The organism is Reyranella sp., assembly GCF_965279625.1.
Taxonomy (GTDB): domain Bacteria; phylum Pseudomonadota; class Alphaproteobacteria; order Reyranellales; family Reyranellaceae; genus Reyranella.
Genome location: NZ_OZ257251.1, coordinates 5,060,628 through 5,115,410 on the forward strand (window position 1 = coordinate 5,060,628; position 54,783 = coordinate 5,115,410).

General features: G+C 65.4%; 59 protein-coding genes (2 of these 59 running past the window's edge). 34 read left to right on the forward strand and 25 right to left on the reverse strand.

Translation table 11 applies throughout. The annotated features are described in order from the left end of the window. Window positions 1-796: the 5' portion of a TolC family protein gene (locus ACQY78_RS24585; protein WP_428679995.1), read on the reverse strand. 479 nt of this gene lie to the left of the window's left edge; 796 of the gene's 1,275 nt are visible here — the first part of the coding sequence; it begins with the start codon at window positions 794-796; its stop codon lies beyond the left edge, outside the window. Window positions 797-864: 68 nt separating this feature from the next. Next, window positions 865-1,161, reverse strand: a complete 297-nt coding sequence (locus ACQY78_RS24590; RefSeq protein WP_428679997.1) for a hypothetical protein — start codon at window positions 1,159-1,161, stop codon at window positions 865-867. Window positions 1,162-1,379: 218 nt separating this feature from the next. Between ACQY78_RS24590 and ACQY78_RS24595 the strand changes: the two genes are divergently transcribed. Next, the gene (locus ACQY78_RS24595; RefSeq protein ID WP_428680000.1) at window positions 1,380-2,147 is read left to right on the forward strand and encodes an HpcH/HpaI aldolase family protein; all 768 of its coding nucleotides are present in this window, start codon (window positions 1,380-1,382) and stop codon (window positions 2,145-2,147) included. 404 nt (window positions 2,148-2,551) lie between these two features. On the opposite strand, the gene ACQY78_RS24600 is transcribed toward ACQY78_RS24595, so the two are convergent. Further along, on the reverse strand, window positions 2,552-2,728 hold the full coding sequence (locus ACQY78_RS24600; RefSeq protein ID WP_428680003.1) for a hypothetical protein: 177 nt from the start codon (window positions 2,726-2,728) through the stop codon (window positions 2,552-2,554). 244 nt (window positions 2,729-2,972) lie between these two features. Here ACQY78_RS24600 and ACQY78_RS24605 point away from each other — a divergent pair, with 244 nt between their 5' ends. From ACQY78_RS24605 to ACQY78_RS24635, 7 genes are all read left to right on the forward strand, one after another. Next, window positions 2,973-3,323 carry a hypothetical protein gene (locus tag ACQY78_RS24605; protein ID WP_428680005.1) on the forward strand — a complete coding sequence of 117 codons (351 nt, stop codon included), beginning with the start codon at window positions 2,973-2,975 and terminating at the stop codon, window positions 3,321-3,323. 373 nt (window positions 3,324-3,696) lie between these two features. Further along, entirely contained in the window at window positions 3,697-4,152 is a 456-nt protein-coding gene (locus ACQY78_RS24610) for a hypothetical protein (protein ID WP_428680008.1), read from the forward strand. A gap of 35 nt (window positions 4,153-4,187) precedes the next feature. Beyond that, on the forward strand, window positions 4,188-4,748 hold the full coding sequence (locus tag ACQY78_RS24615; RefSeq protein ID WP_428686488.1) for a cysteine hydrolase family protein: 561 nt from the start codon (window positions 4,188-4,190) through the stop codon (window positions 4,746-4,748). Window positions 4,749-4,827: 79 nt separating this feature from the next. Further along, window positions 4,828-5,289: a hypothetical protein gene (locus tag ACQY78_RS24620; RefSeq protein WP_428680011.1), complete on the forward strand. Its 462-nt coding sequence runs from the start codon at window positions 4,828-4,830 to the stop codon at window positions 5,287-5,289. Between the two features lie 145 nt (window positions 5,290-5,434). After that, window positions 5,435-6,010 carry a hypothetical protein gene (locus ACQY78_RS24625; RefSeq protein ID WP_428680014.1) on the forward strand — a complete coding sequence of 192 codons (576 nt, stop codon included), beginning with the start codon at window positions 5,435-5,437 and terminating at the stop codon, window positions 6,008-6,010. Window positions 6,011-6,102: 92 nt separating this feature from the next. Then, window positions 6,103-8,256, forward strand: coding sequence for a catalase (locus ACQY78_RS24630; RefSeq protein WP_428680017.1), 2,154 nt, complete (start codon window positions 6,103-6,105; stop codon window positions 8,254-8,256). A gap of 41 nt (window positions 8,257-8,297) precedes the next feature. Next, on the forward strand, window positions 8,298-8,834 hold the full coding sequence (locus ACQY78_RS24635; RefSeq protein ID WP_428680020.1) for a hemerythrin domain-containing protein: 537 nt from the start codon (window positions 8,298-8,300) through the stop codon (window positions 8,832-8,834). Window positions 8,835-8,957: 123 nt separating this feature from the next. Here the strand turns inward: ACQY78_RS24635 and ACQY78_RS24640 are convergent, their stop codons facing one another. After that, entirely contained in the window at window positions 8,958-9,260 is a 303-nt protein-coding gene (locus ACQY78_RS24640; protein WP_428680023.1) for a hypothetical protein, read from the reverse strand. A 159-nt stretch (window positions 9,261-9,419) separates the two neighbouring features. Between ACQY78_RS24640 and ACQY78_RS24645 the strand changes: the two genes are divergently transcribed. The 5 genes from ACQY78_RS24645 to ACQY78_RS24665 all read left to right on the forward strand — a co-directional run bounded on the left by ACQY78_RS24645 (window position 9,420) and on the right by ACQY78_RS24665 (window position 13,283). After that, window positions 9,420-9,878: a hypothetical protein gene (locus ACQY78_RS24645; RefSeq protein WP_428680026.1), complete on the forward strand. Its 459-nt coding sequence runs from the start codon at window positions 9,420-9,422 to the stop codon at window positions 9,876-9,878. A 26-nt stretch (window positions 9,879-9,904) separates the two neighbouring features. Further along, window positions 9,905-10,492: a hypothetical protein gene (locus ACQY78_RS24650; protein ID WP_428680029.1), complete on the forward strand. Its 588-nt coding sequence runs from the start codon at window positions 9,905-9,907 to the stop codon at window positions 10,490-10,492. Window positions 10,493-10,641: 149 nt separating this feature from the next. Further along, a complete protein-coding gene (locus tag ACQY78_RS24655) occupies window positions 10,642-10,911 on the forward strand; it encodes a hypothetical protein (RefSeq protein ID WP_428680032.1) in 270 nt (89 codons plus the stop codon). Between the two features lie 158 nt (window positions 10,912-11,069). Further along, the gene (locus ACQY78_RS24660; protein ID WP_428680035.1) at window positions 11,070-12,605 is read left to right on the forward strand and encodes a terminase; all 1,536 of its coding nucleotides are present in this window, start codon (window positions 11,070-11,072) and stop codon (window positions 12,603-12,605) included. Window positions 12,606-13,064: 459 nt separating this feature from the next. Continuing rightward, window positions 13,065-13,283, forward strand: a complete 219-nt coding sequence (locus ACQY78_RS24665) for a hypothetical protein (protein ID WP_428680038.1) — start codon at window positions 13,065-13,067, stop codon at window positions 13,281-13,283. Here ACQY78_RS24665 and ACQY78_RS24670 read toward each other — a convergent pair. After that, window positions 13,247-13,579: a class I SAM-dependent methyltransferase gene (locus ACQY78_RS24670; protein WP_428686490.1), complete on the reverse strand. Its 333-nt coding sequence runs from the start codon at window positions 13,577-13,579 to the stop codon at window positions 13,247-13,249. The genes ACQY78_RS24665 and ACQY78_RS24670 overlap by 37 nt on opposite strands. 364 nt (window positions 13,580-13,943) lie before the next feature. Here ACQY78_RS24670 and ACQY78_RS24675 point away from each other — a divergent pair, with 364 nt between their 5' ends. Then, entirely contained in the window at window positions 13,944-15,038 is a 1,095-nt protein-coding gene (locus tag ACQY78_RS24675; protein ID WP_428680041.1) for an FkbM family methyltransferase, read from the forward strand. Between the two features lie 63 nt (window positions 15,039-15,101). Here ACQY78_RS24675 and ACQY78_RS24680 read toward each other — a convergent pair whose 3' ends face one another. Both ACQY78_RS24680 and ACQY78_RS24685 read right to left on the reverse strand, forming a co-directional pair. Next, window positions 15,102-16,088, reverse strand: coding sequence for a hypothetical protein (locus ACQY78_RS24680; RefSeq protein ID WP_428680043.1), 987 nt, complete (start codon window positions 16,086-16,088; stop codon window positions 15,102-15,104). A gap of 9 nt (window positions 16,089-16,097) precedes the next feature. After that, on the reverse strand, window positions 16,098-17,954 hold the full coding sequence (locus ACQY78_RS24685) for a hypothetical protein (protein WP_428680046.1): 1,857 nt from the start codon (window positions 17,952-17,954) through the stop codon (window positions 16,098-16,100). 213 nt (window positions 17,955-18,167) lie between these two features. On the opposite strand from ACQY78_RS24685, the gene ACQY78_RS24690 reads away from it, so the two are divergent. From ACQY78_RS24690 to ACQY78_RS24700, 3 genes are read left to right on the forward strand one after another with little or no spacing between them, the layout of a single operon-like run. Beyond that, window positions 18,168-18,728 (forward strand): YidB family protein, encoded by a 561-nt coding sequence (locus ACQY78_RS24690; protein WP_428680049.1) that lies wholly within the window; start codon window positions 18,168-18,170, stop codon window positions 18,726-18,728. A gap of 7 nt (window positions 18,729-18,735) precedes the next feature. Then, a complete protein-coding gene (locus ACQY78_RS24695) occupies window positions 18,736-18,984 on the forward strand; it encodes a GlsB/YeaQ/YmgE family stress response membrane protein (protein ID WP_428680052.1) in 249 nt (82 codons plus the stop codon). Between the two features lie 32 nt (window positions 18,985-19,016). Beyond that, complete coding sequence (locus ACQY78_RS24700) at window positions 19,017-19,505, forward strand: DUF421 domain-containing protein (RefSeq protein WP_428680055.1); 489 nt, start codon at window positions 19,017-19,019, stop codon at window positions 19,503-19,505. Window positions 19,506-19,968: 463 nt separating this feature from the next. On the opposite strand, the gene ACQY78_RS24705 is transcribed toward ACQY78_RS24700, so the two are convergent. Further along, window positions 19,969-21,978, reverse strand: a complete 2,010-nt coding sequence (locus ACQY78_RS24705) for an aminopeptidase P family protein (RefSeq protein WP_428680058.1) — start codon at window positions 21,976-21,978, stop codon at window positions 19,969-19,971. 211 nt (window positions 21,979-22,189) lie between these two features. Between ACQY78_RS24705 and ACQY78_RS24710 the strand changes: the two genes are divergently transcribed. Then, window positions 22,190-22,597 carry a DUF1127 domain-containing protein gene (locus ACQY78_RS24710; protein WP_428680061.1) on the forward strand — a complete coding sequence of 136 codons (408 nt, stop codon included), beginning with the start codon at window positions 22,190-22,192 and terminating at the stop codon, window positions 22,595-22,597. A 69-nt stretch (window positions 22,598-22,666) separates the two neighbouring features. On the opposite strand, the gene ACQY78_RS24715 is transcribed toward ACQY78_RS24710, so the two are convergent. From ACQY78_RS24715 to ACQY78_RS24735, 5 genes are all read right to left on the reverse strand, one after another. Further along, window positions 22,667-23,554, reverse strand: coding sequence for a 50S ribosomal protein L11 methyltransferase (locus tag ACQY78_RS24715; protein WP_428680064.1), 888 nt, complete (start codon window positions 23,552-23,554; stop codon window positions 22,667-22,669). A gap of 2 nt (window positions 23,555-23,556) precedes the next feature. After that, a complete protein-coding gene (locus ACQY78_RS24720) occupies window positions 23,557-24,564 on the reverse strand; it encodes an ABC transporter ATP-binding protein (protein WP_428680067.1) in 1,008 nt (335 codons plus the stop codon). An 11-nt stretch (window positions 24,565-24,575) separates the two neighbouring features. Then, a complete protein-coding gene (locus ACQY78_RS24725) occupies window positions 24,576-26,252 on the reverse strand; it encodes an ABC transporter permease (protein ID WP_428680069.1) in 1,677 nt (558 codons plus the stop codon). 148 nt (window positions 26,253-26,400) lie between these two features. Further along, window positions 26,401-27,726 carry an ABC transporter substrate-binding protein gene (locus ACQY78_RS24730; RefSeq protein WP_428680072.1) on the reverse strand — a complete coding sequence of 442 codons (1,326 nt, stop codon included), beginning with the start codon at window positions 27,724-27,726 and terminating at the stop codon, window positions 26,401-26,403. Window positions 27,727-27,751: 25 nt separating this feature from the next. Continuing rightward, window positions 27,752-30,043 carry an ATP-dependent helicase gene (locus tag ACQY78_RS24735; protein WP_428680075.1) on the reverse strand — a complete coding sequence of 764 codons (2,292 nt, stop codon included), beginning with the start codon at window positions 30,041-30,043 and terminating at the stop codon, window positions 27,752-27,754. Window positions 30,044-30,136: 93 nt separating this feature from the next. On the opposite strand from ACQY78_RS24735, the gene ACQY78_RS24740 reads away from it, so the two are divergent. The 6 genes from ACQY78_RS24740 (at window position 30,137) to ACQY78_RS24765 (ending at window position 35,283) form a co-directional block, all read left to right on the forward strand. Further along, window positions 30,137-31,144, forward strand: coding sequence for a S1C family serine protease (locus tag ACQY78_RS24740; protein ID WP_428680077.1), 1,008 nt, complete (start codon window positions 30,137-30,139; stop codon window positions 31,142-31,144). Between the two features lie 93 nt (window positions 31,145-31,237). Next, window positions 31,238-32,194, forward strand: a complete 957-nt coding sequence (locus tag ACQY78_RS24745; RefSeq protein ID WP_428680079.1) for an MBL fold metallo-hydrolase — start codon at window positions 31,238-31,240, stop codon at window positions 32,192-32,194. A 24-nt stretch (window positions 32,195-32,218) separates the two neighbouring features. Beyond that, entirely contained in the window at window positions 32,219-33,805 is a 1,587-nt protein-coding gene (locus tag ACQY78_RS24750) for an FAD-dependent oxidoreductase (RefSeq protein WP_428680082.1), read from the forward strand. Window positions 33,806-33,816: 11 nt separating this feature from the next. After that, window positions 33,817-34,035, forward strand: a complete 219-nt coding sequence (locus ACQY78_RS24755; protein WP_428680085.1) for a DUF2783 domain-containing protein — start codon at window positions 33,817-33,819, stop codon at window positions 34,033-34,035. Further along, on the forward strand, window positions 34,032-34,787 hold the full coding sequence (locus tag ACQY78_RS24760; RefSeq protein WP_428680088.1) for an SDR family NAD(P)-dependent oxidoreductase: 756 nt from the start codon (window positions 34,032-34,034) through the stop codon (window positions 34,785-34,787). The genes ACQY78_RS24755 and ACQY78_RS24760 overlap by 4 nt, the downstream gene beginning before the upstream one ends. Continuing rightward, on the forward strand, window positions 34,777-35,283 hold the full coding sequence (locus tag ACQY78_RS24765) for an N-acetyltransferase family protein (protein WP_428680090.1): 507 nt from the start codon (window positions 34,777-34,779) through the stop codon (window positions 35,281-35,283). The genes ACQY78_RS24760 and ACQY78_RS24765 overlap by 11 nt, the downstream gene beginning before the upstream one ends. A gap of 172 nt (window positions 35,284-35,455) precedes the next feature. On the opposite strand, the gene ACQY78_RS24770 is transcribed toward ACQY78_RS24765, so the two are convergent. From ACQY78_RS24770 to ACQY78_RS24780, 3 genes are all read right to left on the reverse strand, one after another. After that, the gene (locus ACQY78_RS24770) at window positions 35,456-36,355 is read right to left on the reverse strand and encodes a GGDEF domain-containing protein (protein WP_428680092.1); all 900 of its coding nucleotides are present in this window, start codon (window positions 36,353-36,355) and stop codon (window positions 35,456-35,458) included. A gap of 404 nt (window positions 36,356-36,759) precedes the next feature. Beyond that, the gene (locus ACQY78_RS24775; RefSeq protein ID WP_428680094.1) at window positions 36,760-37,275 is read right to left on the reverse strand and encodes a thioesterase family protein; all 516 of its coding nucleotides are present in this window, start codon (window positions 37,273-37,275) and stop codon (window positions 36,760-36,762) included. 8 nt (window positions 37,276-37,283) lie between these two features. Next, the gene (locus tag ACQY78_RS24780; protein ID WP_428680097.1) at window positions 37,284-37,796 is read right to left on the reverse strand and encodes a thioesterase family protein; all 513 of its coding nucleotides are present in this window, start codon (window positions 37,794-37,796) and stop codon (window positions 37,284-37,286) included. A gap of 68 nt (window positions 37,797-37,864) precedes the next feature. On the opposite strand from ACQY78_RS24780, the gene ACQY78_RS24785 reads away from it, so the two are divergent. Next, entirely contained in the window at window positions 37,865-38,608 is a 744-nt protein-coding gene (locus ACQY78_RS24785; protein WP_428680099.1) for an SDR family NAD(P)-dependent oxidoreductase, read from the forward strand. A 132-nt stretch (window positions 38,609-38,740) separates the two neighbouring features. Here ACQY78_RS24785 and ACQY78_RS24790 read toward each other — a convergent pair whose 3' ends face one another. From ACQY78_RS24790 to ACQY78_RS24800, 3 genes are all read right to left on the reverse strand, one after another. Further along, window positions 38,741-39,673 carry an IS110 family transposase gene (locus ACQY78_RS24790; RefSeq protein WP_428676352.1) on the reverse strand — a complete coding sequence of 311 codons (933 nt, stop codon included), beginning with the start codon at window positions 39,671-39,673 and terminating at the stop codon, window positions 38,741-38,743. Window positions 39,674-39,883: 210 nt separating this feature from the next. Further along, entirely contained in the window at window positions 39,884-40,606 is a 723-nt protein-coding gene (locus tag ACQY78_RS24795) for an alpha/beta fold hydrolase (RefSeq protein WP_428680102.1), read from the reverse strand. Then, window positions 40,607-41,122, reverse strand: a complete 516-nt coding sequence (locus ACQY78_RS24800; RefSeq protein WP_428680104.1) for an ankyrin repeat domain-containing protein — start codon at window positions 41,120-41,122, stop codon at window positions 40,607-40,609. A gap of 100 nt (window positions 41,123-41,222) precedes the next feature. On the opposite strand from ACQY78_RS24800, the gene ACQY78_RS24805 reads away from it, so the two are divergent. After that, complete coding sequence (locus tag ACQY78_RS24805) at window positions 41,223-42,245, forward strand: NADP-dependent oxidoreductase (protein WP_428680107.1); 1,023 nt, start codon at window positions 41,223-41,225, stop codon at window positions 42,243-42,245. Window positions 42,246-42,248: 3 nt separating this feature from the next. Here ACQY78_RS24805 and ACQY78_RS24810 read toward each other — a convergent pair whose 3' ends face one another. Next, window positions 42,249-42,833, reverse strand: a complete 585-nt coding sequence (locus tag ACQY78_RS24810) for an HdeD family acid-resistance protein (protein ID WP_428680110.1) — start codon at window positions 42,831-42,833, stop codon at window positions 42,249-42,251. A 106-nt stretch (window positions 42,834-42,939) separates the two neighbouring features. On the opposite strand from ACQY78_RS24810, the gene ACQY78_RS24815 reads away from it, so the two are divergent. The 7 genes from ACQY78_RS24815 (at window position 42,940) to ACQY78_RS24845 (ending at window position 49,758) form a co-directional block, all read left to right on the forward strand. Beyond that, window positions 42,940-43,779: an NUDIX hydrolase gene (locus ACQY78_RS24815; protein ID WP_428680112.1), complete on the forward strand. Its 840-nt coding sequence runs from the start codon at window positions 42,940-42,942 to the stop codon at window positions 43,777-43,779. A gap of 125 nt (window positions 43,780-43,904) precedes the next feature. Further along, window positions 43,905-45,347, forward strand: a complete 1,443-nt coding sequence (locus ACQY78_RS24820; protein ID WP_428680115.1) for a hydroxymethylglutaryl-CoA synthase family protein — start codon at window positions 43,905-43,907, stop codon at window positions 45,345-45,347. An 81-nt stretch (window positions 45,348-45,428) separates the two neighbouring features. Next, window positions 45,429-46,628, forward strand: coding sequence for an acetyl-CoA acetyltransferase (locus ACQY78_RS24825; protein ID WP_298306453.1), 1,200 nt, complete (start codon window positions 45,429-45,431; stop codon window positions 46,626-46,628). A gap of 82 nt (window positions 46,629-46,710) precedes the next feature. Beyond that, entirely contained in the window at window positions 46,711-47,172 is a 462-nt protein-coding gene (locus ACQY78_RS24830) for a MaoC family dehydratase N-terminal domain-containing protein (protein ID WP_422034781.1), read from the forward strand. An 11-nt stretch (window positions 47,173-47,183) separates the two neighbouring features. Continuing rightward, the gene (locus ACQY78_RS24835) at window positions 47,184-47,612 is read left to right on the forward strand and encodes a MaoC family dehydratase (RefSeq protein WP_428680120.1); all 429 of its coding nucleotides are present in this window, start codon (window positions 47,184-47,186) and stop codon (window positions 47,610-47,612) included. Window positions 47,613-47,634: 22 nt separating this feature from the next. After that, a complete protein-coding gene (locus ACQY78_RS24840) occupies window positions 47,635-48,459 on the forward strand; it encodes an SDR family NAD(P)-dependent oxidoreductase (RefSeq protein WP_428680123.1) in 825 nt (274 codons plus the stop codon). An 84-nt stretch (window positions 48,460-48,543) separates the two neighbouring features. Further along, complete coding sequence (locus tag ACQY78_RS24845) at window positions 48,544-49,758, forward strand: FAD-dependent oxidoreductase (protein WP_428680126.1); 1,215 nt, start codon at window positions 48,544-48,546, stop codon at window positions 49,756-49,758. Here the strand turns inward: ACQY78_RS24845 and ACQY78_RS24850 are convergent. Continuing rightward, a complete protein-coding gene (locus tag ACQY78_RS24850) occupies window positions 49,755-50,558 on the reverse strand; it encodes an AraC family transcriptional regulator (protein ID WP_428680129.1) in 804 nt (267 codons plus the stop codon). The two genes, ACQY78_RS24845 and ACQY78_RS24850, sit on opposite strands and share 4 nt — an antisense overlap. A 29-nt stretch (window positions 50,559-50,587) precedes the next feature. On the opposite strand from ACQY78_RS24850, the gene ACQY78_RS24855 reads away from it, so the two are divergent. Continuing rightward, window positions 50,588-51,016 (forward strand): DUF2000 family protein, encoded by a 429-nt coding sequence (locus ACQY78_RS24855; RefSeq protein ID WP_428680132.1) that lies wholly within the window; start codon window positions 50,588-50,590, stop codon window positions 51,014-51,016. Here the strand turns inward: ACQY78_RS24855 and ACQY78_RS24860 are convergent. The 4 genes in view from ACQY78_RS24860 to ACQY78_RS24875 are tightly spaced (at most 29 nt apart) and all read right to left on the reverse strand, a layout consistent with a single transcriptional unit that may run on beyond the window. Next, a complete protein-coding gene (locus ACQY78_RS24860; protein WP_428680135.1) occupies window positions 51,013-52,209 on the reverse strand; it encodes an MFS transporter in 1,197 nt (398 codons plus the stop codon). The two genes, ACQY78_RS24855 and ACQY78_RS24860, sit on opposite strands and share 4 nt — an antisense overlap. A gap of 13 nt (window positions 52,210-52,222) precedes the next feature. Continuing rightward, window positions 52,223-52,594, reverse strand: a complete 372-nt coding sequence (locus ACQY78_RS24865) for a nuclear transport factor 2 family protein (RefSeq protein ID WP_428680138.1) — start codon at window positions 52,592-52,594, stop codon at window positions 52,223-52,225. Between the two features lie 29 nt (window positions 52,595-52,623). Then, window positions 52,624-54,438, reverse strand: coding sequence for a patatin-like phospholipase family protein (locus ACQY78_RS24870; protein WP_428680141.1), 1,815 nt, complete (start codon window positions 54,436-54,438; stop codon window positions 52,624-52,626). Beyond that, window positions 54,435-54,783 carry the 3' end of a M14 family metallopeptidase gene (locus tag ACQY78_RS24875; protein ID WP_428680143.1) on the reverse strand. 743 nt of this gene lie beyond the right edge of the window, so only the last 349 of its 1,092 coding nucleotides appear in the window; its start codon lies beyond the right edge, outside the window; the stop codon is at window positions 54,435-54,437. Before ACQY78_RS24875 ends, ACQY78_RS24870 begins: the two co-directional genes overlap by 4 nt.

Below are 54,783 nucleotides of genomic sequence, written 5' to 3' on the forward strand. Positions count from 1 at the left end.
GCAGCGCGCCATCGCGCTGGGCCCGCACCGCCGTCCAGCGCATGAGCTGTGGATTGTCCTCGATGGCCTTGATGGCGGTGTCGAGCGGTGCCGGCCGCGAGATGCGGCCGAAATCGCCCGCGACGGCGACGAAGTTCGGCCGGTCGAGGCCCATCAGCGCGGCGAGCTCGCGCCGCGCGACGTTCAACGCCGTTCGCGCGCGCTCTCGGTCGAGCCGCACCATGCCGGCCGCGGCCTGGGTGCGTGACACTTCGGACGGCGAGGAGGCGCCGGCCTCGACCCGCTTCTGCATCTGCGGCACCAGCCTGTCCAGGGCAGCGGCATGGCGCTCGAGTAGGGCGATCTTGCGCTCCACAGACAGCGCCTCGACGAAGGCGATGGTCGTCTCCGACAAGAGCTCCAGCCGCGTCGCCTCGCGTTCCCAGCGCGCCGTGTCGTAGTCGCCGAGTGCGGCCTGGACCCGGGCATTGCGCTTGCCGCCCAGTTCGAAGAGCTGGCTGATCTGCAGCGTGTATTCGGCGCCGCTGGTGAGGCCGTTCTGGCCATAGGCGAAATTGTCGACCTCGACGCCCAGGGTCGGGTTGGGCCTGGCGCCCGCCTGCTCGCGCCGTCCGTCCGCCATGTTGATGGTGCGGTCGGCGACCGACAGGCGGGGATTGGCGGAAATGACGGTGCGCAGCGCCTGCGGCAGCGACAGGGCGCCGGCGCGCTGTGCCGCCATCTGGCCCGTTTGGGCCATCGACGGGTGCGCCACGACGACGGCAAGCGTCGCGCAGAGCCAGAGATTGGGAGACATGCAGACTCCGATCGCGGGAACGGGAACGACCCGAAGCCTTCAGGCTTCAGGCGGACGACGTACGGCGATCAGGCTCTGGGTGGAGGCGGGGCGAGGGAGGTCTGGAAGGAGACGAGGTCGCGGACCGGCGTTTGCCGAACGGCGACGGCGTCAGGCGATGCTTCGGCCGTTTGCGTCAGCGCCGGCAGCGAGACCATTGCGCAGATGTGACACTTCTCGGCCGACAGGCCGGCATCGGCCGGCTGAGCATCGTCGGCTCCGGCGGCATAGATCGCCGTCGGCGCGTAGGCGCTGGCCGTGGCGATGCCGCAGACATGGAAGGTCGTGACGAAGGCCACCGCCAGCGCGCAAAGCACACGGAGCATTCGCGAGGGAAGATGACGCGTCACGGCGCGGAGTGAACAACACGCGGTCCGCGCGGTCAACGGCGTGCGACGATGTTGGTCACATCGGACTCCTGCCATATCGCGGGCGTAGCCTCGACAAGGCCACCGCGCAGCGGCTCTGGAGCCTTGATGCAGGCTGCCTGTTCGTGCCCAATGCCGGGGCTTTGAGACTCAAGGGACGAATGAAAGGTCCGGCCATGCGAAAGAACAAGATCAAGGAAATCTGGGCGGCGGGGAAATGCGCGACGCTGGGGTGGCTCTCGGTGCCGAACACCTTCACCGCCGAGGTCATGGCGCGGCAGGGCTTCGACGCGCTGTGCGTCGACCTCCAGCATGGGCTGTCGGAGATGAAGGACGTGGCGCCGATGCTTCAGGCGATCTCGCAGACGGACACGGTGCCGGTTGTGCGCGTGGCTTGGAACGAGCCGGCCGCCATCATGAAAGCGCTGGACCTCGGAGCCTACGGCATCATCGTTCCGCTGGTGAACAATGCCGAGGAAGCCGCCAAGGCGGTGGCTGCCTGCCGCTATCCGCCCGTGGGCATGCGTTCCTCCGGCCCGGTGCGCGCCCTTCATTATGGCGGCGCCGACTACGTCGCCAAGGCCAATGACGAAATCATCGTCATGGCAATGATCGAGACCAAGGAGGGTCTGGAGAATCTCGAGGCGATCTGCGCGACACCGGGCCTCGACGCCGTCTATATCGGCCCGGCGGATCTCTCATTCGCGCTGGGCCTGACGCCGCGCGGCGACAATCCCGACCCGCTGCACATCGCGACCTGCGACAAGATCCGGGAGACTGCCCACAAGGCCGGCATCAAGTGCGTCATGCATTGCGCTGCCGCGCCGTTCGCGGCCGGTGCGGTGAAGCGCGGCTTCGACATGGTGATGCTGACCGCCGATCTCTCCTGCATGATTGCCGGCGCCCGCCAGCAGCTCGAGGAACTCAAGTCCAAGTCGGCCTAGGCGCGATCGAAGAGGGGGCGAGCACAACCTGCGGACGTCAGGCATCCTTCCCCGGTCCCACTTCAGGGCAATTTCAGATGACCTAGAAAGGCCGGACAGTTGGCGTTCCTAAGAAGCTGAAAGGTCCTTCACTCGGTCTGGGATGGCAGCGTTTGTTGATATGCGCAGTGCGCAAATCCAATAAAGTTGCCATCCCGAACGGGAGTCAGGGAATGGGGGAAGTCGCAATTGTCCGTCTCACTCACCACCGTGCCCCTCGTGAGGTTATACGTTTCCTTGAAGGCAGGCTTCGTTGCGGCCCCGGCCTTAGTCCAGAAGACGGTGCGCTCGACCCTCGTCCCGTTAGCCATGGAAGGCGAAGACTTCATGTGAGGGGCCGCTAAGCCGCGTGACGTTGCAGGATGCTACTCCAAAGTGGCGAGGACCTGTCGAATCTGCCTTTCGGCGCTTGGCCAACGTTCGATCGCCTGCTCGGGTTTCAGCACCTCGGTCTCCAATCCCGATTTGGTGTAGATGAGTTCGCCGTCCTCATTGACCTCGAGCGTGCCGTCTAGCCCCGCGATCGCAATTTCCCTAGCCATTCAATGCCTCCATGTCGGTGCTTGTGGGGACTACGCAAGTCTGCGCGATCTGTTGCATTGCACGGTCACGATCCCGCTTTGCCCCAATTAGGCCGAAATCTTCACAGATAATGTAACTAATGGCGATCTACGCGTCAGCAATTTGCGTGCTTGAAGCAACGAGTTTACAGTTCGTTGAGCCGCATATCATCGCGATGCATCGTAATGCTTGGATGCTCACCCTTGTTGAGATAGTGGTGAGGTCATGACGGATTTGGCAGAAGCGACACGTCTCACACTTTGCCAGCGTATCCACCGTTTCGTGCTGGTGTTGGAACGCTTCAGGCGCAATCCGAATCGTCGGGAGGCCTATCACATCCTCTCGGCCATAGAGGCCCTGCGTGAAGAGCGCTATGAGGCCGGCGTGCAGTGCATACGCGCCGCCGAACATGTCGAACCGATCCCCGACGGTCTGGCGCTTCTGCCCGGTCTGCATGACGATATGACTGCCGCAGAACTGCGTCAGGCGCTGCGCAACGTCATGCGGCCGGCCAACGGCGTCGCCGGAGCCGGCCAGACCGGTTCCATTGGAGAGATCGGCGACCTGAGCAAGTAGCGGTTCGACTCGACCTGCGCGATGTTTTGACCTTCTGAGCTTGCCGCTGATTTATCACGACTGCCTTGCAACCGCCCTCGTGCTGCCCCGTTGGCAGGATGGCGCGGGTCCGTCCACCCGCTCCAGCCAGCGTGAGGAGGGGGAAGTTGCCTACCGATATCGTTCCTGTGAGCTTGGGCTCCGAAGTGGCGTCTCTGCGTGCTCTCGGAGAAGTGCGCCGTCGCCAGTCGCTTGCGGACCGTCTTCTCCGCGAGCGTCGTGAGACTCCGCCAGCTTCCGAACGCGTTCGGAATCGCCGGACCCGAACAAATGCTCCGCTCGCGCCTGTCGCGGGCAACGAGCCCTAGATCGCCCACGCGAGGAGCCATTGCCGATGCCTCGTCTCGCCTGGACCGATCTTGCCAGTTCTCCCGGTACTGCGTTCCTTCTCGTCGGTGAACTCACGCCCTGCTTCGCCGGCGGCCGGCGCGAGGATGATCCCTTTGACAGCGCGCGCCTCAGGTTCGCGGCCAATCTGATCGTCCGCACGTGCAGCCACCTCAAGCTCAAAGGCCCATTCGCCGTTCAGCCGTCGCGAGAAGGGAATATGCTGGTGATCCAGTGCGCGGTGACGGAGCTGCAAGATTTCCTGCGACTGGCCGACTTGACGGGCGGCCGGGAGATCGAAGCCTCGCTGTGGCGCGGTCATCGCCATTTCCAGCTCGACGATCCCAAGCACGTATCTCTCCTCGCCATTGCCGGACCACCGGACGGACGCGGTGCAGGCCGGCGCGCTCGTGCCGCGTCGCGTGAGTCGGAAGAGCAGCGTCACCGCTGGGGACAGGACTGAAAGACGCTGCCTTTCCGCTCGAAGCTGCGGCGACGATCCATCTCTGCATAGATATGCAGCGACTGTTCGCCGACGAGACCGCGTGGCAGGTGCCATGGCTGCCGCACGTGCTGCCCGCGGTTGTCGAGATCGCCACCCGGCACGCCGCGCACACCATCTTCACCCGCTTCGCTCCACCCGCTACGCCGAGCGTGGCCGAGGGCGCGTGGCGCGCTTACTACGAACGCTGGCCGCAGATGACGCGAGAGGCGCTCGATCCAGGCCTGCTCGATCTGGTCGGCCCGCTCGCGCGTCTGGTCCCGCCGGCCCGGCAGGTCGACAAGCCGGCCAATTCCGCCTTCAGCCGTCCGGGGCTGGCCTCCGCACTGAAACGGCGAGGCATCACGACCCTGGTGGTGACGGGGGGCGAGACGGATGTGTGCGTGCTCGCGACCGTGATGCAGGCGATCGACCTCGGCTTCCGCGTCGTGCTCCCCACCGACGCGCTGTGCAGCACCAGCGATGGCGCGCACCATACCGTGGTCGCCCTGTTCGGGGCGCGCTTTTCCTCACAGGTCGAGGCGACAACGACCCAGGACCTCCTGCGTCGCTGGTAGTTTCGTTTGTCGCCGGACAGCGGGACGTAGTCGAGCCTGCCATGCTGGTCGCCCTCGTTCTTGCTGCCGGGAGACCACCGTGCCGAAAGTTCCATGGGTAGACCTCGCGTGCCACCCGCGCCGGGCGCATCTGTTGGTTGCGGAACTCGACCCGTCGTTCTTTGGTGGCAGGATCGCCGACGACCCGTTCGATTCCCAGCGTCTGCGTGAGGGCGTCAACCTGGTGAGCCGCGTATGTACGCGTCTGAAACTGCGCAGTCGCTATTCGGCGACGACCTCGCGCGTCGGCTGTGGCAGCGTGGTGCTTTGCGCGTTCGAAAGCGACAAGGATCGCGACAGGGTGGCCGATCTCGTTGCCGCGCGGGCGAGTATCGGAAGTGACTGCGAATGGGGCAGCCGCCGTACGTTCGGGCTCAACTCGGCGACGCATGAGCGGCTCGTGACGGTCGGCGGCGAGACGGACAATCGCTATGCCGGGCGGCGCCGCCGCGACCGCGAGCGCAGCGCTGCCGAACAGACTTTGCGTTGGGGGGACGTCTAGCAGGCCGGCACGCGCGATACGTCGGGGCGGGCAATGCGGATCAGCGCGGCGGGAAGAATATACAGCGCATTCGAGGTACGCGGGCAGACGGAACTTCCCGGCGGTTGCGGATAGTTTCTGTTCCTCCCACTCATGCGAGGATACGATGCGAACCACCGTCGGCTTTCTAATGACATTTGCGGCGGCCGTCGCCACCGCGCTTTCCGTCGCGCCTGCCGCCGCAGCCACGATCGGCGGCACTTACTATGCGGTACAATACGATTTTCAGGAGTTCTGGACGGCCAGCGACGGCAAACACTTCCGGGTCGTCCTGGCAGGCAACCCATTTCCTGCGCTGCTCCCAGAGCAGGCGGGGGCGGGCCTGTTGCCCGTCATGCAGGCGGCCAAGCCGCGGCCTGCGCTCACCTTCACCTACGACGCGCCACGCGAGGAGCCGCGACCGGATTATCGTCTGGTGCTGGTTTCCAACGCGGCCAACGACCTGAATGGCGACAGCGTCTGCAAGGGAACCACACGCTTCAAGCCTGGTCGTCCCGGTGTGGTTAACCTCTTCGCCGTCTACTGCCGAAACGACATGGCGATGTCGATGACGACGGCTACCACACGAGCAGCGATGCCCACCGATTCGAGCGTATCGTTGCTGTTTCGAGAGCTGTTCATGGTGGTGTTCAGCGACTCGCCGGCGCTCAAGCCCAATGCGGGGGGAATCGACCGCCGCTAGCGCAACCGTTCCGAAGACTACCCGTTGCAGGCGGACTCACCACGCACAACTGATCGGAACTTCCTATGGCCAAGAAGCCTGCATCGTCCCCCATGGCGCCTCCCTCCCCGCGCACGGCAGGTCAGGATACGCCCCTCGACCAGGAAAAAGCGGGACGACAGGAAACGGCCAAGACCAGTTCGATCCAGCCCGACACGATGCCGCCGGGCAATCTGCTGACGACTAACCAGGGCGTCGCGGTCAGCGACGACCAGAACTCGTTGAAGGCGGGCGTCCGGGGGCCGACGCTCCTCGAAGACATCCTGATGCGCGAGAAGATTACGCATTTCGACCACGAGCGCATCCCGGAGCGCGTCGTGCATGCGCGCGGTACGGCGGCACATGGTGTGTTTCAGGTCTATGAAGACCTTTCCGAGCTGTCCTGTGCGCAGGTCTTTCGCGACCCCAAGGTCCAGACGCCGGTCTTCGTGCGTTTCTCGACGGTGGCGGGCTCGCGCGGCTCGGCCGATACGCCGCGCGACGTGCGCGGCTTCGCTGTGAAATTCTACACGCAGGAGGGCGTGTGGGATCTGGTCGGCAACAACATGCCGGTGTTCTTCATCCAGGATGCCAACAAGTTTCCGGACCTCATCCATGCGGTGAAGCCCGAACCCAACAACGAGATTCCGCAGGCGGCCTCGGCGCACGATACCTTCTGGGATTTCGTCTCATTAACGCCCGAGAGCGCCCACATGCTGACCTGGGTCATGAGTGATCGCGCGCTGCCGCGTACCCTGGCCACCATGGAGGGCTTCGGCGTCCATACCTTCCGGCTGGTAGACGCCCAAGGCGGTTGGCGATTCGTGAAGTTCCACTGGAAGCCGGTGAAGGGCGTGTGCTCGATGGTGTGGGACGAATCCCACCTCCTGTGCGGGCGCGATCCGGACTTCCAGCGTCGTGACTTGTTCGAATCGATCGAGCGGGGCGACTATCCGGAGTGGGAGCTCGGCCTGCAGATCGTCGAGCCCGCCGACGAGCACAAGTTCGACTTCGACCTGCTGGACCCGACCAAGATCATCCCCGAGGAACTGGTGCCGGTCCGCAAGGTTGGCAAGCTGACGCTGAACCGTAATCCGGACAATTACTTTTCCGAGACCGAGCAGGTGGCCTTTCACACCGGACATGTCGTTCCGGGGATCGACTTCTCCAACGATCCCCTGCTTCAGGGCCGTCTGTTCTCCTACATCGACACCCAGTTGCGCCGCGTTGGTCCGAACTTCCACGAGCTGCCAATCAACCGCTCGCTGCGGCCGGTGGACAACAACCAACGGGATGGGTTTGGGCGCCATACCATCAACCCCGGCAAGGTGGCCTACTTCCCCAACAGCCTGGGTGGCGGTTGCCCGATGCACTCGCCGACGGCCGCGGCCGCGGCCGCGTTCCGCTCGGTGGCGGTGCAGGAGGCCGGCGCGAAGCTTCGCCAGCGCAGCGAAAGCTTCAGCGATCACTTCAGCCAGGCCACGATGTTCTGGAACAGCATGAGCGACTGGGAGAAGGACCATATCGCGGCCGCCTTCTCCTTCGAGCTCAACATGGTCGTCGATCAGGGCGTCCGGAACCGCGTGATGAACGAGCTGCTGTGCAACATCTCTCCGCAACTGGCCGACATGGTCTCCGGTGCCACCGGAATCGAAGTCGCGCCGGCCGGTACGCCCGAGGCGCCGACGCCGTCCGCGCCGACCCCCTCAGGGCCGCTCAATCCGAAGGCCGCCGAGCTGCGCTCGCCGGCGCTCTCGATGGACAAGGCGCCGCCGGTGGTGCGGGGCCGCAAGATCGCGATCCTGGTCGGCGACGGAGTCGACTCGGCCATCGTGAAGACGATGGTGAGCGAGCTCGCCAAGGCGGGGCAGGTTCCCGAACTGATCGGGCCGACCGCCGGCGCCGTGATCGACGCCTCGACAAAGCCGCTGGCCGTCAACCGCGCTGCGCCCAACGCGCCGTCGGTGATCTACGACGCCGTGCTCATCCCGCCCGGCGTAGCCGATGGGCTGATGGCGATGCCAATGGGCCAGCGCTTCATTGACGAGGCCTTCCGACACGGCAAGCCGATCGCGGCGGCGGGGGATGCCAAGGCCTTGCTCGCCAAGCTGGAGATCCCGGAAGCCGAAGGCGTGGTGCTGGGCGGCAACAAGCTGGTCGCGCTCTTGCTCGACAACCTGGCCCAGCATCGCTTCCCACGCCGGTTGTCCAACCTGGCGCCCAACTGAGCTCGCTTTTATCTGCAGAATCCCGCTTTAGAGGAGAAAACATGGCTACGAACGAGAATGCGGTCGCGCTGCTGAAGGCGGACCATCGCAAGGTCGAGCAGCTTTTCGAATCCTTCGAAAAGGCCAGGACGGATGATCGTAAGAAGGCGCTCGTCCAGCAGATCTGCACCGAACTGATGGTGCATTCCACGATCGAGGAAGAAATCTTCTATCCGGCGTGCAAGGGCAAGATCGAGGACGAGGAATTGCTCGACGAAGCCTATGTCGAGCATGACGGGGCGAAGGTGCTCATTGCCGAGCTTCTGCAAGGCACCCCCTCACACGAATTCTACGAGGCCAAGGTCAAGGTGCTGTCTGAACTTATCAAGCACCACGTGAAGGAAGAGGAAATGCGGTCGGAGGGGCTGTTCGCCGAAGCGCGCGATGCCGGCGTCGATCTCGACGATCTCGGCGAGCGGATGAAAGCGCGCAAGGCCCAGCTCCTCACCCAGTTCAAGGAGGTTGGCAAGCTGCCGGCGCCGCAGACCCGTTCGTACACCGGACACAAGCTCACCCAGAGCCAGCCGGTAACGGCATAGTTCGCCTCAAGGGAGGGGCCGGCTTTGGCCGTTCCTCCCTTGAGGGAGAACAGACAGCGAAACCGAGACAATGAAAAAGCGCGACGCCGTAAGGCGTCGCGCTTTTGCCTAAGTCGAGTTGTTTTAGCGCGACGGAGTGGGCGTGGGCTCGATAGTCGAGACGGGATCGCTCCCGGGAAAGCTGTCCTTCAGGGCCTCGTCGAGCTTCCGCTCCATCCTCTCGGAATCCGAGCGCGGCTTGTCTGCCTTAGCGGCAGCCTTCTCGTTCCCGGAGCGGCCGATACGCTGTTCCAGCGCCAGCAGCTCCTGCTCCATCATCTTCAGGTCCGAACTCTCGCGATCGGACTCGGTCTTGGTTTCGCGCGCGCTGGCGATCTTCGCCTGGAGGTCGTCGCGTTCCTGCATGAGCAGTTCAGTCTTGGTCATCAAAGCCCCCTTCGGATCTGTGTGTGCAAGCAACGCCTGTCGCCTTGCGAAGTTGCCAGCCAAGTGCCGCCCAGCGTTCGTTTGCGAACCGCAACCATCGAAACGTGGCACGTTGAGATCGCGGCTGAAATGCTCAGCTCCCATTCGAGAGGAATGAAAATGAAGAAGATGTTTGCCCTCGCGGCCGCCGCGTTCGCCGTTGCCAGCGCTCCCGCATTCGCTGCCACGGACGCCGAGTGCCAGGACATGTGGAAGAAGGCCGACACCAACAGCGACGGCACTGTCTCGGGCGGAGAAGCCATTCGTTACATGTCTTTCATGCGAGTCGCCGGAATGACCGTTGCGACCGAAGGCACGATCACGCAGGGCGAGTTCATGACTGCCTGCAAGGCGGACACCTACAAGGTGAAGCAGGCCGATGCCGGCGCGCCGCTGAAGGGCTCGAACTCCTTCACGGAGGCCCAGGCCAAAGACCGCATCGTCGCCCAGGGCATGGATAACGTGACCGGCCTGACGAAGGACGGCGACGGCATCTGGCGCGGCACGGCGCAGCACGCCGGCAAGCCGGTCCAGGTTGCCGTCGACTACAAGGGCAACGTCGTCATGGCCAACCAGTAAAACCGAAGAACAAAGGGAATTCAAAGATGAAAACCGTTAGCCGAGCCTACGATAGCTACGCCCAGGCCCGTGCGGCCGTCGACGCCATCGAGAAGGCGGGCGTCCCGAGCAGTGACGTCAGCATCGTCGCCAACAAGTATGTCAGCGCCGAATATGCCGACGTCGATGACGTGAACAAGGCAGCCGCGGGTGCCGGCATCGGCGGCGCGGTCGGTGCGGGCGCCGGGTTGCTCGCCGGCCTCGGTCTGCTGGCCATTCCGGGCCTCGGCCCTGTCGTGGCGGCGGGCTGGCTGGCCTCTACTGCAGCCGTGGCAGCCGGTGGTGCGGCCGCCGGCGGGATCGTCGGCGCGATGGTCGAAGCCGGCACCGACAAGGAACATGCCGAGGTCTATTCGGAGGCTGTTCGTAGGGGCGGCACGCTCGTGACCGCGCGCGTGCCCGACGGTGACGCCTCGCGCATCGAGGCAATCCTGGCCGCGTCGAGCCCGATCGATCCCGTCGCACGTGGCGCGGAGTATCGCGCCGCCGGATGGAAGAACTTCGACCCCAAGGCCGCGCCGTACCGCCCCAGCCAGACCGAGATCGACCGGATGCGTGCCAATTGGCCGGGTTGAGCTGTCCTGAACGAAGCTAAGGAGGGGCCCGCTCGTCGGGCCCCTTTTTTGTGTCTGTCAGTTGGTGTGCAATTCTTGATGGAGACCGCGGCAGTCACGCAACAACCACAGCGTCCGGTCATTGAGTCAAAAAGGGAAAGGTGACTGACATGGAAACGGCGAGGACGCTTCTGGAAGATATCGCTCAGTATTTCGGCGGTCCCGCTACGCCGCGTGACCAACTCGACCTGCTGCGGCGCGACCGGCTCGATGCGGAGGCCGAGATCCGGACGGTCCTCGATAGGCTGGCGAGCAAGTATGGAGTGGCGAGCGAGGATGTCGACGACACGATGAACAGCATCGGCGCCGCCATTGGCGACATGACCTACGAGCCAGAGACCAAGTGTCTGGAAGAGATCGACGTCAAGCCGCCGGTGTGAGATCAAGCATTTACGGCCGCCGGTGGGTTCTCGCGCCAGGAGGAATACGTGCATCGCATAGGTTGTTGTGTCGTACTCCGGCTACCTCTCGTCAATTGATAACCGCGACTTCGATTTACGCTTGCAAAGGCAGGTCCGGGTCATCAGCAACTGGCATCTTGGCAGACGTTCTGGTTTCTTCTTCCTCGCCGTCCCCCATCCTCGATCCGCTTGGCGTCGAGGTCGGCACCTATGCGCACGATCCGCTGGGGTTCGTGCTGTTCGCCTTTCCGTGGGGCGAGGCGGGGACGGTTCTGGAGAAGGATGCTGGGCCCGAACCCTGGCAGCGCGATGTGCTGGGGCATATCGGCTCATCGCTCGGCAGAATCTCCGATGCCATCCGCATCGCCGTGGCCTCGGGCCACGGCGTCGGCAAGTCGGCGCTGGTGGCATGGATCATCGTCTGGGCGCTGGCGACCTTCCGCGACACGCGCGGCATCGTGACAGCCAACACGGCGACCCAGCTCAAGACCAAGACCTGGCCGGAACTCACCAAGTGGCTGCGGCTCTCGGTCTGCGCCGACTGGTTCGACATCTCCGCCACCACGATCGCCAGCAGGGAGCCGGCGCACGAGCGGACCTGGCGCATCGATGCGGTGCCGTGGAGCCTGCGGGCCACAGAAGCCTTTGCCGGCCTGCACAACCAGGGACGGCGCCTGTTCGTCGCCTTCGACGAGGCCTCGGCCATTCCAGATCCGGTCTGGGAGACGATCGAGGGCGCGCTGACGGATCGTGACACCGAGATCCTGTGGTTGGCGACCGGTAATCCGACGCGCAACACCGGGCGCTTCCGCGAATGTTTCGGCCGCTTCCGGCATCGCTGGCAGCGCCACCAGGTCGACGGCCGCAAGGTCTCGCTCACCGACAAAAACGAGATCTCGCGCTGGGCCGCCGACTATGGCGACGACAGTGATTTCTTCCGCGTCCGCGTGAAAGGCGAGTTCCCGAGGGGAGGGGCCATGCAGTTCATCGACGGCGAGACGGTCGAAGAGGCGGCGGCCCGTCCCGCCGAGAGTCACCTGCGCCAGCCGCTCGTCATGGGCGTCGATTGCGCGCGCGGCGGCGACGACCAGAGCACCATCTGGTTCCGCCGCGGCCGCGACGCGCGCTCCGTGCCCGCAATCAAACTGCGCGTTGGGGACCTGATGGTCCTATCCGGCAAGGTGGCGGAACAGGCGCTGCGGCATCGCGCGGCTGCGGTGTTCATCGACGAAGGCGGCATCGGCGCTGGCGTGGTCGACCGCGTGCGCCAGATGCTGGCGGGCCACCTCGTCGTCGGCGTCAACTTCGGCGGCCGCGCCGACCGCTACACATTGGGCGACGGCATGCCGCTCACCGCCAACAAGGCCGCCGAGATGTGGGCGTCCATGCGCGCCTGGCTGAAGACCGGCGCCATACCCGACGATCCCGAGTTGAAGGCCGAGCTGACGGGGCGCGAATACGGCTTCGATATGCACAACGCGCTGCGGCTCGAGAAGAAAGAGGACATGAAGAAGCGCGGCCTGTCCTCGCCCGACAATGCCGACGGACTGGCGCTCACCTTTGCCTATCCGGTGGCGGACATGCCCGAGGCGACTCAATTCGAGGCGGGCGGCAGAACGAGCGTAGCCGCCGCCGCAATCCAGTCCGACTACGACCCGCACGCCGATCTTTAAGCGCTGGACTCACACGGACTGCATTGGCATGGTCGGCGCCAGTCGCCCGCAGAGGCGACCGGGAGGCATCCTGGGCGACCGCTCGATCGGCCGACTCGGTGTCTGGAGGCCCGCCGTTCCCCTCTTCCCCGAGGGGGCGGCGGGCCTTTTCGATTGGCCGTGCACGTCTGTTAGGGCATCAAGATCCCGACGCGCGGACGTTCGACCCGGTCTACCCCAGAAGACCCTGATGCCACGGCCGACATCCACAATCACGGCCCGCACGCCTTCCCCAGCGCACAGAACTGCGATCCATGCCGACGCGGGAAAGGTTAGCCGAGAGGCAGTCCTAGAAGTCCTGCTTCTTTCGAATCCAGAATTGGTACATGCCGACAAACGATCCAAGGTTCTCACGCTCGAAATCGTGCCATTGTGTGAGGTTGGTCGCTGCTCGATCGTCTGGAAGCGTGCTCAGTATGATTGCAGAAAGCCGGGGCCGACGTCGAACTCCAGAAAAGTAATGTCATTCTCCTCGAGAAAAATCCCGATCTCGGTGAGCGTTACGTGATGCTCCTGAACAAGAAACAGAAGCTCGCGGCAACTGCTGATGCTGAACAGATCGGAGGGATGTCCGTCTGCGGATCCAGCTCCACTGCTTGCAGTCATGAAGTCCTGGCGCCTTCGGCGGTCGTGCCATAGCCCTGCGCCGATATGGATCCCCGCAGTCCAACCAGTTGCTGTCGCGCGATGCTGCTGTAGAGGCCGACAAACATGAACCCGCCAGGACGAAGTATCGATAGCAGAGTCCGCCATTTAATCCATGGATCGGCTAGATGGTGGAGTACTCCGCCGGCTTCGAGCAGGTCGAACTGTCTGTCGAGCGAGCCCAGCTTCAAGAGGTCCGCCTGGGTATACTCGATCGATGACACAGCTCGCTCGCGCGTCTTCCGAATAGCGTAGGCGAGGCTGTCTCGGCTCAGGTCGATGGCCAGAATACATACTGGGCGACACGGCCGGTGCGGGTGAGGCTGACGCCCTTGCCCTGCGCGCCAAGGCGCGCGCGAGGCCTACGATTACCAAGTGGCCGGAGTCGGCAACACGGGAGTCCTGGAAACCAACCGCGCGCTCAATTCGACGTCGAGTCCGAGCTATCTGGGCGCGGGGGCGTCACTCCTCTCGAGCGCATCGACGCTCGCGGACAAGTGGCGGAACTTCCAGGCGGAACGCTCCAAGTCTTACATCTAGAGCGTGTTGTGAAGTGAGTGCGGGTCCCAGAGTGGCCTTGCACTCGGTCGTCAAGTGCCAACAGGACACTTCAAGCCTCTATCCATAACTCAGTCACACTGGTAATTCTGCGTAATGTCAGGTCTGCACATCAACTACTCACCACGAATGACGGCCGCTCTAGTCGAAGCTGGCGCATTCAAGGAGCAACCGTTTACTGTCGTGGACGTCGGCGCTCGCGGCGGTGTCGCGTCGTATTGGTCTGTCTTCGGAGATCATTTGCGTATTGTCGGTTTTGATCTCGACCCTGACGAATGCGCGCGCCTCAATGCCCTTGACCCCCGGACGCAATACCTGCCCTATGCACTCGATGCTCAAAGCCATCGCCGGACCGTATACGTCGCCAACTATTCCGCTTCGAGCTCATTTTATCGTACTGACGCTACCTACTTTGATCGCTACACGGCAGGTCAAAATGCAGCTGTAATGTCGGAGCCGATGCTGGAGACCACTACGCTTTCCGCAGCGTTATCATCGATTGGTCTTTCCTCCGCGGACTTCATCAAAGTTGATGCTGAAGGTGCTGAACTCGATATCCTTCAGGGTGCGCAAGATCTGTTGCCCGGTTTGCTGGGCATCCTCTCCGAAATGCGCTTCACAAGGAAATTTTGCGGATGTCCGGAATATTGGGAGGTCGAGAAGTATCTGCGGGAACAATCATTTGAGCTCTACGATCTAGATGTCTACCGACTGAGCAAGAAGGCATTGCCGTATCCATATCTCTATTCCAACTACTTTGATGACGGCCGCCCCGCGGCAGGTCCATCAACGCAGGGGCAGGTACTTTGGGCGGATGCGCTCTATATGCGGGACCTGCTTGGTGCCAACCCCAATAAGCGAAGCCTAATCGTTGCTGTCTGTCTCTTTGAGATCTTTGGATTGAGCGATTGTGCCGCCGAACTAATCCTTGCGCACCGCGCTACGTTCGAATCGTTGGTCCCATCCGATGAGCTGCTCAATCTCTTGGTGCCGGAGGTTAAGGGTCGACGTCTGACCTATAGACAGTACATGGAAAGAGATTTGGTGGGTGACCACTTGCTGCGGCCTACCGATGGCAGACGTTTTCCTGAATCAGTAATCCCACAATATGACGGCAAATTTGTTCCGTCTTGGGATACCAAGAAAACAAAAGCGTCCTTTTGGCAGAGGATACTGGCTCTATTTGGTTAAGGAGCACAATGCACGGAGACGTTGGGTGTGCTCTCGCCTGTATTGTAATGGCGACGGTTGGAACTAAACAGCCCGATCAAACTCCATTAGAAGGCGGTTGATGTATCGATCGCGAAGCGTACCTTGTAGATGGGTCGGTACAAAGCGAATCCCTAAGGGACCTCTTTCGAGGTCGGCCGAATTCGTGTTCGGGCCAAGCCCGTAGCGCGCCCATATCACGAGTCGGTCCGTGCGAGTTGGGACGATGCCGCGATGCAGGGCGAGTGTATTGACGAGGAACATCGATCCGGCTGGCCCGGTCAATTGCACCGCGGCATTCTTGAAATGTTGCTCGCAGGCGAGAGAAAAGTCCTTGCCCATGTCATCCACGAAGCTGCGCTCGACGTCCATTTTCGAACGCCAAAACGGGATACCCTTGATCAGCTTCTTCATGCCCTCGAGGGAGTGCGACTCGGGCACGACCTCGTGCGGTCCTCCATCGGCAGCAACGTCCGTGAGGTAGATGAAGAGTGTCACGAACCGCCAGTCGTCCGTGTCGCGATGAAAATATTGCACGTTGGTCATTTCCGGCTTCGGAGCGACGAACGACCACCAGGCGTTGACTGAATATAGAGTTGGCACGCATCCGAGATAGGCTTCGATCAGATGCAGGAGGCGCGGATCGTTCATGGTGTCGATCAAACCAGGGGCCCGAATGACCGATTCAGCCGAGTAGGCAGCCAGCGGGAAATCCTGCCGTGCGGCAGCAAGTGATTTCGCACGACCGTCGAATGACAAGGCATTGGCGCCCTTGTGAACAGGCTGATCGTCGAAATACCGGCGCAACTCATCGACATTGGGCAGCGTCATAGGGACTTTGACATGCGAGCGGTCCCGCGAATTGCCTATGAGCCCATCGAAGTGGCAGGACGGCGTTTCTTCTCGAAGGTGCGCCTCGATCCCGTGACGGTCGCGTGCGATCATCTCGGCTACCTGGTCCCATTGATGCTTTGGCAGGCTGCGCCTGATCACAGTCAGGGCGCGTGCCGTGAGGTCTGTGTAAACGGTCATGTGACGACCTCAATTCAAGAACGTGCTTACGACGTCGCCGCCAAGTGCGCTTGCGTACGGGACGATGCGTACGTTCGCTGGAATTGGCTGAATCTGTTCGGGGGAGAATACGTAGTTGTGGCGGACGAGGCGATCGCAGCCAGATATGTGGAGATAGCAATTGATCGACCAGAACACCCTCATCTCGAAGATCGGGTAGTACATCTGGTCTAGGACGTTGTCGTTGATCCCTAATCTATCAAAGAAATCACGGCGGACGAAAATGGCGTTCCAGGTCGTCGCGGCAGCGAGTTCGTAGCCCAGCGCCGTGGCGAGTTCGATCAGAGCGCTCAGGGAGGCGCCGTCGTTCTTCAATGCACTGTCTTCCTGGACGAAAAGCACATCGTTGGGGATCGTCGGATTGAAATCGATCATGACGACGCGCGGCCGATATCCTCGGAGGTTCGCCCACAAGTGGTAGTCATTGCCCTCGACGTCGATGCAGAGGAAATCAATCTCGGTCGGCGCCGAAGCGCTCGCAAGCAGGTTGCCGAGGCTGTTGGTGCCGGTCGAGGCCACCGTTGCATTCACCGTTCGGACCCGGTCCGACCCCCGGTAGGTATTCTCGAGCTTCCCATAGACGGCGGCATCGCTCTCGATCATCAGTCCGGACCAGCCTCGATCACGTATGAGTGCAAAGGTATTGGAGAAGCGGACGCCGTCGTTTGCCCCTACTTCGACGCAGTAGCTACTGGCTGCGCCCAGCCTGTCGAACAGATGTGCGAGAATGCCGTCTTCGCCGCACTCGGACGACACGTTGTTCTGGAAGTCCAGCAACTGATTGGATGGAATCCTGGACCGGTCCAGACGGCCGGCATTCTCTTCCAGAAAGGTGTTTTTGTAAGTCAGTCGGGGTTGGAATACGCGGAGGCCTTCCGGCAGGACCTGGATGTCAGCGTCCGACACGTGGATGCGCTTGATCTCCCCGTTTCGGTCGCGTTGATGGCGCCAGATCAATTCCCGATTGCCGGCCAGGAAGAGGGTGCCGTCGTAGCTTTGAAACAGTCGAGTGTTCGCGAATGACCGGAACATGCCTTGAGGGGAATTGTCGCGGATCTCGAAGAGGGATGCGTATTCGTGGAGCACGAAGAGCGCGTTTCCACCGACGACGGCTATGAGATCGTAGCCTTTTTGCTTGCCGAGATCGCAGACTGCGGAGAGGGAAGCCGACGAAGGTCCGGGCGCGACCGGATCCTTCACATAGTAGATCTCCGGCGGGCAGAACTCGCTGAACTCGATCATCACGACCTTGGGACGGTACCCCTGCAGTGACTTCCAGATATGCCAGTCATTGCTGTCGATATCGATGACGAGGAAATCGAAATCCCTGAGCAGGGGAGTCCGCGCAAGCAGTGCGTCAAGGGATTTAGGACCATCGATTTCGATGAATTCATTGATGCAGTAAACATCCGGCAAGGCGGAGGAGTTCTCGACGAGCTTTGCGAAAGCCGTTTCGTTGGCTTCGATATAGACGGCCTTCCATCCGCGATTGTGTACGAGGTCCCATGTATTGGCGTTGAACTTGCCGTCCCAGGCGCCGAACTCCACGCACCAGCCGCCGGCTATCTCCAGCCGGTCAAGGATGTGGGCAATCACACCATCTTCCCCCACCTGGGACGTGATGGACTTGCCATAACGAATTAGAGGATTGTTTCGGTCGATACGTTCGCGTTCAGACGCCTCATCGGGGTAAATGACTTCGAGACGCCGCTTGCCGGAGCGCAAGCGTGCCAATTCTGGCTTAAGGAAACGATCCACCCACTGTAAGGTTTGGTCAAACACGCCCACATCCTCCGGCATAAATGGCGGCAGTTCTGAGCGTGCCATCACGCGTTACACGTCCCGTTTTGTGTGGGACATAGACCTGAAGCGAAAACCGCTTTGCCTATTTGGCGACTTGGGAGGCGTGCCGGCGGTGACCGAGGCACTGCCGGCAATCGAGGCAGAGCCGGTGATCATGAACTGTCCGTAGATCTCAACTAGCAACGCGCGGGCGGTTTGAACGTTGCTAGCGCACCAAATGCAATGTCGGAGATCTCGATGGGCCTGCTCGACGTTTTGACCGGAGTGCGCAACGGTCCGCGAGGCGGCAGCGGCGGTGGAGGGGGCATGTCGCCCGTCATGATGGCCCTGCTCGGCCTGCTTGCCTACAAGGCCGTAAAGGGCTTCGCACCCTCTGCAAATCCGCCTGAAGGGACGCCGGGCAAGCCCGGTGAGGCCGCCCCGCAGGGTGGTGGAGGCCTTTCCGACATTCTCGACCGGTTGGGGATGGGAAACAGCCCGCTCGCCCGCGGGTTAGGGGCGAGCGGCCTCGGCGGCATCCTGAGCGGCGGCCTGGGCGATCTCCTCAAGCAGTTCCAGGGCGCCGGCAAGGGTGACGTGGCCGACTCCTGGGTGAGTACCGGCCAGAACAAGCAGGTCGCCGCGGAGGAGTTGAGCGAGGTCCTCTCGGAGGACCAGATCGCCTTCCTGATCGAGAAGACGGGATTGCCGCGCGAGGAGCTGTTGAAAGGCCTGGCCGACGAGCTGCCCAGGGCGGTCAACGAGCTGACACCGACCGGCCGCCTGCCGTCCCCCGGCGAATTCGACAAAGCGATCTGAGGACCCGATGCTCTGGATCGTCGTCATCGGCTTCGTGGCCGGCGTCATCGCGTGTCTGCTTTCCTCGGCGCCGAACAAGCCCGCAGGCTTCCTTCTCACGACCCTTCTGGGCATCGCCGGCGCATTCGTCGCCACCTTCATCGGCCAGGCGGTCGGCTGGTACCGGGCCGACCAAGGCGCGGGCTTCATCGCGGCGACCCTCGGCGCGCTGGTGGTGCTGTTCATCTGGAACCGGTTCGCGGCCCGTCGGGCCTAGTCCCGGCGGCATTCTTCAGGCTGGAGCCTCTAATGGAGATCGACTGGGCGGCGATCTTTGTGCCGCGCAATTCCGTGCCCGAGCTCGTGCTGCGCGGCACGATCATGTACCTGCTGATTTTCGTCATGCTGCGCCTCGTGCTGCGACGGCAGGTTGGCGGCATCGGGACGGCCGACATTCTGGTGATCGTGCTGATTTCGGAGGTGTCGGGTAACGCCGTCTCGCCCAATGAGCAGTCGGTTGTCGAGGGGGGAATCCTGGTCGCCACGATCCTGTTCTGGAGTTTCGTCACCCAATGGCTGCAGTACCGGTTTCCGGCCTTCGAAAGGCTGGTCCGCGACCCCAAACTCAAGCTCATCGAGAACGGCCGCCTCCTGCGCAGGAACATGCGCAAGGAGTTCGTCACCCTGGACGAACTCATGGCCCAGCTGCGCGAGAACGGGCTGGAGGACTGCAGCGCCGTAAAGGCGGCCTACATGGAAGCAAATGGCTGTATCAGCATCATAAAGGCGAAGGAATAGCGGGGCCGGCTTCGCCGCCGCCCTAGTGCCGGTGGCGTCGCGCCCCTAGGAGCGCTCACACCCGCAGCTCTCGCGATGAGTGCGCGTCGTCTCCACGGCCTCCATCCAGATCGCGTGCGCCGCCGCCCTGATATCTTCAGGATACCCGACCAGGCGTTCATAGCGCTCGCGCGCTTTGCGTTCGGCCTCCAACAGTTGGGCAAGGGTGGGTTCCGAGTGCCTGTTCGATGTGACCATGGGATGCCAACACCACTGTGGCGCCGAACGTTGCCTCGGATTCGGTCGTCACTTGAACCTGTCGGCCGGAGGCGGCGGCAGCGCTGGCCAGCCCTTTTGAACTTTGCAGGCCAACCCGCAAGGGCGGTCAAACAGGCTGCGCCCATGACTTCGAAGACATGATCTTCCAGCCCGATTTCACGAGCAGCACCGGGAGCGGCCTGCAGGTCTGACGCGCTGTCCCGACTCAGATCGGGCGGGTCGCCTCTTCGAGCCAGGCGCGGGTTGCGTCATCGACGGTCGCGCCCACCGTATCGCGCACCCTGCGGTGATAGTCGTTGAGCCACTGCCGCTCGGCCTCGGTCAGGAGCTTGGGCTCGACGCAGGCGAGGTCGATGGGCGCGAGGGTCAGCGTCTCGAATTCGAGATAGTGGCGGTCGGCACCCTCGATCTCGACCTCCTTCACGGCGACCAGATTCTCGATGCGGATGCCATAGGCGCCGGTCTTGTAGTAGCCGGGCTCGTTACTGACGATCATGCCGGGCTGCAGGGCGACCGAATTCGGCATCTTGGAGATGCGGTGCGGTCCCTCGTGCACCGACAGATAGGCGCCGACGCCATGCCCGGTGCCGTGATCGTAGTCGAGGCCGACCTGCCACAGCGCAGAGCGAGCCAGCACGTCGAGCTGCGAGCCGGTCGTGCCCACCGGGAAGCGGGCGCTGGCCAGCGCAATGTGTCCCTTGAGGACGCGCGTGAAGCGATCCTTCATCTCGGGCGACGGCGTGCCCACCGCGACGGTGCGGGTGATGTCCGTGGTGCCGTCGCGATACTGGCCGCCCGAGTCCACGAGGTAGAGGCTGCCGGGCTCGAGCCTGCGCTCGGTCGCTTCCGACGCCCGGTAATGCACGATGGCGCCGTTGGCGCCGGCGCCCGAGATCGTGTCGAAGCTGAGGTCCCGCAGCTTGCCGGTTTCCTCGCGCAGCGCCTGCAGCCGGTCCGACACCTCGATCTCGCGAAGCCGTCTGGTCTTCGACTCGCGGTCGAGCCATCCCAGGAAGCGGCTGACGGCGCCGCCGTCGCGGCGATGCGCGGTGCGGATGCCTTCGAGCTCGACGGCGTTCTTGCAGGCCTTGGGGAGCGAGACAGGATCAGCGTCGCGGACCAGCGTGGCGCCCGAGGCCTGGAGCCGTGTCGCGGCCCAGTAGGGCGCCGTCGAGGTCTCGACCAGGACGCGCTTGCCGAGCTTGCCCAGCATGTCGAGCGCCCCGCCCAGTTCGTCGGGCGGCGCCAGGGTCACGGCGTTGCCCAGCCAGGCAACGGTGCGGTCGGGGATCTTGCGGCGATCCATGTAGAGGTCGACATGCCCGTCGGTATGGATCAGCGCGAAGCCCAGGGCGAACGGCGTGCGTGGGACGTCGCCGCCGCGCACGTTGAGCAGCCAGGCGATCGAATCGGGTGCGGTGATCAGCGCGACGTCGGCGCTCCGGGCGGCCAGGATCGAGGCGATGCGGGCGCGCTTGCTCTCGCTGGTCTCGCCGGCAAAATCGACCGGGTGCGGCAGCACGGGCGCGAGCGGCGCCGGCGGACGTTCCCGCCATACCGCATCGACGGGATTGGCCTCTACCGGCACGAAACTGCCGCCGGCACGCTGGCAGGCGCGGGCGAAGCGATCGTGGCCATCGACCGTCTGCAGCCAGGGATCGAAGCCGAGCTTGCCGCCCTTGGGCAGGTTCTCGGCAATCCACTGCTCCGCCGACTGCTCGGGAATCTGGTGCGGGACGAAGGCCTCGACGTCGACCTGGTCGCGGACGGCCAGCGTGTAGCGCCCGTCGATGAAGATCGCCGCGCGGCCGGCCAACACGATGGCAAGGCCTGCCGAGCCGCTGAAGCCGGTGAGCCAGCCCAGCCGCTGCGAGCGGCGCGGGACATACTCGCCCTGGTGCTCGTCCGCACGGGGCACGACGAAACCGTCGAGGCCGCGGCGCTTCAGTTCGGCGCGGAGATCGGCGAGGCGAGAGGCCGGCGCCGGGCTCGCCTGCAGCCCGTCGTCGGCGGCCGCAAGCTCTGCCCGCCAAGTAGACAGCGCTGTGGTCAATTCGGCATCAGCCGCCGGATCGACCAGCTCGACCCACTCTGGCCCGGACAGGCTTTCGGGGGCGGCCGCCACACCGCGCATCAGATCGTCGAGCGCGGCGGGGTTGGCTACGCGTCCACGGCGGCGGAGGAGGGCGATAACGTCGTCAGGAGCGGTCGTCATGATGAGTGGGAGCCTACGCGGGGCAGTCGGTTCGATCAAACCGAGTAATAATATTTCGTTCGCATCTGCGAAATGCTGGAATATGATGCGCCATGCGTTAAACGCATATCGACCCTTCAGAGACCGCACTTATTGTTGGAACTCAAGGCTCTATATTTGCTGGGTGCAGTGCAGCATCGACTATCGCGCCGCACAATAGAAGGAGAGACTCATGATGACCCAGCCGATTCGGACCTTCAAGGATCTGACCAGCGAAACTGCGCCGGCGGGGGGAAACGCGACTTCCAAGATCAGCTTCACCATCGACGATCGCCGCCTGCTCGAGCTGCGCGCCCGCTACGCGCGTGCCGAATGGCTGGCGAACGCCCTGGGTGACGCGATCCTGTGGATCGGCCGCCGCTACGAGCGCGCCGTCGGCGGGATCAAGGCCGACCTCAAGCTGCGTGCCGCCGAGGCCCAGCTCCATCGCATGAGCGACCGCGAACTGTCCGACCTCGGCCTGTGCCGGGCCGACATCACCTTCGCGATCCGTGAGGCCGCCGAGGGCGTGGCTCCGCGGTTCGACGATGTCGGCGGGCAGGTCACTGCGGCAAACCAGAATCTGCGCCGCGCGGCGTAGCCGATTGTTGAGTAGCGTAGCGTAAGCGTAAGGGGGCCGGCGAAAGCCGGCCCTTTCGCGTTTTGGGCGTCAGGTCCGGCGCAGAACCAGGCTGCGCCACCAGGCGCCGCCCGTTTCGAGATCGATACGGCGCTCGAACGCGAAGCCGCAGCGCCCGTAACCGGCGACGATGTCGGCCGCCTGCTCGACCAGCAGACCGCTCAGCAGAACGCGCCCGCCGGAGCGGACCGACGCGCCGAATACCTCCGCGAGATCCAGCAAGGGCGCGGCCAGGATGTTTGCCACGACCAGATCGTAGGGCGCACGGCTGGCCAGCTCGTCGGCCTGCAGGCCCGCGGAGACGAAGAAGGAGCACAGCTCCGGAACTCCGTTGAGCCCCGCATTCTCACGCGCGACCTCCACGGCCTCGGCATCGTTGTCGCCGCCGATTACCGGCCGCTGCCACAGCTTGGCCATCGCGATGGCGAGGATGCCGCTGCCGCATCCGACATCGACGGCGTTGACCGTTTCCGCCGGATCGAGGGTCGCCAGCATCTCGAGGCATCCGCGGGTGGTGGCATGCGTGCCGGTGCCGAAGGCCAGGCCGGCGTCGATGCGCAGCGGCAAAAGGCCTGCGGGCCGGCCGTCCATTACGTGCGACGGGTGCACCCAGAAGGGGCCGACGGCGAAGGGGCGGAAGGAACGCTGGTTCTCGGCCACCCAGTCGATGTCGGGCAGCGCCTCCCAGCGCCAGTCCGGCCGGTCGAGGCCAAGGGCGTGGGCCGCGGCGTCGATGGCTGCTTCCACCAGCGCCTCGTCGCCCTCTCCGAAAATGTCGATGCGCCAGGGGCCGTCGCGCGAGACCTCGCAGCTCGCGACGATGAAGCCTTCCTCGCCCAGCCGCTCTTCCAGAAGGATCTCCCAGTCGGCGCGCTGGGCGGCGGGCGCGACGAAGCCGGCCTTGCGTACTTTGCTCATGCTCATGCCGGAAGGAAGAGCATGCGCCGGGGCGGCAAGTCCACGCCGACATTGTCGCCGACGGCTCGCAGCTCGCTGCCGGACTGGAACGGCGTCTCGATCAGGACCTCGCTGTCGCCGATGCGCACGGCATAACGGACGGTCGCGCCCAGGAATTCGCGATGCGTGACCGGACCGCGGAGGGCCGCACCTTCGGGAGACGTCAGGGCGGCATGCTGCGGCCGGAACACCAGGCGCTTTCCGGCGGGAACCGGCACGCCGGCGCGCTCGTCGAGGATGTTGGCCGAGCCCAGGAAGTTCGCCACGAACAGGTTCGCCGGGTTTTCGTAGAGCTCCATCGGCGTGCCGACCTGCTGGACCTTGCCGGCGTCCATCACGGCGATACGGTCGCAGATCGTGTTGGCTTCCTCCTGGTCGTGGGTCACGAAGATCGTGGTGAGGCCAAGCCGCTGCTGCAGCGACCGCAGCTCGCGGCGCACGCTGACCCGCATCTTGGCGTCGAGGTTGGACAGCGGTTCGTCGAGAAGCAGCACCTTGGGCTCGATGGCGATGGTGCGCGCCACGGCGACGCGCTGCTGCTGGCCGCCCGAGAGCTGGGCAGGCCGCCGCTCCGCATAGGCGGAGAGCCCCACCAGTTCGAGTGCCTGCGCCACCCGCCGGTCGATCTCGGCGCGCGGCAGGCGGCGCTCCTCCAGCCCGAAGGCGACGTTCTTCGCGACGGTCATGTGCGGCCACAGCGCGTAGCTCTGGAACACCATGCCGACATCGCGTTTCCACGGCGGCAGTGGCGCCACGTCCTGGCCGTCGAGCAGCACCTTGCCGGTCTGTGCCTGGGCGAAGCCCGCGATCAGCCTCAGCAGGGTGGTCTTGCCGCAGCCCGAGGGGCCCAGGAAGGCGAAGAACTCGCCGGGCCGGATCGATAGGGCGACATCCTTCAGCACATGGGTCGAACCGTAGGAGAGGTTGACGCCCGTGATCTCGATGCCCACGGCCCGAGCCGGCTTCGACATGGTCATGTCCGTCATATATCGAGGCCCCGTGCCCGTTGCGAGCGATCGACCGCGAGCTGCGACAGCCACATGCAGACCGCCACGATGAGCACGGCGATCACACCCAGCGCCGCGCCGGCGCCGCGTCCCGCCGGGGTCTGCATCAGCACGTAGAGCCCGTAGGCCAGCGGCGCGTCCGAGTTCGATTGCACCAGGATCAGCACGGCCGACAGCTCGACCGCCGCCGTGGCGAAGCTGGTGACGAAGCCGGCCAGCAGCCCGCCGGTCATCAGCGGGATCACGACCCGCCGCACCGTGCGGGCCTTGGTGGCGCCGAGATTCTCCGCCGCTTCCTCCAGCGAGACCGAGATCTGCTGCAGGGCCGCATAGGCCGCACGTAGCGCATAGGGCAGGCGACGGATGGCGATGGCCAGCACGATCACGATCCACAGCGTCGCGAGCGGCGTGCCGTCGGGGAGGTTCACGCCGTAGAAGGCGCGCAGATAGCCGATGCCCAGCACCACGCCGGGTACCGCGAGTGCCGTGCTGGCGGCCCAGTCGAGCCACTGCCGTCCGCGCAGGCGCGTGCGCAGCACGAGATAGGCGATGGCGCCGCCGATCACGACGTCGATGGTGGCGGCGAGGCCGGCATAGAGCAGCGTGTTCTTGATGTAGACGGAACTGTCGCCCAGCACGCGCGTGTAGTGCGCCAGCGTGTAGCCGTCGGGCAGGGGGCTGTAGGACCAGACCGTGGCGAAGGACAGCAGCACCAGCCCGACATGTGGCGCCAGCACCAGCGCCAGGATCAGGATCACGACGGCATAGGCCAGCGCCTGTTCGCGCGGGCGCAGCTGGCGTCGCGCGAGGCCGCCGCCGCCGCGCTGGGTCGTGGCGTAGTCTTTGCCCTTCATGACCAGAGCGGTCGCCCACATGGTCGCGACGGCGACGAGGATCAGTACGACGGAGATCACGTAGCCCATGGGATCGTCGATGCCGATCGAGGTGATGCGCAGATAGGCCTGCGGCGCCAGCATCTCCTTGACGTTCAACAGCAGCGGCGTCGCCACATCGTCGAACACTTTCACGAAGACCAGACTGGCGCCGGCGATGTAGCCCGGCAGCGCCAGCGGCAGCGCGATGCGGCGAAACAGGCGCAGACCGTGCGAGCCCAGGTTCTGTGCGGCCTCCTCCATGCTGCGATCGATGTTGCGCAGCGCTGCCGAGAGGTTGACCAGGATGAACGGAAAATAATGGATCGCCTGCAGGAAGATGACGCCGTTCAGCCCTTCCATGAAGCCGATCTTGAAGTCGAACCACTCGTCGAGCAGCAGGTTCACCGAACCGTTGCGGCCGAACAGGAGCTGCATCGCCACCGCCCCGACGAAGGGCGGCATGATCAGCGGCAGGAAGCCCAGCGTCTGCACCAGCATGGCGCCGCGGAATTCGAAGCGGGTCGTCAGATAGGCGAGCGGCAGCGCCAGCACCGACGCCCACACGACGGTCATCGCCGACACGTAGACCGAGTTCCAGAACGAGCGCACGAACAGGTCGGTGCGGCCGAAGTCGAGGAAGTTCACGAGCGTGAGCCCGCCGCCGCCTTTCTCGGTGAAGGCGACGTAGACCACCGTCGCCACCGGCACGACCAGGAAGACGCCGAGGAACAGCGCGATGGCCAGCGCCAGTGCGACCTGCCCGGGGGAGCGACTCATACGCCTCCCCATTCAAATGGGGAGGTGCCCCTGTGATCAGGGGCGGAGGGGTCAAAAGTCGTGACCCCGGCCGCGATGACCCCTCCGCCCGCGTAAGACGCGGGCACCTCCCCATTTGAATGGGGAGGCAGGGAATAGGAGCTCCGCACTAGCGTGCCAGCTTCAACGCCTCGTCGGCCTTGGCCTTGGCGGCGGCGTACTTCTCCTTGGCGAAGGATGCCCACTGCTGCTCCAGTTCGGCCTGGCGCGAAGACTTTTCCTTGGCGCCGGTGAAGGCGGCCTTGATCTCGGGCGAGGCGGCCTGGGCCTCGGTGATCGGCATGGCGGCGATCAGGTCGCGTGCTTCCTTCGCCAGAGCGCGCGCCTGGGCATTGTCCTTCTTCTTCAGCGCGGCATCGACCTCGTGCAGCACCTTGGTCACGGCCTTCAGCGGCTCGAGCTGGAAGGTGATGAGCTGGTCGAACAGCGTGTCGACGGCGGCGGTGCGGCCTTCCGATAGCTCGGCGTTGAAGGTCAGAAGGCCCTGGAGGTTCTTGTCCTTGAAGGGGTTGGGATAGTCGGCTGGCGCCTTGGCGTAGGTCTCGGGGCGTACCGGCAGGCGGCGGATCGTCGGTTCGAGCAGGACTTCCTGGCCCACGGGCGACAGCAGGAACTCGATGAAGGCCTCGGCGCCCGCCTTGTTCGGAGCGTTGGCGACGACGCCGACATTGGCCGGCACCAGGGTCGTCACCGACGGATAGACGAACTTCACCGGGAAGCCCGCGCCCTGAGAGGAGAAGGCGAAGAAGTCGATCACGATGCCGTAGCCGACCTGGCCGGAGTTCACCGCCTCCGGCACGCCGAACGAGCGGTCGGTCACGGTGCGCAGGTTGCCGGCGATGTCCTTGGTCGTGCGCCAGCCTTTGTCCCAGCCCTCGCCCTGCAGGATCGTCTCGATCGTGAGATGCGTCGTGCCCGAGCGCGACGGCGCCGAGATCGACACATGGTCGAAGTACGGCGCCTGCGCGAGGTCCTGCCACTCCTTCGGCGTCGGCAGCTTGTTGGCCTTCACGTAGCGCTCGTTCCACATGATGCCGTAGCCCGAGGCGGCAAAGCCGGAATAGAAGCCGTCCTTGTCGTTGACCGGATAGGAGCCGACCTTCTCGGCGATGCCGGTGGCCTTGGGCTTGTAGGGGCTGAGCAGTTTCTTGCCCTTCAGCACCTCGAAGGCGTCAGGCGCCGAGGCCCAGAAAAGATCGACCTGGTTGTTGCCCTTGGTCTCCTCGATGAACTTCACGCCGGCATTGGTGTTGCGGTTCTGCACTTCCAGCATGGCGCCGGGCACGGCCTTCTCGAACGCCTTCTTGATCGGGTCGGTGACGTCCTTGGAGAAGGACGTGACGACCGTCACCTTGCCGGTCTGCGCGAAGCCGGTGCCGGAGGCGAGCACGACGCCCAGGGCGGAGCCGAGGGCAAGGGCGGAGCGGCGGAACATGACGTTTCTCTCCTGTCGTTTCTGATCAGGCTGCTTCGATGAAACTGTCGAGCACCTTCTTGGAGCCGGCCTTCTCGAATTCGATGTCGAGCTTGTTGCCGTCGACCGCGACGATGAGGCCGTAGCCGAATTTCTGGTGGAAGACGCGCTGGCCGATGCTGAGATCGACCCTGTCGCCTCCGGTCGCGCGCCGGTCGTCGGACGTCTCGTCGCGATAGCGGCCGCGGCGGCCCGTGACGCCCAGGCTTTCATATTCGAAGCCGCTGGCCTGGTCGCGCAGGCCGCCATGATGGCCCGCCGAGTAGGTCGCGTAGAGGCCGGCGTCGCTGCTCTCGGCGAGCTGGCCCGGCGGCAGTTCGCGCAGGAAGCGCGACGGGATGGCGGCCTGCCACTGGTTGAAGACACGCCGGTTGGCGGCGAAGGAGACATAGGCCCGCTTGCGCGCCCGCGTCAGCCCGACATAGGCCAGCCGCCGCTCTTCCTCGAGACCGGACTGGCCTTTGTCGTCGAGCGCGCGCTGGTTGGGGAACAGGCCTTCCTCCCAGCCCGGCAGGAAGACCGTGTCGAACTCGAGTCCCTTGGCGGCGTGCAGGGTCATCACGCTCACCATGTCGGTGTCGTCGCGCGATGCCATGTCGGTGAGCAGGGCCACGTGCTCCATGAACGCCGGCAGCGAATCGAACTCCTGCAGGGCGTTGACCAGCTCCTTCAGGTTCTCGAGCCGGCCTTCCGCCTCGGGCGAGCGGTCGAGGCGCAGCATGTCGGTGTAGCCGGATTCGTCGAGCATGGTTTCGACCACCTCGACATGGCTCATGCCGTCGAGCATGGCGCGCCAGCGCTCGAAATTGCGGATCAGGTCGCCCAGCGACTTGCGCGGGCGGGCCTTCAGCTCGTCGGTTTCGAGCGCCCGCCGCGTCGCCTCGAACAGCGAGATCTTCTGCGTGCGCTGGATCAGCCGCAGGGTGCGCAGGGCCGATTCGCCCAGGCCGCGGCGCGGCGTGTTGTAGATGCGCTCGAAGGCGAGGTCGTCGTCGTGCTGGATGGTGACGCGGCAATAGGCCAGCGCGTCGCGGATTTCCTGGCGTTCGTAGAAGCGTGGCCCGCCGATCACGCGGTAGGGCAGTCCCATCGTGATGAAGCGTTCCTCGAATTCGCGGGTCTGAAAGCCGGCGCGCACCAGGATTGCGATCTGCGCGAGCTTGTGCTTGTCGCGCTGCAGCGCCTCGATCTCCTCGCCGATGGTGCGCGCTTCCTCGTCGCCGTCCCAGACACCGCGCAGAGAGATGCGCTCGCCTTCTTTGGCGTCGGTCCACAGCGTCTTCCCGAGGCGTCCCTCGTTATGGGAGATCAGGTGCGAGGCGGCGGCCAGGATGTGCGGCGTCGAACGGTAGTTGCGCTCCAGCCGGACGATGGTGGCGCCGGGGAAATCCTTCTCGAAGCGCAGGATGTTGCCCACCTCGGCGCCGCGCCAGCCATAGATCGACTGGTCGTCGTCGCCGACGCAGCATACGTTTTGCGTGCCCTGCGCCAGCAGCCTCAGCCAGAGATACTGGGCGACATTGGTGTCCTGGTATTCGTCGACCAGGATGTGGCGGAAGCGACCGTGGTAGATCGCCAGGATATCGGGATGCTTCTGCCACAGGGTCACGCAGTGCATCACCAGGTCGCCGAAATCGACGGCGTTCACCTCGGCGAGGCGCTCCTGATACTGGCGATAGATGTCGGCGGCCTTGCCGTTGGCGAAGTCGCCGGCCTCGGCGCCCGACACCTTGTCCGGCGTCAGCGCCCGATCCTTCCAGCGCTGGATGATCCCGGACAGGATCCGCGCCGGCCATTTCTTGTCGTCGATCCCCTCGGCCTGCAGCAGCTGCTTGATCAGCCGCGTCTGGTCGTCGGTGTCGAGGATGGTGAAATTGCTCTTCAGCCCGATCAGCTCGGCGTGCCGGCGCAGCACCCGTACGCCGATCGCGTGGAAGGTCCCCAGCCACATCCCGTCCGCCGCGCCGCCGATCAGCTTCGCTACGCGGTCCAGCATTTCGCGGGCCGCCTTGTTGGTGAAGGTGACCGCCAGGATCTGCGATGGCCGGGTCTGGCCGGTGAGCAGCAGATGGGCGATGCGGGTGGTGAGCACGCGAGTCTTGCCGGTGCCGGCGCCGGCCAAGACCAGCAAAGGCCCGCCGGCATGGGTGACGGCCTGTCGCTGCTCGCCGTTCAGCCCGTCGAGATGGGCCGTGGGCGCGAGGGCGCGCCGCGCGGGCGCGGGATCGGCCGGAGCGGGGTCATCGGTGATTTCGAACGGATCGGCGGGGGGCGCCATGCACCGTCATATAGCAATCGCGACGGCGGACGCCTATCTTTGAGACTGTGGACGCGCGTGGTGCGCGGCGGAGGTGTGCGGATGGCCCGAGGGTTGAACGGTTCCGCAAACGGGTCTGGCCATTGGCCGCCACCCGGCGACGAGGGCGTGGTCGCCCGCGCCCCCGGCGGGGGCTCGAACCTGCCGCCTCTGGTCGCGGCGGCGTTGCCCGCCGTTGTCGGCGTCAAAACCACCATTCCGGAGCGCCGCCGCTCGGCCCAGACTTTGGGCACGGAGCGTGAAGGTCACGGCATCCTGGTCGACGAGCAGGGCCTCGTCCTCACCATCGGCTATCTCATCATGGAAGCCGACACGGTGACGATCACCGACATCGAGGACAACGAGCTTGCCGCCCGCATCGTCGGCTACGACTACGAGAGCGGCTTCGGACTGGTTCGCACCGAGACGCCGATTCCGCTGAAGCCGATGCGCTTCGGCGATTCCGATTCGCTCATCCTGCGCGGCGAGGCCTATGTCGCGGGGCTGGGCGGCGAAAAGGCGGCCCTCAAGGTCAAGGTCGCCGGCCGGCGCGAGTTCGCCGGCTACTGGGAGTATCTGCTCGAAAGCGCCATCTTCACCGTGCCGGCCTATCCGCTGTGGGGCGGCTCGGCCCTGATCGGCCGCGAGGGCGAGCTTCTGGGTGTCGGCTCGCTGCTGGTGCAGGAAGCGCTCGGACCGGGCTCGCCGGCCTTCCCCGGCAACATGTACGTGCCGATCAACCGGCTGAAGCCGATCTTCGACGAGCTGGTCTCCACCGGCCGCCTGTCGACGCCGCCGCGCCCTTGGCTCGGCATCTACACGGTCGAGCATATGGGCCAGCTGGTGGTCGGCGGCATTTCCCAGGGCGGTCCCGCCGATCGCGCCGGCCTGCAACGCGGGGACATCCTGCATGCGCTGGATGGCGAGGTGCTGGACGACGTCGGCGACTTCTATCGCAAGCTCTGGGCCATCGGCCCGGCCGGCTCCGTGGTCAAGCTGAAGATGGAGCGTGACAGCGACACGTTTGACGTCACCGTCCGCACCGGCGATCGCGCGACCTATCACAAATACGGCGACGACTGACGGGGCCGTGCAGGGGGCTGTGAATAGCAGCGCTTTGACTCAGGGCCAGCCCGCTGCCTAGGTTCTCTTCAACCGAAAACGGGGAGACCATCGATGGCCAAGGCGTTCGCCTCGCAGGCGGATATGACGGACAAGAAGATCACCTTCAGTCGTCTGTCCGAGCACGCCTACGCCTTCACCGCGGAAGGCGATCCCAATACGGGCATCGTGGTCGGCGACGACGCGGTCATGGTGATCGACGCGCAGGCGACGCCCAAGATGGCCGAGCAGGTGATCGAGCGGATCCGCACCGTCACCGACAAGCCCATCAAGTACGTGGTGCTGTCGCACTATCATGCCGTGCGCGTGCTGGGCGCCAGCGGTTACAGCCCGGAGCACATCATTTGCAGCGAGGCCACGCGCGACATGATCGTCGAGCGCGGCGCGCAGGACTACAAGTCTGAGCTGCAGCGCTTCCCGCGCCTGTTCCAGGCGGCGGAGACCATTCCCGGACTGACCTGGCCCACCATCACCTTCGCGGACCGCATGACCCTGTGGCTGGGCAAGCTGCAGGTCGACATCATCCATGCCGGCCGCGGCCACACCAAGGGCGACACGATCGTCTGGCTGCCCGAGGAGCGCACCCTGTTCAGCGGCGATCTCGTCGAGTATGGCGCGACGCCCTATTGCGGCGATGCGCACTACAAGGACTGGCCGGCGACGCTGCAGAAGCTTCGCGACCTCAAGGCCGAGGCGCTGGTGCCGGGCCGCGGCGACGCGCTGATCGGCGAGGGCCCGGTCGAGGAGGGGATCGCCGGAACCCAGGCGTTCCTCAGCGACCTATACAAGGTCGTGGAGAAGAGCGCGGAAGCCGGCGACTCGCTGAAGGTGGCCTACGACAAGGCGATGACCGCGCTGCAGCCACGCTACGGCAACTGGGTGATCTTCGAACATTGCATGCCGTTCGACGTCAGCCGCGCCTACGACGAGGCCAAGGGCCTCGACCATCCGCGCATCTGGACCGCCGAGCGCGACATCGAGATGTGGGCGGCGCTCGAAAAGGCCGAGTGACGCTGCTTTCCGTGGCGTGCTCCGATGAGTTCCTACACCTATCGACATTACGAGTACCGAAAGCCGCCTGAATTCGATGGCGAGCGCAGGCGCCGGCCGGTCGTGATCGTCGGCGCCGGCATGGCCGGGCCGACGCTGGCCCTGGCACTCGCCCGGCGCGGCGTGCCGTCGGTCGTGCTCGACGAGGACGATACGGTGAGCCTCGGCAGTCGCTCGATCTGCCAGGCCAAGCACAGTCTCGAAACCTGGGATCGCTTCGGCGTCGCGAGCCGCATGGTTGAGAAGGGCATCACCTGGGAGCAGGGCGAGCTCTATCTCCACGACAAGCCCGTCTTCCGCTTCAACCTGCAGCCCGAGCCCGGCCACAAGTTCCCGGCCTTCGTGAACCTCCAGCAGTATTACGTGGAGGAGTATCTCTTCGAGCGCTGCCTCGCCGAGCCGCTGATCGAGATGCGCTTCCGCAACAAGGTGGTTGCCGTCACGCCGAGCGAAGAAGGCGTAACGGTCGAGGTCGAGACGCCGGACGGGCGCTATTCGCTGGATGCCGACTGGCTGGTCGCCTGCGATGGCGTGCGCAGCACGGTGCGTCATCTGATGGACCTGCCGTATCCCGGCGAAGTGTTCCACGACCGGTTCCTGATCTCCGACATCCGGCTGCTGAGCGAGCTGCCCAAGGAGCGGCGCTTCTGGTTCTACCCGCCGTTCCATCCGACCAACTCCGTGCTGCTGCATCGTCAGGCCGACAACGTGTTGCGCGTCGATTTCCAGCTCGGTCCCGACGCCGATCCGGAGGAAGAGAAGAAGCCGGAGAACATCGACCGGCGCCTGCGCCAGATGTTCGGTCCCGAGGCCCGCTGGGAGCATGAGTGGACCAGCGTCTATACCTTCACCTGCCGCATGATGGAGCGCTTCGTCCACGGCCGGGTGGTCTTCGCCGGCGATGCCGCGCACGTCGTCTCGCCGTTCGGCGCGCGCGGCGGCAATGGCGCCATCGCCGATGTCGACAATCTCGCCTGGAAGCTGGCGATGGTCCTTGCGAAGACTGCGCCTGTATCGCTGCTCGACAGCTACTGCAGCGAACGGCGCGCCGCGGCGCAGGAGAACATCCTGAACTCGACCCGCAGCACCGACTTCATCACGCCCAAGTTCACCGCCTCGCGCGCCTTTCGCGACGCCACGCTCTCGCTGGCGCGCGACTTTCCCTTTGCCAGAGCGCTGATCAACAGCGGCCGACTCTCGGTGCCCACCGCGCAGGCGGGCTCGCCGCTCGATACGCCGGACGGCGACGCCGACTGGGGGCGCGGGCCGGGGCCCGGCCGGGCGATGCTCGATGCGCCGGTCGGACGGGACGGCAGCGGATGGCTGATCGACCGGCTGGGGCCGGGCTTCACCCTGCTGACCTTCGGCGACACGGACGTGCCGGTCGGCGACCTGCCGTCCGGGGTGACCTGTGTCCGCATTGCGGGCGACGGGCTCGCCCGTCAACGCTATGATGGCAGGCCCGGCACGACTTATCTGATCCGGCCCGACCGCTATGTCGCGGCACGCTGGCGCCGTTTCGATGCGTTGGCGATCGCGGCCGCTGTCACGCGGGCCACGGGCAACGGCTGAAGGAGATCGCGATGGCCGACATCACGACCGGCGCCCTGCGCCGCACGCTCAATCTCGCGCGCCCCGACGACGTCTACAACGCGATCGTCGACGCGCATCGGGACCTCAACGACGAACAGTGCCGCGCATTCGACGCGCGGCTGATCCTCTTGCTGGCGAACCAGGTAGGCGACGAGGCGGTGTTGCGCGAGGCGCTGAAGGCCGCGCGCGAGACGATGGAGGGGACATGAAGGACACGCTCAAGGGCCGGTTGGCGCTGGTCACCGGCGCGGGCCGGGGCAACGGCGCCGCCATCGCGCGTGGCCTCGCGGCGGCCGGCGCGCGCGTCATCGTCACCGACGTCGATCTCGAGGCCGCACGCTCCATCGCCGACAGCATCGTCAAGGCGGGCGGCGAGGCGCGCGGCCATGCGCTCGACGTCACCGACGCGGAGAGCTGCACGAAGCTGGCGCAGGACGTCTCCCTGCTGGTCGGCCCGATCAGCATCCTGGTGAACAATGCCGGCATCTTCCTGCGCGGCGGCCTGACCGAGCCGGACGGCCGGGCGCGCTGGGAACGCACGATGGAAGTGAACGTCCAGGGGCCGTTCAACGTCACCATGGCCTTCGTGGACCAGCTCAAGCACACCAAGGGCAGCATCGTGAACATCGCCTCGATCAACTCGTTCGTCGCGCCGGCCGGCAGCGGCGTCTATCCGGTGTCGAAGGGCGCCCTGGCCCAGTTCACGCGCGCACTCGCGACGGAACTGGCGCCCGACGGTGTGCGGGTGAACGCGCTGGCGCCGGGCATCATCTCCACGGCGATGACGGAGGTGACACGCGCCGACCCGAAGAAGCTGGAAGGTTTCCTCGCGCACGTGCCGATGAAGCGCGTCGGACAGCCCGAGGAGTTGGCCGGGCCGGTGGTGTTCCTGTGTTCGGAGGCGGCGAGCTACATCACCGGCGCCATCCTGCCGGTCGATGGAGGGTATCTTGCCGTCTGATCCCGAGAAGCTCGTCGTGCGGCCGGCCACGGTCGCGGACGTCGACACGCTGCATCGTTTCTCGGTCGATCTCGCGACCTACGAGGACGAGCCCGACGCCGTCGGCTCGACTCCGGAGACCCTGGCGCGCGACGGCTTCGGCGAGAACCCGCAATTCGCCGCCTTGATCGCCGAGCGTGGGACAAAGCCGGTGGGCTTCGCGCTCTATACGTTCAACTACTCGGTCTGGACCGCGGCACGGGGCATCTTCATCGAGGACATCTGGGTCGTGCCCGAGGAACGTCGCGGTGGTGTCGCCCGCGCGCTGATGCAGGGCCTTGCCCGCGAGTGCGAAGCCAAGGGCTACAAGCGCATCGACCTCAACGTGCTCGACTGGAATTCGGCGCGCGGCTTCTACGAGCGCCTGGGTTATCGCTGGATCCGCAACTGGCTGCCCTATCGCCTGAGCGGCGAGGCCCTGTCGAAGCTTGCGGGCGACCAGGGTCCAGCCTCATGAGGCCCACCACCCGATAGCAGCGACGAGACAGGCGGAAGCTAGGAAATTTCTGGCGAGCCCGTCGTATCGAGTGGCGATGCGCCGGAAGTTCTTGAGCGCGCAGAAGGCGTTTTCGATGCGGTGCCGTTGACCGTGGATCTCCTGGGCTCGCGACTTTGCGCTGGCCGCGTTGTTACACGCTCCGATGCGCAACGACTTTATTGCGGCCGGTAGCTTTGGCCTCATACAGGGCTCGGTCGGCCAGCTTTAGCAGTTCCTGAGGATGGACGACTGTACCCTCCCGTGCCGCTACGCCGAGGCTGACCGTTACACGTATGGGACTGCCGCCGAGTTCCACTGGATGTCTTTCGACCACGCGCCTCAGGCGCTCTGCGGTTTCACACCCTGCCTGTAGATCTGTCTCGGCAAGCGCCGCAGCGAACTCCTCGCCGCCCACGCGGCCGACTACATCCGACTTGCGGAGCACGCTGCAACAACGTTCGGCCAGCGCACGCAGTACAGTGTCTCCCGCAGCGTGGCCGTGGCGGTCATTGACCTGCTTGAAGTTGTCGGCGTCAATCATCAGAACGACCAGATTGGCGTTGCTTCGAACAGATCTTCGGTACTCAGCTTCCAATGAGGCCAGGAATTGCCGACGATTGAGCAATTTTGTCAGGTCGTCGATCGTCGCCAACTCACGCAGCTGTTCAATTGCATGTACGTGATCGGTAACGTCTGTGTATGTCAGCATTCGTCCCCCGTCAGGCAGGGCGATGCATTCGAAGCTCAGGGTGCGACCGTCCGATCGGAGCAGCTGCATCGGCGGCTGGGTGCCGGCTTCGACCAAGACGATGCGTTGTTCGACGTATCGGCGCATTTCCTCTGGAGTTATTTGGTAAGCAGCCGTTTGCTGGCCGTGCTCCATCAACTCTCTGAATGTGTAGGTCGCGCCCGATCGAGGCGGGGGCAAAGCCCACATTTCGTAGAAGGCGCGATTGATAAAGAGGGCGTGAAGGGCCTTATCGAGCAGTACCACCCCATAACGCACCTCGTTCAGCGCCGCCGTGACGACGTCTGCCCAAGCCGAGTGCAATGTACCCTCACAATTGACCAGCTGCCCACGGCTGGGTTGCCGAAGCGTGCTGGATTTTAAGATCGCATGCAACAGGGATGCGGCACGCAGTAAGCCTGCGGCTTCACGGGCTGAGCAAGAAGATCAGCGATGCATGTAGGAGCATTGGCGCGAGCAGGCCCCTCCGACCTGCACCAGACCGTGTGGCTCCTTCTTTAAGCGTATCCCGGGTGGGGCGCGTTGGGGCTTTGCGCAGGCCGAGCCGAGGTCCTCCAGCACGTCTCTGCGCGATCCCTGCGGTATCCAAGTACCGCCTTTTCACCCGGGCGGGTTCGTTTCGTTCGTTTCGTTTATTTCTGTTATTTCGTTTGTGCGCCCGTTTCGGAGGGTCAGGCGAGGCGTGGCCGGGAACGCCTCGCCAACCGTCATCGCTTGGTGAGACCCATGACGCGGCCGGCCTTGGCCGGCTTGGGCAGGACCTTGTGGGTCTCCCAGAGCGTGTCGAGACGCTCGGTCACCGGCACCGGCCAAGGGCCGGAACGCCGCGTCTCGTAGTCGATGTTCATCAGGATCGTCTCGTTGGTCGCCGCCAGATAATCCTGCTCGGCATGATACATCTCGTGGAAGAGATGGACCTTCTTCGCGTCGCGCGCGAGCAGCTGGGTGGTGAAGCGCAGAGGTGCGCCCTCGCGCAGCTCGCGGTCGTAGGTGACGTGGGTCTCGAGCACGAAGGTCATGCCGAGCTTGCCGTCGACGTAGCGGCGGCCCAGTCCCATGTTGCGCATGAAGGCGCCGGAGGCCTGGTCGAAGGCGGTGACATAGAAGGCCACGTTCATGTGGCCGTTCCAGTCGACCCATTCCGGAAGGACGGCGGAGCGGTGGGTGTCGAGCGGGGCGCGGGTGATCAGTTCGGGAAGTTCGTACGGCAGGGACTGAAGCATGGAAGCTGTTACTTCTTCTTGATTCCGATGAGACGGCCGGCCTGGGCCGGGCGGGGGAGGGCGGCGTGGGCCGCGGCGAGCTTCTCGATGCGCTCCATGGCGAAGTCGGGCCAGGGCGCCGAGCGGCGGGTCTCATAGTCGATGTTCATCAGCATGAGTTCGTTGGTGGCGGCGAGATAGCCTTCTTTCGCATGATACATCATGTGGATGTAGTGGATGCGCTTGGCGTCGTGATCGAGGATCTGCGTGGTGATGCGCAGCTCGTCGCCTTCCTTGACCTCGCGATCGTAGGTCACGTGCGCTTCGAGCACGAAGGTCATGCCGATCTTGTCGCGCGTATATTCCCAGCCGCAGGCGAATTGCTGGCAGAGCGTGTCGGTCGCCTTGTCGAAGGCCACGACGTAGTAGCCCACGTTCATGTGACCGTTCCAGTCGATCCAGTCGGGCAGCACGGTGGCGGGATGGCGATCGAGCGGCGCCCTGAGGTCGAGATCGATCATGGGGTACGGAGCTAATTTCATGCGATCGACCGTAGCGAACGGCCATGAGGCACCGCAAGTTCTGCGCAACGGCGTTGCGAGGAGCGAACATGGCGAAGAAGACGAAGGCGGTCGTATTGGGCGTGGGCGCCGAGCGCGGCCTGGGCGCGGCTGCGAGCCGCCGCTTTGCGAAAGAAGGATATCACGTGCTGGTGGCCGGCCGGACCGGACCCAAGATCGACAAGGTCGTGCAGGGCATCCGCGAGGCCGGCGGCTCGGCGACCGCGTTCGTGGTCGACGGCACGAAGGAGGACGAGGTCGTCGCGCTGTTCGACAGGGCGATGGCCGACGATGCGGACGGTTCGCCGGCCGACCTGCTGGTCTTCAACATGGGCAACAACGCCGCCGTCGATTTCCGCGAGATGACGGCCCAGCATTTCGAGGACTCCTGGCGGGTCGGCTGCTTCGCCGGCTTCCTGTTCGGCCGCGAAGCCATGCGCCGCCTGGCGCCGCTGGGTCGCGGCACCGTGATCTTCACCGGCGCCTCGGGCTCGCTGCGCGGCCGGCCGCGCTTTGCCGCCTTCAATGCCACCAAGGGCGGACTTAGGCTGATGGTGCAGTCGATGGCGCGCGAGTTCGGGCCGCAGGGCATCCACGTCGCGCATGCCATCATCGACGGCGGCATCGAGGGCGAGCGTCTGCTCTCTCGCATGCCGGACCGCGCCGACAAGGCCGGCCCGGACGGTCTCCTGAACATCGACGCCATCGCCGACAGCTACTGGCACTTGCACCGCCAGCACCGCAGCGCCTGGACGCACGAGATCGACCTGCGGCCCTACAAGGAGCCGTTTTAGAACCCGTACCACCTCATCCTGAGGAGCCGTGCGAAGCGCGGCGTCTCGAAGGATGGGCAACAAACGCGGTGCGCGAGCCCCCCCCTTTGAGACGCGGTCCTGCGGACCGCTCCTCAGCGACTGTGTCTGAGGTCAAGCGTTTTGCCATGGTGTCCTGTCTCTGAGGATGGCGTTGAGGATGACAAGAAGTTTGCGGGCGACGGCGATGGTGGCGACCATCTTGGTCTTACCGGCGGCGATGAGGCGCTCGTAGAAGGTTTTCAAGGGTGGGTTCCAGCGCTTGGCGACTTGGGCGCCAATGAAGAGGGCCGTTCGGACCACCGCCCGTCCGCCCCCGATGCGGGCCTTGCCCTTCCAGAGACCGGACTGGCGTGTGTAGGGAGCCAGGCCGGCAAGCGCTGCAATTTTTTTATGATCGAGCCGCCCCAACTCGGGCAGTTCGGCCAGCAAGGTCCTGGCGATGATCGAGCCAATGCCTGGCACCGATGCCAGCAGGTCTTCCTTCTCCCGCCACAGCGGTGAACCGCGCACGGCGCCATCGATGTCATGGTCGATAGTGCCGAGTTCGCGCTCAAGAGCCTTCAACAATCGCTCGATGCTCTTGCGCACGCGCGGCGGCTCGGTGCGATACAGGCGCTGACGTTCGGACGCAATCATCTCGACGATCTGGCGCCGGCGCGCCATCAGATCGGAAAGCAGGCGAGCGGCCCCATCGGGCAGCAGCCGGATCTGGGGCCGGGTGGCCTCGGCGAAGCGGGCGATGACCGACGCGTCGATCGGATCGGTCTTGGCACGCTGTCCCAGCGCCTGGGCAAAGGCCCGGACCTGTGCCGGATTGACGATCACCACAGGCATGCCGTGGTCCGAGAGGGTCGCGGCGACGAGGGTCTCGTAGCCGCCAGTGGCTTCGACCGCCACGAGGTCCACCGTGTCGCCCAGGCGGCGGCACAGCTCGACGAGGCCTGTTGCGTCGCGGGAAACCGCAAAGGCCTCCTGCGACGGCAGGACATGCACATCCAGTCGGTCCTTCGACACGTCGATGCCGACAATGCGACGGTGTTCCATGGCAACCCTTCCTTGCGAAAGCGAGCTCGCGATGCGGCCCACGCGACTGTTCGGGTTCGCTGGAACGACGGACGGGCGACCTTGCTGAGGAACGAGCTTCGACGCCCCGGGGTGAGTCGGTCTACCCGCCGCCACCGCGCCGGCTAGTCTAGCCGATCCGGCAGACGCCGACTTACAAGGGTGAGGTCATTGCTGGTGTGTGCCGCCCACTCACTGCGGAATCGCCAGCAGCTCTGCGGCCACCAGGTCGGGCGCCGAAATGATGCAGTTGTGGCCGGCTTCGATCGAGCGGTAGCGGACATGCGGCATCGCCTGGACCTTCTCGTGCATGCCGGCCGACACCGGATAGCGCGGCTTGGTGCAGGCGATGTAGGTCATCGGGCGGCCGTTGCCGGCGGGATGATGGAGCGTGATCGGCTTGGTGTAGCAGGCGACGGGGTGCGGCGTGAGATGGCTGTGCGTCCAGGCGGCCAGCTCGGGATCGTCGATGATCAGGCTGCCGACCGGCGCGAAGGGCAGGACCTCGGTGCCGTTCACGACCTTTATCAACTTCTTCCGCTTGGCCACGATCTCGGGCGGGATGCGGCCGAAGATCGACTGGCCATCGGTCGCGATGCCGCCGTCGACGATGACGAGATGGCCGATGCGGTCGGGGATGCGGTCGGTGACGAGGGTGGCGATCAGGCTGCCGAAACTGTGGCCGACCAGCACGATATCGCGCAGGTCTTCGTCCTCCAGGGTGGCGATCGTGTCGGCCAGGAACACGTCATTGTCGAGCTCGGGCGAGAGTTCCGCCGCGCGCTCGCCGATGCCGCGAAAGGGCAGGGCGCGGGCGTCATGTCCCGCTACGGTCAAGCGCTCGATCACGAATTTCCAGGACCAGGCGCCCATCCAGGCACCGGGAAGACACACGTAGGTACGGGACTCACTCATTCAGCGCGCGCCGGCGGCCTCCAGGATCGAGGCGATCTCGCGCTGGCCGCGCTGGCGTGCGTGACCCAGCGGCGTGATGCCCTGGTTGTCGGGAAGATTGACGTCGGCGCCATGCGCGAGCAGCAGGCGCGTGATTTCGATATAGGCCGGGCCGCCGTCGCCCAGGATCACGACCTCGAGGAGCGCGGTCCAGCCGAGCCGGTTCACATGGTTCACGTCGATCGCGGTCGTCAGCAACTCGCGCACCGTCTCGACATGGCCGTGATGGCAGGCCGGGATCAGCGCCGTCCCGCCATAGCGGTTGGTGCTCCTGAGGTCGGCGCCGGCCTTCAACGTAAGTTTCAGAATTTCCAGCCGCCCCTCGGCGCCGGCCAGCAGAAAGGCGCTGTCGCGCTTCTCGTCCTGGGCGTTGACGCTCGTGCCGGCGGCGATCAAGCGGCGCGCGGTCTCGACGTCGTTGCGCTCAGTCGCCGCGATCAGGGCGCGTTCGTCTTCGGTGAGGGTCTGGGCTGTCACGGCGCCACTCCATAGCAGAAGGAGCAGGGCCAGGACGAGGCGCAGCGTTTCGCGGGCTTTCATCGGCATGATACCGTGCCGCAAACCAACGGAGGATTCCATGGCCACCAATCGTCGCGTGCTGCTGAAGTCGCGTCCGCAGGGCGAACCGACGCCCGCCAATTTCGACGTCGTCGACCAGGCGATCCCCGAGCCCAAGGACGGGGAATATCTGTCGCGCACGATCTGGCTGTCGCTCGATCCCTACATGCGCGGCCGTATGGCAGAGACGAAGGGCTACGCGTCGAACGTCAATCTCGGCGACGCGATGGTCGGCGGCACGGTGGGCCAGGTCGTGAAGTCCAAGAACCCGCGTTTCAAGGAAGGCGACTATGTCGTCGAGTATGCCGGCTGGCAGAGCTACGCCGTCTCTACCGGCGACATGTCGATGAAGCTCGATCCCGATGCCGCGCCGCTCTCGACCGCGCTCTCGGTTTTGGGCATGCCGGGCATGACGGCCTGGTGGGGCCTCATGGAGATCGGCAAGCCCAAGGCGGGCGAGACCGTCGTGGTGTCGGCCGCGTCCGGCGCCGTCGGCTCGGTCGTCGGCCAGCTCGCCAAGCTCAAGGGCTGCCGCGCGGTCGGCATCGCCGGCGGCAAGGAGAAGTGCGATTACGTCGTGAACGAGCTGGGCTTCGATGCCTGCGTCGACTATCGCGCGGCCGGGGGCAACCTGTTCAAGGAGCTGCGAGCCGCGGCGCCCAAGGGCATCGATGTCTATTTCGAGAATGTCGGCGGGGCGGTGCAGGCCGCCGTCGTGCCCCAGCTCAACGACTTCGCGCGCGTGCCGCTCTGTGGCCTGATCTCGCAATACAACGAGATGCAGATGAATCCCGGGCCCGACTGGCGCCTGCTGCTGGTCAAGCGCGCCACCGTGACCGGCTTCATCGTCTCCGATCACTTCGGCCAGATGGCCGACTTCTGGAAGGAAGTGCCGGCTGCGGTGAAGGCCGGCAAGATCAAGTACCGCGAGGATATCGTGAAGGGCATCGAGAACGCGCCCGAGGCCTTCATCGGCCTCCTGAAGGGCCGGAACTTCGGCAAGCTGCTGGTGCAGGTCGCCGAGGATCCGACCCGGAAGTAGGCCTCAGACGGCGGGGCGGTTCTTCAGCGCTAGCCCCATCGTTACCCAGCCCGACCCGATGAAGATCAGGTCGATGCCGAGGAAGATGCCCAGCACGAAGAAGCTGGAGGCCGGCCACTGGGCGATGATCATGGCGCCCAGGAGCAGGGTGACGAGGCCGGAGACCACGACCCAGCCCCACGGCTTGCCGGCCGACTTCATGCTGAACGCGAGGAAGATGCGCAGCACGCCGCCGGCCACGAGCGCCGCGCCCAGCATCAGCGTGAGGATGGTGGCCGCCGCGAAGGGGTTGCCGATGGCAATGACGCCGGCGCCGACATAGAGCGCGCCGAGCAGCATCCAGACGATGAACTTGCCCCAGCCCTTGACGCTGAAGGCCGCGACGATTTCCGCGACGCCGCCCATGATCATCATGATGCCCACGATCATGACGGCCGAGGCGGTCGCGGCGACGGCGCTTCCCAGCGCGATGAAGCCGGCGATCAGGAACACGACGCCCAGCGCCACGATCCATCCCCACTTGGCGCGCAGGACCTTGAGGCCTTCCGCCAGATTGGGAGGAAGCGGAGTATTGGTGGACATTGTCATGGCGTTGCTCCTTCAGAGCGGAATGGACAATGTCAGGATACACCCGCCCAATGGCACTGTCGCTGGTTGTATGGGAAGCTTCAGTGTCACAGGAATGCAGGAAGAGATGACCGAACCCAAGAAAGAGGGCGCCGCGCCGCGGCCCGCTACCACCGTGCTGCTGCTGCGCCCGTCCCAGCCGGGCGACGCCGGATCGCCGCTCGAAGTATTCATGGTGGTGCGCCATCACCAGATCGATTCCTTCTCGGGCGCGCTCGTGTTTCCCGGCGGCAAGCTGGAGGAGGCCGATGGCGACAAGTCGTTGCGGGCGCGTTGCGGCGGCGCCGACAAGATCGACGATGCCGAGCTCAAGTTTCGCGTCGCCGGCGTGCGTGAGGCCTTCGAGGAATGCGGCGTCCTGCTCGCCCGCAAGCGCGGCCAGCGCGCCCTGATCGGGGCGGCCGACCTCAAGGGCATCGAGGAGCGCTGGCGCGCCAAGCTTGCCAAGGACGAGGCCAGCATCGTCGACATGGTCGAGGCCGAGGACCTGGAGATCGCGACCGAGCTGATGACGCCCTACGCGCACTGGATCACGCCGACCTTCGTGCCGAAGCGCTTCGATACCTGGTTCTTCCTGGCCGAGGCGCCGGAAGACCAGATCGCCCTGCACGATGGATCGGAGTCGACGGACTCGGTCTGGATCGGGCCGCAGGAAGCGATCGAGGAAGCGAAGGCCGGCAAGCGGACGCTGGTCCACGCCACGACGAAGAACCTCGAGCTGCTGGCCGAGGGCAAGACGGTCGCCGGGGCGATCTCCGCAGCGAGTGCGCGCAAGATCGTCACCGTCCAACCCTGGGTCGAAGAGAAGGACGGCAAGAAGTTCCTGCATATCCCCGAGGGCGCGGGGTATCGCAATCTCGTGCGCGAAATGCCGCCCAGTGGAGGGGTTCCGCAGACCGGAAGATAATTTCGCGGAATGCGCCGCGGAGAAGAAAAGCGGCTCGCCCGACCGGGGCGAGCGCGCTAAGAGCGACGCCATAAACGCTCGTTCATAAACCGACTTCGGTCGGACCAGGTGGAGGAAGAAATACGATGGTCGGAATCGTGGCCTATGGCGCTTATGTGCCGCGCCTTCGTCTCAACCGTCAGGCTGTCTATGACGCCAACAAGTGGTTCGCCGCCGGCCTGCGCGGCCTCGCCAAGGGCGAGCGCTCGATGGCCAACTGGGACGAGGACTCGATCACCATGGCGGTCGAGGCGTCGCGCGACTGCCTGACCAGCCACAAGGCCGAGGACGTCCGCAACATCTACTTCGCCTCGACCACGCATCCGTTCAAGGATCGCCAGAATGCCGGCGTGGTCGGCACGGCGCTGAACGTCGAGCAGAACCTCTCGGCCACGGATATCGGCGGCTCGCTGAAGGCCGGCACTTCGGCCCTGATCGCCGGCCTCAACGCCTCGAAGGAAGGCGCGCCGACCCTGGTCGCCGCCGCCGACAAGCGGATGGCCCGCGTCGCCTCGTCGAACGAGCTGAACTATGGCGACGGCGCCGCGGCGCTGCTCTGCGGCACCGAGAACGTGATCGCCAAGCTGGTCGGCCATCATTCCGTGTCGATGGATTTCGTCGATCACTTCCGCGGCGACGAGTCTGACTTCGACTATGGCTGGGAAGAGCGCTGGATCCGCGACGAGGGCTACTCGAAGATCGTGCCGCCGGCGATCAAGGCCGCCCTTGCCGCCTGCAAGCTCAATGGCTCGGACATCACGCACTTCATCATGCCGAGCCTGATGCCGGCGGTGCCGAAGCAGATGGCCAAGATGGTGGGCATCGGCGAGGGCGCGGTGCGCGACCTGCTCGGCGCGACGCTCGGCGACACGGGTGCGGCCCATGCGCTGGTCATGCTGGTCGACGCGCTGGAAGGCGCCAAGGCGGGCGACAAGATCATGGTCGTGGCCTTCGGCCAGGGCGTCGACATCCTGGTGTTCGAGGTCACGGCCGAGAAGGACAAGCTTCCCGCGCGCAAGGGCCTGTCGGGCTGGATGGCGCGCCGGAAGGAAGAGAAGAACTACATGAAGTTCCTCGCCTTCAACGAGATGCTGCCGATCGACAAGGGCATGCGCGCGGAGTTCGACAAGAAGACCGCGCTGTCGGTCCTGTGGCGCAAGCGCGACATGATCTACGGGCTGGTCGGCGGCAAGTGCAAGGTGTGCGGCACCGTGCAGTTCCCGCGCAGCCTGGTCTGCGTCAATCCGAACTGCCATGCGATGGACAGCCAGGATCCCTATGCGATGGCCGGACTGGAATGTTCGGTGATGTCGTTCACCGCCGACTCGCTCACCTATTCGCCGGACCCGCCGGCGTACTATGGCATGATCACCTTCCCCGAGGGCGGGCGGTTCATGGCCGACTTCACGGACAGCGACAAGGATCAGGTGAAGGTAGGCGCCAAGATGCGCATGACCTTCCGCATGCGCGACAACGACCAGATGCGCGGTGGCTTCAAGCGTTACTTCTGGAAGGCGACCCCGGTTTGAGCCTGTCGGCTCGGATCGCCTTCCCGGTTCAAGAGTTTCGTTAGTTTCAAGAGTTCAACCTCACCACCAAGGAGACCTGCAATGGCTCGTGGTATCAAGGACAAGGTCGCTATTCTCGGCATGGGCTGCTCGAAGTTCGGCGAACGCTGGGACAGCGGCGCCGAAGAGCTGATGCTCGAAGCCTACAAGGAATGCCTGAAGGACGCGGGCATCGACCAGAACCAGCTCCAGGCGGCCTGGTTCTCGACCGCCATCGACGAGGTCCATGTCGGCAAGTCCGGCATTCCGCTGTCGATGACGCTGCGCCTGCCGAACATTCCCGTGACGCACGTCGAGAACATGTGCGCGTCGGGCACCGAGGCCTTCCGCGGCGCGTGCTACGCGGTCGCCTCCGGCGCCGCCGACTTCGCGCTGGCGCTGGGCGTGGAGAAGCTGAAGGACACCGGCTACGGCGGCCTTCCCGGTGGCCGCGGCGGGCCGCTGCAGGTCCTGTGGAACGCCAATGGCACCGCGCCGGGCAACTTCGCCCAGCTCGCCACCGCCTACATGACCGCGCACGGCGTTTCCGGCGAGGACCTCAAGAAGGCGATCGGCCACGTCTCGTGGAAGAGCCACCAGAACGGCGCCAAGAACCCGAAGGCCCACCTGCAGAAGGCCGTCGAGATGGACACCATCCTCAACGCCCCGATGATCGCCTCGCCGCTCGGCCTGTTCGACTGCTGCGGCGTGTCGGACGGCGCGGCCGCGGCCATCGTGACGACGCCGGAGATCGCCAAGGCGCTCGGCAAGAAGGACATCGTGAGCGTCAAGGCGCTGCAGCTCTCGGTCTCGAACGGCTCCGAGTCGGGCCACAATTCGTGGGACGGCAGCTACTTCCACACGACCCGCATCGCCTCGAAGAAGGCCTATGAAGAGGCCGGCATCAAGAGCCCGCGCGACGAAGTCTCGATGTTCGAGGTCCATGACTGCTTCTCGGTCACCGAGCTGGTGACCATGGAAGACCTGCACATCTCCGAAACCGGCAAGGGCTGGAAGGACGTGCTCGACGGCTTCTACGACGCCGACGGCAAGATCCCCTGCCAGATCGATGGCGGCCTCAAGTGCTTCGGCCATCCGATCGGCGCCTCGGGCCTGCGCATGCTCTACGAGATGTACCTGCAGATCCAGGGCAAGGCCGGTCCCCGTCAGCTCAAGGACCCGCGCATCGGCATGACGCACAATCTCGGCGGCGCTCCGCGCGAGAACATCGCCAGCGTGGCCATCGTCGGCCGCTACGAGTAGTCACGAATCGCGAAGCCCTCTCTCTGGCTCAAGGCAGTCGGGGAGAGGGCTTTTCTTTGCACCCGATCAGGAGGAGACCTTCATGGAGCTCGACAAGAAGCTCATCGGCCACGAATTCGCGCCGTTCACCGCCACCGTCGAGGCGGGCAAGATCAAGCTGTTCTGCAAGGCCATCGGCGAGGAAGACCCGATCTATTCCGACGAAGCCGCAGCGAAGGCCGCGGGCTACCCCGGCATCACCGCGCCGCTCACCTTCCTGCGCGCCCTGCAGGCCGACGACCCCAACAAGGGCGGGCTGCTGCGCCTGCTCAACGTCGATATCGGCCTGATCCTCCACGGCGAGCAGCACTTCGAATACTACGCGCCGGTCGTGGTGGGCGACGTCGTCACCTGCCAGGAGAAGGTCGTCGACATCTACGACAAGAAGGGCGGCGCCCTTTGGTTCGTCGTCCAGGAAATGGAGATGAAGGACCAGGCGGGCAAGCTGCTGGCCAAGGGCCGTGGCGTAACCGTCGTGCGCAACCCCGACGCGGCGAAGAAGTAAGGGAGGCACTTATGGCAACCGCAAACGCTCCGAAATTTGCAGACGTGAAGGTCGGCGACGAACTCAAGCCGCTGGTGCTGCCGCCGATCAGCCGCCACCAGCTCGCCCTCTACTGCGGCGGCTCCGGCGACCACAATCCGATCCACGTCGATCTCGACTTTGCCAAGAAGTTCGGTTTCAAGGACGTGTTCGCCCACGGCATGCTGTCGATGGCCTTCCTCGGCCGCCTCGTCACTTCCTGGGTGCCGCAGAAGCAGGTCCGCGGCCTCGGCACCCGCTTCACGTCGATCACCTGGGTGGGCGACGTCATCACGGTTTCCGGCAAGGTCACGGGCAAGCGCGAGAAGGGCGGCGAGACGCTGGTCGATCTCGAGATCAAGTGCACCAACCAGAACGGCCAGGACACGCTCCAGGGCAACGCCACGGTCGCGCTGAGTTAGCGTCGAGCAAGAGGGGAACGACATGGGTCAGATGGATGGCAAGGTGGCGATCGTCACTGGTTCGGGACGCGGCATCGGCAAGGAGATCGCGCTGCGCCTGGTGCGCGACGGCGCCAGCGTGGTGATCAACGACATCGACGACGCGCCGGCCGAGGAGACCGTCGCCGAGATTGTCAAGGCGGGCGGCAAGGCGGTGGCCTGCAACGGTGACGTCTCCAAGCCCGACTTCGGCGATCGCATCGTGAAAGCCGCCGTCGACGCGTTCGGCGACTGTCACATCGTCGTGAACAATGCCGGGTACACTTGGGACTCGGTCATCCAGAAGATGACCGACGAGCAGTGGTACGCGATCCTCGACGTCCACCTGACCGCGCCGTTCCGCATCCTCCGTGCCTTCCAGCTGCATTTCAAGGATGCCGTCGAGAAGGAGCGGGCCGAGGGCAAGCGCATCGTGCGCAAGGTCGTGAACATCTCCTCCACCTCGGGCGTCAATGGCAATGCCGGCCAGTCCAACTACTCGGCGGGCAAGGCGGGCATCGTCGGCTTGACCAAGACGCTGGCCAAGGAGTTCGGCCGCTACGACGTCACGGTGAACGCCGTGGCCTTCGGCTACATCCAGACCCGCCTCACCAAGCCGCTGGCCCAGGGCGAGACCGGCGAGATCGAGGTGCAGGGCCGCACCGTCAAGATCGGCGTCCAGGGCGGCCGCCTCGCCGCGCTGAACCAGATGATTCCGCTCGGCCGCGGGGGCCTGCCCGAGGAAGCGGCCGGTTCGGTTTATCTTTTCTGCAGCCCCGATAGTGACTATGTCAGCGGTCAGTGCCTCGTCGTGAACGGCGGCCTCTGAGCGCCGCTCGCCCACAGACGGATCGAAGGGTGGCCTGCAGGCCACCCTTTTTCGTTGTATGGGGTACCAGGGCTACGAGGGTGGATGGCGTTGGGGTCTCTTGAGATCGGTATCGTGGGCTGCGGCATTGCCGGACAAGCCGCCGCAAGCTTTCTTGCCGACGCAGGACATGTCGTCACCGTGCTGGAGCGCTTTGAGCAGCCGCATCCGGTCGGGGCCGGCCTGCTGCTGCAGCCCACCGGGCTTTCGGTCCTGCGCGCCCTCGCGCTCGAGCCGGACGCCCTTGCCACCGGCGCCCGCATCGACGGGTTGGTGGGGGAGAACCAGTGGGGCGTCCGGGTCATCGACCTCGCCTACGGGGACCTGCATCCCGCGGCTTTCGGCCTGGGCATCCGCCGTTCGGACCTGTTCGACCTGCTCAATCGCCGTCTGCTCGGATCGGCCGCCCGGCGGGTCACGGGCGTCGAAATCGTCGATGTCGAGCGCGACGGCGCCCGGGCGGTCGCGGTCGACCGGAAGGCCCGCCGGCACGGTCCCTTCGATCTGCTGGTGGTCGCCGACGGGGCGCACTCGGCGCTGCGGCAACGCGTGTTTCCGCGGGCCCGCGCGCCGCTCTACCCCTGGGGCTGCATCTGGACCACCCTGCCCGACACCCAGGCCTTCGGCGCCATACGTCTCCTGCGGCAGCGCTTTGCCGGCACGTCGTCGATGATGGGCGTCCTCCCGGTCGCACCCGACAGGCTCACGATGTTCTGGAGCCTGCCCACGCCCACGCTTGAAGCCGACCAGCCGCTCGATCTCGATGCGATGCGCCACGAGGCGCTGGCGCTCTGGCCGGACGCGGCCCCGATCATCGAACGCGCGTTCGACACGGGCGATTTCGCGCGCGCGACATACCGGCACGTCTCCCTGCCGGGCTGGAACGACGGCCCGGTCCTGTTCGTCGGCGATGCCGCGCACGGCACCAGCCCGCAGCTCGGCCAGGGGGCCAATCTCGGCCTGCTCGACGCCCATGCGCTGGCCCGCAGTCTTGCCGAGGCCGGCGACGTGCCGCAGGCGATGGAGCGGTTCGCCGCGCGGCGCGGTCCGACCAACCGTTTCTATGGAACTGCCAGTCACCTGCTGACGCCGTTCTTCCAGTCGCACCACGATCTCCTTGCGATCCCGCGCGACCTGGTCCTGCAACACGCCTGCCGGACGGCGATCGGCCGGCGGTTGATGACCGGCGCGCTCGCGGGCCTGCGTCGCGGCTGGCGGTCGGCCGAGACCCTCGATGCCGACGGCCGGTATCCCCTCTAACTTGGACGCGACAGGGCGGCCCAGCGGCCCGGCGTGACGCCGAAGCGGGCGGAGAAATGCCGCGTGAGATGGCTCTGGTCGGCGAAGCCCGCGGCGGCGGCGGCCTCCGACAGCGCGATGCCCTCGACGATCAGGGCCTGCGCACGCAAAAGTCGCCGGCCGATCTGGAAACGATGCGGCGAGGTGCCGAACACCGATCGGAAGTGACGGGCGAGGGTGAAGCGGTCGAGCCCGCTGACGCGCTCCAACTCGTCGGAGCCCACGACACGGCGGGATTCGGCCACCAGGAAATCGCGGGCCAGCCGCACGGCGCGAAGGGCGACGCTGCCGCGTGCGCGACGGGTGCCGCCATCGCCGCGCCGCGCCAGGAGATCGGCGAGGCGGCCGATCGTGGCGTCGATCGCCAATGGCTCCAGAGGTTGCGGGAAGTCGACGAAGGCTTCTTCGATGACCCTCGCGGTCGCCGGATCGTGCGCGACGGCCTCCGCGACATGGGGCGGGCTGGCGCCGTCGAGGGCCTGGGAGATCGAAGCGGGATCGAGATAGAGCATGCGATAGGCGAAGGCGCCGCCCTCTCCGGCGTGGCCGTCATGGGCCTCGTCGGGATGCAGGACCAGCACCTGCCGCGCCCGGCTGGCCCGCAGGCTGCCGCGGTAATGGAACTGCTGCACGCCGTAGAGCGTGAGCCCGACGCCGTAGGTCTCGTGCCGATGCAGGTCGTACGCATGTCCGCCGAAGCGCCCTTCGAGACGCTGCAAGCCGGAGGCCGGTCGGTCGAGGCGGATCTGGTCGAGAGTCATGCACGAACGTTCAAGACGATGGGGGCACCATGCCCCATATCGGTGGCATGATCTACGAAACCAAGACAGCCCTCGTGCTGCGCAAGGATATGCCCGCCTGGCAGGTGGCCAATGTCGCGGCTTTCCTGGCGGGCGGCCTCGCCGGCACCCACGCCCATCTGATGGGTGAACCCTATCGCGATGGCGGCGGCCGGGCCTACACAGCCCTGATCCGCGAGCCGGTGTTCGTCTATGGCGCGACACTGGAAGAACTTCGGCGGACGCATCAGCGGGCGCTGTCGCGCGAGCTGGTGCCCGCCATCTACATCGAGCCGATGTTCACCACGACCAACGACGCCGACAATCGCGCTTCCGTGGCCGCAGCCCCGGTCGATGCGATGGATTTCGTCGGCATCGGCGTGCACGGGCCACGGAAAGCGGTCGACAAGGTGGTGAACGGCCTGAAGTTCCTGGCCTAGGCCGGGCGCCGCCTGCGCATCAGGATGAAGACGGAGGCCGCGAGGTTGAGCCCCATGCAGACCGCCAGCGGCACGCCGTAGCCGCCCGAGGCGTCGCGCAGGACCCCGAGCAGGCCGGGCCCGAAGGCGTAGAGGGTCTGCATGACCGCCGTGGAGAGCGCGACGATCGCGGGGAACCGATCGGCCGTGAACTCGCGCTGCACGATCATCGGCGCCAGGGTGATGATATTGCCGACGGCGAGGCCATAGGCGGCACAGGCGCCGTACACCGCGAGCGGCGTCTCGACAAATTCCAGCACGGCGATGGCGCCAGCCTGCACGACGAAGCAGATCGCCGAGGCGCGGCGCGGCTCCAGGCGGTCGATGACCAAGCCCAGCACGATCCGACCGACCAGAGCCGTCACGGCGTTGATCCCGACGGCAAGGGCCGGATCGATCGCAGCGCCGCTGGCGGCCGAGCGGGACGTCACGAGCGGCACGAGATGGGTGAGGAAGCCGACCTGGGATGTCAGCACGAGGGCGAACGGCGCGGCGATGCTCCAGAAATGCCACTCCCGCAGGGGCGCCAGCCGATGGAGCCGCACCGTCGTCGGCCTGGGCGACAGGGGGCCCCTCCGAACGAACAACGCCACGGCACCGGCGGCCAGGACGATGCCGACCGCCACCAGCAGCCGCTCGGCCGTCGCAAAACCCAGCGCCGGAATGGCGGCCAGCAGGACGGGCGTGACGACGAGGCCGGCGAGGGTGGCGCCGCTCAGCGCGAGATTGAGCGCGAGGCCTCGCTTGCGGTCGAACCATTGCCCGACGGTGGCGGCGATCGGCGCCACGCTGGTGGCGTTCCAGCCCGGCGCCATCACGACGTAGAGCAGGATCAGCTGCCACGGTTCGGTGACCGACGGGAGCAGCATCAGGGCGGCCGTGGTGGTGGAGAGGCCGGCCAGGAACACGGCGCGCGGCCCGAACCGGCCGATCGCTTCGGCAATTCGCGGCAGCAGCAGCGCGCCCAGCAGATAGTGCGCGGTCACGACCGATGAGATGAAACCCGTCGACCAGCCGCGGGCGCGCTGCAGTTCGACGAGGTAGATGCCGTGGGCATAGAAGCCGAAGCCCCAGGCGAACACGGCCGTCACGAAGCAGGCGAAGACGACGCGCCAGGCGGCCGGCGATGTGTCCGCAGCCGTGTTCAGCGACATGGTGGGCGCACGTTCACGACCGGCTGACGTGGGCCGAAACGCAGCGCCAGCCCTCCGGCCGCAATTGCCAGTCGTCGGTGTACCAGCCGCCGCCCGTGCTGCCGTCGGGCTTCGTGTAGCTCGTCCGCGCATGGATGATGGCAAAGGAGCCCAGCAGGCGGATCTTCACATCGTGTTCGCGAATGTCCTTCACCGCCGAGCCGCGACCGATCTGCGCCAGGAACGCTGCCCGCTCGATCAACGTGCCGTCGGGATTGGTATTGTGGAAATCGTCCGAGAGATGCCGGTCGAACCATTCGACATCGGCTTCGCCGACCGAGCGCACATAGTGGTGATTGAGCTGCTGCAGGGTCGCCAGATGCCGTGCCGTCGAATCGTCCGCCATGACGTTTCCTTCCCCTGTCTGTTCGTTCCTCACGATACGAAGAGACGCGCGCCGACCGGCAAGGTGCGGGCCTTTTCGAGACCTTCCATCGTCGTGCGATAGCCGAGTTCGATCGCCGCGTCGAAGCTCGTCCAATCGAGCAGGTCGATATGGGTCATCGGCGGCACGATCAGCAGATCCGCAGCGGCACGATCCTCGGCCGCGCGCGAGGTGCTGGCGACCAGCGCCGAGCGCAGCAGGATGCGCACGATCGAGGGGATGGGCAGCATCTCGTTCCGCTTCCAGACGAGGCGCCGGAAGAACTGCCACGCCGACCAGGGCTCCATGACGCCCTCGCCGGCGGACAGCGCGCCGCCGGTGTCGATGTCGACGCCGATGGTGAGGCCGCGACCCAGCCGCTGCATGGCGCGCACGGGAAAATTGTCGATGACGCCGCCATCGACATGGACTTCGCCCGCTTCGTTGAAGGGCGGCATCACACCGGGAATCGACACCGACGCGCGCAGCCATCGCCACAGCCGCCCGACCGTATGGATGTCGGCCCGGGAGGTCGTGAGGTTCGCGGTCATGCAGTAATAGGGGAGGATCAGGTCCTCGATGTCCTTCTCGCCGAAGGCCATGCGCAACAGGCGCGTGACCCGGCGGCCGCCAAACAGCGAGATCAGCGGTACCGTGTAGTCACTGAGCGGATTGTTGTCGACGAAGGCGCGGCGGAAACGCGCGTCGAGTTCCTGGTCGCTCCAGCGCGAGGCGACTCCGGCCGCGACGATCGCCCCCATGCTGGTGCCGCCCACCAGGTCGATCGGCACGCCGCACTCGCGCAGCGCCTTGACCACGCCGATATGGGTGAAGGCGCGCGCGCCGCCGCCCGCCATGACCACGCCCACGGCATGACCGGTGAGGGTGCGGGCCAGCCGGTCGATGTCGGCATGGATGTCGAGCCGGACGTGATGGTGGTTGCCGTAGAGGCCGCCCGCCAGCAGCGGCGCGGTCGAGCCGGCCTTCGGATCGTGACCTTCGTGCAGCAGCACCAGTTCGCGGCGCCGGTGGAACACCGCACCGCTCTGCGCCGTCTCGATCTCGAACGGCACCCGGGTCGGCGCATCGTTGTCGGCATTGCGGATCACGACCAGGCAATCGGCCTGGCGCAGGCAAAGCTCGGTCCACGGCGTCAGGGTCGGATCGGCGCGGTAGAGCACGAACGACGATTCCATCTCGCAGCGCGCGAACCACTCGGGCTCCTGGTCGAGCGATTCCGATCCCAGCATCTGCACCTGGGTGCCGATGCGCCCGAGCGCATTGGCCAGCATCACCGCGAACCGCGCCGAGGGCACGTCGGGGCCGCTCGGCAGCAGCGCGAAGGTGCGCGACTGGCGGCGTCCGCCGCCTGCGTCCTGCGCATTGCGCGCCACGACGCTGCGCATCAGCGCCGGCAGCACCTCGGGGTGGTTGGAGGTGAGGGCGTGGAAGCTGGTCTGCGGCAGCCGCCAGACCTCGCTGTCGCGCAGCGCCGCGACGCTGCGCGTGCGCTTGCCCTGCGACAGCAGCGACATCTCGCCGACGAGATTGCCCGGCGGGATTTCCGCGATCAGCAGGGGCTCGCGGGAATCGCCGGCCTCGTAATGACGAAAGACCCCGAGGGAGCCGCTCGTCACGACATAGACGGCGTCGGCCGGTTCGCCCTGGCGGAACAGCGGCGCGCCGCCCGGCAGCACCAGCAAGGTCAGCTGGTGCTCGACAGCGGCCAGGGCGTCGGGGGCGAGGTCGGCGAACAGCGGGGTCTGCTGCAATACCTTCTGCAGACGCAGCCGGGCGGTGTCCTCGCTCGGCACGGCGAGGCTCATCCCCCGGTCATGCCCTTCAGCGCCCAGCCGATCGTCTGGTCGGCACGCGCCCACACCATCTCCCGCCATTTGTCGCCGGCCGGGAAGAAGCGCTCCTTCATGTCGGCCTTCAGGGCGCGGCCCTGCGCCGAGCCGAGGTCGCCGCGATGATGCAGCCAGTTGTCGGCGCGCACCGCGCCCAGCACTTCCGGGACCGTGTAGGTGCCGTATTCCAGCGCGACCGGCGTCACCTCGGCATCGGGCAGTTCCTGCGGGAAGGCATCGGTCATGACGCCCACGACCACCGCCGAGGTCGAGGTGCCGCCTTCGGGCGAGGTCATCTCGTCGCCGTACCAGGCCTTGGCA

Coding starts and splice junctions, on each gene's coding strand:
- ACQY78_RS24810 (WP_428680110.1), bottom strand. CDS start 42,833: ATGACAATGTCCACCAATACTCCGCTTCCTCCCAATCTGGCGGAAGGC.
- ACQY78_RS24790 (WP_428676352.1), bottom strand. CDS start 39,673: ATGGAACACCGTCGCATTGTCGGCATCGACGTGTCGAAGGACCGACTG.
- ACQY78_RS24715 (WP_428680064.1), bottom strand. CDS start 23,554: ATGAGCAAAGTACGCAAGGCCGGCTTCGTCGCGCCCGCCGCCCAGCGC.
- ACQY78_RS24830 (WP_422034781.1), top strand. CDS start 46,711: ATGGAGCTCGACAAGAAGCTCATCGGCCACGAATTCGCGCCGTTCACC.
- ACQY78_RS24865 (WP_428680138.1), bottom strand. CDS start 52,594: ATGGCGGACGATTCGACGGCACGGCATCTGGCGACCCTGCAGCAGCTC.
- ACQY78_RS24635 (WP_428680020.1), top strand. CDS start 8,298: ATGGCTACGAACGAGAATGCGGTCGCGCTGCTGAAGGCGGACCATCGC.
- ACQY78_RS24745 (WP_428680079.1), top strand. CDS start 31,238: ATGGCCAAGGCGTTCGCCTCGCAGGCGGATATGACGGACAAGAAGATC.
- ACQY78_RS24855 (WP_428680132.1), top strand. CDS start 50,588: ATGCCCCATATCGGTGGCATGATCTACGAAACCAAGACAGCCCTCGTG.
- ACQY78_RS24600 (WP_428680003.1), bottom strand. CDS start 2,728: ATGGCTAGGGAAATTGCGATCGCGGGGCTAGACGGCACGCTCGAGGTC.
- ACQY78_RS24705 (WP_428680058.1), bottom strand. CDS start 21,978: ATGACGACCGCTCCTGACGACGTTATCGCCCTCCTCCGCCGCCGTGGA.
- ACQY78_RS24630 (WP_428680017.1), top strand. CDS start 6,103: ATGGCGCCTCCCTCCCCGCGCACGGCAGGTCAGGATACGCCCCTCGAC.
- ACQY78_RS24690 (WP_428680049.1), top strand. CDS start 18,168: ATGGGCCTGCTCGACGTTTTGACCGGAGTGCGCAACGGTCCGCGAGGC.
- ACQY78_RS24845 (WP_428680126.1), top strand. CDS start 48,544: ATGGCGTTGGGGTCTCTTGAGATCGGTATCGTGGGCTGCGGCATTGCC.
- ACQY78_RS24710 (WP_428680061.1), top strand. CDS start 22,190: ATGATGACCCAGCCGATTCGGACCTTCAAGGATCTGACCAGCGAAACT.
- ACQY78_RS24720 (WP_428680067.1), bottom strand. CDS start 24,564: ATGTCGAAGCCGGCTCGGGCCGTGGGCATCGAGATCACGGGCGTCAAC.
- ACQY78_RS24735 (WP_428680075.1), bottom strand. CDS start 30,043: ATGGCGCCCCCCGCCGATCCGTTCGAAATCACCGATGACCCCGCTCCG.
- ACQY78_RS24625 (WP_428680014.1), top strand. CDS start 5,435: ATGCGAACCACCGTCGGCTTTCTAATGACATTTGCGGCGGCCGTCGCC.
- ACQY78_RS24820 (WP_428680115.1), top strand. CDS start 43,905: ATGGTCGGAATCGTGGCCTATGGCGCTTATGTGCCGCGCCTTCGTCTC.
- ACQY78_RS24645 (WP_428680026.1), top strand. CDS start 9,420: ATGAAGAAGATGTTTGCCCTCGCGGCCGCCGCGTTCGCCGTTGCCAGC.
- ACQY78_RS24860 (WP_428680135.1), bottom strand. CDS start 52,209: ATGTCGCTGAACACGGCTGCGGACACATCGCCGGCCGCCTGGCGCGTC.
- ACQY78_RS24825 (WP_298306453.1), top strand. CDS start 45,429: ATGGCTCGTGGTATCAAGGACAAGGTCGCTATTCTCGGCATGGGCTGC.
- ACQY78_RS24750 (WP_428680082.1), top strand. CDS start 32,219: ATGAGTTCCTACACCTATCGACATTACGAGTACCGAAAGCCGCCTGAA.
- ACQY78_RS24870 (WP_428680141.1), bottom strand. CDS start 54,438: ATGAGCCTCGCCGTGCCGAGCGAGGACACCGCCCGGCTGCGTCTGCAG.
- ACQY78_RS24795 (WP_428680102.1), bottom strand. CDS start 40,606: ATGAGTGAGTCCCGTACCTACGTGTGTCTTCCCGGTGCCTGGATGGGC.
- ACQY78_RS24755 (WP_428680085.1), top strand. CDS start 33,817: ATGGCCGACATCACGACCGGCGCCCTGCGCCGCACGCTCAATCTCGCG.
- ACQY78_RS24595 (WP_428680000.1), top strand. CDS start 1,380: ATGCGAAAGAACAAGATCAAGGAAATCTGGGCGGCGGGGAAATGCGCG.
- ACQY78_RS24805 (WP_428680107.1), top strand. CDS start 41,223: ATGGCCACCAATCGTCGCGTGCTGCTGAAGTCGCGTCCGCAGGGCGAA.
- ACQY78_RS24675 (WP_428680041.1), top strand. CDS start 13,944: ATGTCAGGTCTGCACATCAACTACTCACCACGAATGACGGCCGCTCTA.
- ACQY78_RS24840 (WP_428680123.1), top strand. CDS start 47,635: ATGGGTCAGATGGATGGCAAGGTGGCGATCGTCACTGGTTCGGGACGC.
- ACQY78_RS24590 (WP_428679997.1), bottom strand. CDS start 1,161: ATGCTCCGTGTGCTTTGCGCGCTGGCGGTGGCCTTCGTCACGACCTTC.
- ACQY78_RS24700 (WP_428680055.1), top strand. CDS start 19,017: ATGGAGATCGACTGGGCGGCGATCTTTGTGCCGCGCAATTCCGTGCCC.
- ACQY78_RS24680 (WP_428680043.1), bottom strand. CDS start 16,088: ATGACCGTTTACACAGACCTCACGGCACGCGCCCTGACTGTGATCAGG.
- ACQY78_RS24640 (WP_428680023.1), bottom strand. CDS start 9,260: ATGACCAAGACTGAACTGCTCATGCAGGAACGCGACGACCTCCAGGCG.
- ACQY78_RS24725 (WP_428680069.1), bottom strand. CDS start 26,252: ATGAGTCGCTCCCCCGGGCAGGTCGCACTGGCGCTGGCCATCGCGCTG.
- ACQY78_RS24815 (WP_428680112.1), top strand. CDS start 42,940: ATGACCGAACCCAAGAAAGAGGGCGCCGCGCCGCGGCCCGCTACCACC.
- ACQY78_RS24780 (WP_428680097.1), bottom strand. CDS start 37,796: ATGAAATTAGCTCCGTACCCCATGATCGATCTCGACCTCAGGGCGCCG.
- ACQY78_RS24605 (WP_428680005.1), top strand. CDS start 2,973: ATGACGGATTTGGCAGAAGCGACACGTCTCACACTTTGCCAGCGTATC.
- ACQY78_RS24685 (WP_428680046.1), bottom strand. CDS start 17,954: ATGGCACGCTCAGAACTGCCGCCATTTATGCCGGAGGATGTGGGCGTG.
- ACQY78_RS24695 (WP_428680052.1), top strand. CDS start 18,736: ATGCTCTGGATCGTCGTCATCGGCTTCGTGGCCGGCGTCATCGCGTGT.
- ACQY78_RS24610 (WP_428680008.1), top strand. CDS start 3,697: ATGCCTCGTCTCGCCTGGACCGATCTTGCCAGTTCTCCCGGTACTGCG.
- ACQY78_RS24655 (WP_428680032.1), top strand. CDS start 10,642: ATGGAAACGGCGAGGACGCTTCTGGAAGATATCGCTCAGTATTTCGGC.
- ACQY78_RS24850 (WP_428680129.1), bottom strand. CDS start 50,558: ATGACTCTCGACCAGATCCGCCTCGACCGACCGGCCTCCGGCTTGCAG.
- ACQY78_RS24730 (WP_428680072.1), bottom strand. CDS start 27,726: ATGTTCCGCCGCTCCGCCCTTGCCCTCGGCTCCGCCCTGGGCGTCGTG.
- ACQY78_RS24835 (WP_428680120.1), top strand. CDS start 47,184: ATGGCAACCGCAAACGCTCCGAAATTTGCAGACGTGAAGGTCGGCGAC.
- ACQY78_RS24760 (WP_428680088.1), top strand. CDS start 34,032: ATGAAGGACACGCTCAAGGGCCGGTTGGCGCTGGTCACCGGCGCGGGC.
- ACQY78_RS24775 (WP_428680094.1), bottom strand. CDS start 37,275: ATGCTTCAGTCCCTGCCGTACGAACTTCCCGAACTGATCACCCGCGCC.
- ACQY78_RS24785 (WP_428680099.1), top strand. CDS start 37,865: ATGGCGAAGAAGACGAAGGCGGTCGTATTGGGCGTGGGCGCCGAGCGC.
- ACQY78_RS24650 (WP_428680029.1), top strand. CDS start 9,905: ATGAAAACCGTTAGCCGAGCCTACGATAGCTACGCCCAGGCCCGTGCG.